Genomic DNA, 54,654 nt, shown 5'->3' with positions numbered 1-54,654 from the left:
GGGTTGCTGACCACCGCGGGCACGTCCGGATGCATCGGGTTCTTGCCCAATGGCGTCTCGAACGGCTCGTAGTGCTCGGGGAAGGGTCCTTCCACCATGCCGGGCGCGAACAGGCGGGCAACGCCTTCGCCGGTCATGATGAAGGCGCCGACGCCCTCTTCCGGTGCCGCGTTGGGCCGCATGTCGGGCACGTCGTTGCCGCCCCAGGCCTTGCCGTTCCAGTGGATCAGGTTGCGGCTCGGGTCCCATGGCTTGCCGCTGGCGTCGCACGAGGCGCGGTTGTACAGCACGCGGCGGTTGGCCGGCCAGGCGAAGCCCCAGTTGAGCGACTGGCCGAGGCCGGTCGGGTCGCTGTTGTCGCGCCGTGCGGTGAGGTTGCCGGCCTGCGACCACATGCCCGAATACAGCCAGTTGCCGCAGGCGGTGGAGCCGTCGTTGCGCAGCACGGCGAAGCCCGCGACCTGTTCGCCGGCCTTGACCGTGACGTTGCCGCTGGCGTCGGCCAGGTCGCTGACCGCATAGCCGCTGATCTCGCGCGCCAGCTCTTCCGCGGACGGATGGCTGGGAATGCGGTAGGGCCAGTGCAGCTTCATCAACTGCTCGGGGAAGGCGCCGCCTTCGTTGGCGTACATCGCCCGCAGCCGGGTGAACAGCTGGCCGAGGATCTCGGTGTCCTCACGCGTTTCACCCGGGCCGTCGGCAGCCTTCCAGTGCCACTGGATGACGCGGCTGGAGTTGGTGAAGCTGCCCTCGTGCTCGGCGAACAGCGCCGCCGGCAGGCGGAACACCTCGGTCTGGATCTGCGCCGGATCGACCTTGTTCAACTCGCCGTGGTTCTTCCAGAACTCGGACGTGTCGGTGGCCAGCGGGTCCATCACCACCAGGTACTTCAGCTTGGACAGCGCGGCCGAGACCTTGCCCTTGTTGGCGACCGAGGCCAGCGGGTTGAAGCCCTGGCAGGCGAAGCCGTTCATGCGGCCCTGGTGCATGCGCTCGAACATCGCCAGCACGTCGTAGGCGGTGTCCTGCTTGGGCAGCCAGTCGTAGCCGAAGCTGTTTTCCGCGGTGGCGTTGGGGCCGTAGAAGGCCTTCAGCAGGCTGACGAAGAACTTGGAGTAGTTGCTCCAGTAGTTCATCTGCCCCGGGCGCAGCATCTTCGGCGTGCGCTTGGTGACGAAGCTCTCAAGCGTCGGTTCGGCATCGGTCGGCTCGTGCAGGTAGCCCGGCAGGCTTTCGCCGAACAGGCACTGGTCGGTGATGCCCTGCACGTTGGCGTGGCCGCGCAGTGCGTTGATGCCGCCGCCGGCCATGCCCATGTTGCCCAGCAGCAGCTGGATCATCGCCATCGTGCGGATGTTCTGCGAACCCACCGAGTGCTGTGTCCAGCCCAGTGCGTACAGGATGGTCATCGTGCGATTGGGCGCCGAGCATTCGGCGATCATCTCGCAGACCTTCAGGAAGGCATCCTTCGGCGTGCCGGTGATGCGGCTGACGGTGTCGGCGTCGTAGCGGGCGAAGTGCTTCTTCATCAGCTGGAAGACGCAGTTCGGGTCCTGCAGCGTCGGATCGACCCTGGCGTAGCCGTCCTCGCCCATCTGGTAGCTCCAGGTGGACTTGTCGTAGTTGCGCTTGTCGGCGTTGTAGCCGCTGAACAGGCCGTCCTCGAAACCGAAGTCGGGGTTGATCAGGAAGGGCGCATTGGTGTGCGTCTTCACGTACTCGTGCTGGATCTTGTCGTTTTCCAGCAGGTAGTGGATGACGCCCGACAGGAAGGCGATGTCCGAGCCCGCGCGGATCGGCGCGTAATAGTCCGACACGGCCGCGGAGCGGGTGAAGCGGGGGTCGACGACGACCAGCCTGGCCTTGCGGCCCTGCTTCGCTTCCTGCACCCATTTGAAGCCGCAGATGTGGGCTTCGGCGGCGTTGCCACCCATGATCAGGACGAGGTCGGCATTCTTGATGTCGACCCAGTGGTTGGTCATCGAACCACGCCCGAAGGTCGGAGCCAGACTGGCTACCGTGGGAGCGTGTCAGATGCGTGCCTGGGTGTCGAATGCAACCGCGCCAAGGCCGCGCAGGATCTTGTGGGTGAGGTATCCCGGTTCGTTGGAAGCGGCGGAACTGGCGAGGAAACCGAAGGTGTTCCAGCGGTTCACCGTCAGGCCGGCGTCATTCTTCTCGATGAAGTTGGCATCGCGGTCGGCCTTCATGTGCCTGGCGATGCGGTCGAAGGCTTCGTCCCAGGAAATGCGCTTCCACTCGTTGCTGCCGGGTTCACGCACTTCGGGGTGGGTCAGGCGCAGCGGGCTGTGGACCATGTCCAGCAGGCCGGCGCCCTTCGGACAGAGGCTGCCCCGGTTGACCGGGTTGTCCGGGTCGCCCTCGATGTGGAAGATCCGCGCCTTGGCGTTCTTCGACTTGTCGCCCATCGAGTAGACCAGGGTTCCACAGGATACGGAACAGTATGGACAGATGCTGCGTGTTTCGGTGGCGTGCGCGAGCTTGTACTGACGAACTTCGGCCAGTGCCGCGGTGGGTGCGAAACCCATCGTGGCCAAGCTCGAACCCGTCATGCCCGCCGCGCAGACCTTGAAGAATCCGCGTCTCGAGACGTTCATGGCTCCCTCCGTCTTCGTTGGTTTGCAGGGCTGTGTTGCACAGCTACGGCCAATGGAAACATAAAACCATATGAAATGTAAGGCATAGGTTTACCCTAGTGGAAGGAGGGTGATCCGGGCGGCGCGGCCGGCCTGATGCCATTGGTTTTACCGGCGCTAGCCGTGCTGTCCGGCGGTCTCTCCGGGCCGCCGGTGGGTGGCGATGCAGGACACCACGCTCATCGACACCAGCAGGAAGGCGGCGATTTCCAGCGCCGTCGGCAGCCGCTGTTCCCAGGCGAATCCGTACAGCAGCGCGAACAGCGTCTCGAACAGGATCATCTGACCGACCAGGGTCAGCGGCAGCAGGCGGCTCATGCGGTTCCACAGCGCGTTGCCGGCGATCGAGGCGAACAAGGCCAGGCCGGCGGCGACGCCGGCGAGCCGGAGCCAGTCGGTGGTGGCGTGTGACGAGTTGTCGAGCAGCGCGGCGAACGGCAGCAGCGCAAGCGTCAGCGCGCCGGTGACGACGCCGGTCAGCAGGTTCCAGTCGTGGGCGGTGATGCCTTGCAGCCGCGCCAGCCAGCGGCTGTTGGCGACGGCGAACCAGGTCCACGTCGCCAGCGCGCACAGCGCGCACAGCAGGCCGGCGAGCTGACGTTCGGTGGAACCCGAGGCCGGTGCGGCCAGCGCCTGCCAGCCGATGCACAATGCGCCCGCTGCGCAGAAAACGAGTGAGAGCGTGAGCTTGCGCAGCGGCACCGCACCGGCGTCGCGGCTGCCGATGATCGTCACCGCCACCGGCAGGAAGCCGATGACGAGCGAAGTCATGGCGATGCCGCCGAGCTGCACCGCGGTGGACAGCAGCGCGTAGTAGGCAATGTTGCCGACCAGCGCCAGGCTGCCGACGCCGATCCATTCGCGCCGAGTCAGCCCCGGCAGCACGATGCGCCGCCGCGGCGCGAGCAGCGCGGCGGACAGCAGGCCGTAGAACAGGTAGCGGCCGAAGGTCAGGTGCAGCGGGCTGAAGTCGCTGACCAGCTCGGGCGCCAGGAACACCAGGCCCCACAAGGCACCGGCGCCGGCGCCGCAGAGGATTCCGATCGTGGTTTGCGAACCGCCCGGCATGTCTGTCTTCCTCGTCTGGTGAAGGCGACAGGCTAGGCATCCGCGCCGGGCGGGTCTTGTCGAAAGCTGCCGGGTTTTGGGCTCAGGCTCCTGCGGCTTTCCGCCGATAGGCCGCCGGCGTCATGCCGCAGGCCTTGCGCACTGCGCGGGTCAGCGCGCTCTGGTCGGAAAAGCCGGCGCGCAGGGCGATTTCGGCGATCGGCAGTTCGGTCGTCGCCAGCCAGCGCAGCACCTGTTCCAGCCGGCGCTCGGCCAGCCAGGCATGCGGCGTGGTGCCGAGCTCCTCGCGGAACACCGCATGCAGGCGGCTGGTGCTCAGCCTGGCCTGCGCCGCCATGTCGGCGACCGTCCAGCCGAGCGCGTGCTCGGTGCCCATGGCGGCGAGCAGCCCGGCGAGGCGGGAAACCGGCCGCGGCGGTGCTTCGGCGAGCGCGTCGAGCAGCAGCGGCGTCCACAGCGCCGTGTTTCGGGCCGGCGCGCCGCCTTCCAGCGCAGCGCCCATGTAGTCGATCAGATGCGCCGCGGCCGGTGTGACGGTGACGAAACGGCGTGCCGCAAGGCTATCCACCGCCTGTGCGTCGGGGAGGTCGACCACCAGGAAGCGGTTCGGCTGGCGGCCTTCCTGCGCATGGCGCGTTCCCGTCGGCACGTAGGCCGCCCGCGTCCGATCGAGCCGCGCGCCCTGCCCTTCGAGCTCGATGTCGAGCGAGCCGGCAAGCGGCAGCACGAGTTGGGCGAAATCATGGGCATGGGCATGGGCGTGGCCGTCCGTACCGTAGCTGCGGATCGAGATTGCTGGCGGCGGGGTGTCGGGTTCGTTCTGGCTCATTGCTGGCGGCGTCCCGAATGGGGCAGGCGCGCATCGGGATGGCGGCTGCAGTATGTATCGTCTGCCGGGCTGTGGACAACCGTGCAGCGCTGGCGTCCGCTATCGAAGATGTCCCCCGGAGCCGTCGATGCCCGGCGTCCGCACGTTTCCTCGATCGGGAACAGCGCCTAACATGTGCGGCCTGGCCGCGGCCGGCGCAAATTCCGCGTCGCGGCACGAGTCGTTTGATCCGAAAGGAGCCGTTCATCATGACCCAGACCGCATCCGCCCCTTCCATTCTCATCATCGGCGCATCGAGAGGCATCGGCCTCGGCCTGGTGCGCGAATACCTGTCCCGGGGATGGCAGGTCATCGCCACCGAGCGCAAGCCCTCTCCCGGCTCCGCGCTCGGCCGCGTGGCGCAGGCGTCAGCAGGCGCATTGCGCGTCGAAGCGATCGACATCGACCAGCCCGACCAGATCGCTGCCCTGGCGGCGCGCCTGCAGGGCGTTTCGCTGGACGTCCTGCTCGTCAATGCCGGCGTGATCGACAGCCCCCGGCTGCCCATCGGCGAAGTCGGCACCGCGGAATTCGTGCGCCTGATGGTGACCAATGCCCTGAGCCCCTTGCGCGTCATCGAAGCACTGGCCGCGCTGGTCAGGCCCCAGGGCAGCATCGCTGCGATGTCGTCGGGGCTGGGCAGCATCGCCGGCAACGCCGAAGGCGGTTCCGAGCTGTACCGCGCCAGCAAGGCCGCGCTGAACATGCTGCTGCGCAGCTACACCGCCCGTGCCGGCGGCGAGCGCAGCGTGCTGGCCTTGATGCCGGGCTGGGTGCGCACCGACATGGGCGGTCCGGATGCGGCGATCAGCGTGGAAGAAAGCGCGAAGGGGCTGGCCGACACCATTGCCCGGCACCAGGGTGAGCGCGGCACGATATTCGTCGATTACCAGGACAAGCCGATCCCCTGGTAAGGAGGGCGATGGCGTGTGGCGGCCGGCCGGGGCTGGATGGGGCCCGGCAGCCCGCCCTCAGTGGCTCAGTCCAGGCCGGAGAAGTCCGGCTTGCGCTTTTCGAGGAAGGCCGCGAAGGCCTCGCGGGCTGCAGGCCCCTTCGTCCGGACCACGAAGGCGTCGGCTTCTCGCTTGATGCGGGCCAGCACTTCGTCGGTATTCCTGAGCAAGGCCTTGGTCTGCAGCACGGAGCCGGCGGGCAGCCGGCTCAGGCGCAGCGCCTGTGCCAGCGCGAAGTCCAGCACCGGCTGCTCGCTGACGACCCGATTGACCAGGCCGATTTCCCGGGCTTCGCCGGCGGACAGCGGGTCGCCGAACAGCAGGGCCTCGGAGGCGCGCTGATGGCCGGCGAGCCGCGGCAGCAGCAGGCTGGACGCGCCTTCGGGGATCAGGCCGAGGGCGACGAAGGGAAACGAGAAGCGGGCGCTGTCCTGCGCATAGACCAGGTCGCAGTGGAACAGCATCGTCGCGCCGACGCCGACCGCGAGTCCATTGACCGCGGCGACAATCGGCTTTTTCACCTGGACGAGCGCATTCAGGAAATGGAAGGGCGGCGCATCCACGCTGTCCGGGGGGTACTCCAGGAAGTCCTGGAGATCGTTTCCCGCCGAGAAGGCGTCGCCTTTGCCGGTGAGCAGGATCACCGACACGGCGGCATCCGCGTCCGCCGCGACCAGCGCTTCACGCAGCTGGTCGTACATCGCCCCGGTGAAGGCGTTCTTCTTCTCCGGCCGGTTCAGCTCGATGACCTGGACGCCATGCTGGCGGGAGCACTCGATCATCCATGTTCTCCTGACGGGATCATCGGCCGATGGTAGCAGCGTTCGCAATCAGCGGACGGAGCTTGTCGTCGTAGTCGGCCAGGCGCGGAAACTCGAGCGGGACGTCGCCGTCGAGCGAGCGGATGCGATTCTTCCAGGCGTCCATGACCTGGTTTCGCGCTTCGCCGGAGAGATAGGGAATGTGCCAGCCGACGAAAGGAGGCAGCACCTGCAGTCCGGCATAGGCCAGCGTGCCCTGCAGGAAATGCTTCAGCATGTCCTCGATCGGCCCGTGGATGCCTTGTGCTTCGAACATGTGCTCCTGGCCGCCCAGCGTGAGACCGACGAGCGCGCGGCGCCCGGCCAGGCCGCCGCGGTCGTAGAAGCGCTTGCCGCCGTAGACCTGGCCCGAGACGAACACCCGGTCGATCCAGCCCTTGAGGATGGCCGGTGTCGAATACCAGAAGATGGGAAAGACGAACACGACGAGATCGCTCCACAGCAGCTTGTCGAGTTCCGCACGGATGTCGGCGCTGAGCGTGCCGGTCTGCACGCCGTGGCGCTGTTCGAGCGCGTAGACGCAGTAGCCGGGATCGGCGCGCTCGCCGAAGTCGGCCGTCGAGGCCACCGGCTGGAAACCCATGGCATACAGGTCCGAGACCTGGACTTGGTGGCCCTGCTGCTCGAAGGCCTCGACCGCGGCGGACTTCATCGCGGTGCAGAAGGACTGCGGCTCGGGATGGGCGTGGACGATGAAAACTTTCATGGATGGGCCCTCGTGTTCGGCAGGCCGCGCCCCCGTCGCTGCCGGCCGGGCGCGTCTTCCTGTTGGCAGCCGCTTCGGTTGAAGCATTTGCGGATGCAGGCAGTTTAGGAATCCGGGCCTGCGGTGTAGAGTGGCAAAAACGACTATCCATGTGCGAATTCCGCCATTGCCATGATCCACGCCGCGATCCTCGTGCTCGAACAGTGTCATGCCTCCAGCGCCGGCGGCTTTGCCGACATCCTGCAGGTCGCGAACGCGCATCTGCGACGGCAGCAGGGCGCCGATGCCGTGCAGTTCGGCTGGCGCTTCGTGGCCTTTTCGGACAGGCCCGTCACCGCGAGCAACGGCCTGCAACTGCAGGTGCACAAGCTGGAGCCGGGCGAGCGCTACGATCTCGTCTTCATCCCCGGCCTGCATTACGAGGGCCGTGCGCGATTCGACCGCCTGCTCGAGCGCCAGGCCGAGGCCTGCGCCTGGCTGGCCGCGCAGTGGCGAGCCGGGGCGTGGATCGCCGCCAACTGCACCGGTACGTTCGTGCTGGCGCAGACGGGGCTGCTCGACGGCAGGACGGCGACGACGACCTGGTGGCTGGAGCGTCAGTTCCGCGCCCGCTATCCGGAGGTGGCGCTGCAGTTGCGCTCGGTGGTCACCGAGTCGGAGCGGATGGTCTGCGCGGGCGCTTCGGCCTCCTACCTGCTGCAGGCGATCCGCGTTGTCGAACGCTTTGCCGGACCGGCCGTTGCCGCGCAGACGGCCAGGAGCCTGTTGATCGACGTCAGCCAGACCAGCCAGGTCCCCTACCTGCCGCTGCTGGCGGAGCGGACGCACGCGGATTCGCTGGTACTGCGTGCGCAGCACTGGCTACAGCGCAACATGGCGCGGGAGCTGCGGATCTCCGAGCTCGCCGCGGCGCTGGCGGTCAGCGACCGCACGCTGATCCGGCGCTTCAAGGCCGCGCTGGAACAGACGCCGCTGAGCTACCTGCAGGATCTCCGGCTCGAGGCTGCCCGCAGGCTGCTGGAAACCGGCGACCAGGGCATGGACGCGATCGCCGGCCAGGTCGGCTACACCGATACCAGTTCGTTCGCGCGGCTCTTCCGCCAGCGCGTCGGCATGAGCCCCGGCACGTATCGAAGCCGCTTCCGGTTCGATTCAGCGCCTTGACGGTCGGAGGCCGTGCACGGGGCATGCCAAGTCGCCGTTCGTCTCCTGCAAGCCGGATCAGCCGGCTTATTGTCCGCGGGTGAACAGATAGTCGTTGTCCGCCAGCGGAATGTGACAGGAGAAGCACTGGATGCCGCCGTCCGTCACCGCCCTGGCGTTCGGGTCGCCGCCCTTGAAGGCCTGGAAGCCCCAGCCGCCCGTTTCGGGGTAGCGCTCGTCGTCCTTGACCATCACGGCGACGACCTTGCGCGCGGCCTGGGACAGCGAGTGGTTGTCGTCCGCGGAATAGGCGAAGCGGTCCACGGCGAAGGTGGCGCCCTTGGCGAACTTGCCGGTCTTCAAACCCTCCCGTGCGGCGGCATCGACATAGACGTGCTGGATGCCGACGTTGCCTGCCGGCTCGTGCCCGTCGAGGTTGACGGTCGAATGATGGTGGTGCCAGTCGCGGTAGCCTTCCGGGAAGGGAATCCGGCTGGTGTCCTGCGCGGCCAGCGCGGTGCCTGCGCCGCCGAGGGTGATGGCAATTGCCAGTGTCCTGAACATTTCGTCGCCTCCTGATCTCGTTTCGGGAACGGGTCCGGCGATGGGCCGGAGCCCGCGTTCTCATGGGTCATGCCCGGCTTCAGCCTACACAGGAGTGTCGCGCCCGGCATCGCCCGGATCGGCGATCGAAGATCGAGAAAATCATGATCCGGTGCGTTGCCATGCCGGCCGCCGGAGCGAGCCTGCGGCCGGCATACACCTGCTGCCGGCATGGATTTGATCCATCACATGGAAAGCGACGGGCGTCCTGCCTTAGCGTCGCAATTCATTCCGCGACCGGCCGCCGCTGCGCGGCCATCCACAGGAGCTTTCCATGTTTCTGCTCGATTGGCTGTTCGGCAGGCGTCATGACGAGCCGCAGGCTGCGCCTGCCCATGCCGCACCGGAGGCCGGGCCTTGTGCGCCGGGCACGTCGATCCGCTACAGCGCCGACCTGATCGAACATCTGGTGCGCGACCACCGCAGCATGCTCGACTGCGTCGGCGAGATCGGCCGCGCGGCGCGCAGCGGGCGCCTGGACGAGGCCGTGCCGCTGCTGGAGCGTTTCCGTACCGACCTCCACGGCCATCTGCTGGTCGAGAATGTGCGGCTGTACGTCTATCTCGAACATACGCTGGCGAGCGATCCCGCCAGCCATGCGCTGATGCACGAGTTCCGCCACGACATGGACGAGATCGGCAAGAAGGTCGTCGCCTTCCTGACGCGCTATGCCCGTCTCGGCGAGGATCCTTCGCTGGCGGCCGGTTTCGTCGCCGACCTCGACGCCGTGGCCGCGGCCCTGGCAGACCGCATCCGGCGCGAGGAGGACGTGCTCTACCCGCTCTACGCGCCGGCGGCCTGAGGCGGCAGGCTGCGCCAGGCCGTGATCACGGCTGTTCGGCGCCGGGAGCGCTTCAGGCCAGCACCTGGCCGTGCTCGCGAGTGGCGTGGAAAGTGACTTTCGGCCACTTCTCCGCCGTCACTTCGAGGTTGTAGCGGCTGGTGGCTAGGTACACCGGGTTGCCGTCGATGTCCTTGCCCAGGCGCAGCGCCTGTTCGCGCTCGAAGTTGCGGCGGGTGAGGTCGTCCGGGAAGGTCAGCCAGCGCGCGGTGTGGATGTCGGCCGGTTCGAAGATCGCATCGACCTTGTATTCGTCCTTCAGGCGCTGGGCGACGATCTCGAACTGCAGCACGCCGACCGCGCCCAGCAGCATCTGGCCGCCTTCCAGCTCGAAGACCTGGATCGCGCCCTCCTCGCCCAGCTCCTGCAGGCCTTTCTGCAACTGCTTGGACTTCAGCGGGTCGCGCAGGCGGGCGGCGCGGAACAGTTCGGGCGAGAAGTACGGAATGCCCTTGAAGCCGATGTTCTCGCCTTCGCTCAGGGTGTCGCCGATCTGCAGCTGGCCGTGGTTGTGGATGCCGATGATGTCGCCGGCGACGCCGTCTTCCATGATCACGCGCTCGTTGGCCATGAAGGTCAGCGCGTTGGCGAGCTTCATGTCGCGGCCGGCGCGCACGTGCCTGACCTTCATGCCCGAGCTGTAGCGGCCCGAGCAGATGCGGAAGAAGGCGATGCGGTCGCGGTGCTTGGGATCCATGTTGGCCTGGATCTTGAACACGAAGCCGGTGAAGGCCGGCTCGGCGGGTTGCACCATGCGCGTGCCGTCGCCTGTCGAACCGGTGCCCGCAACGCGGGGCTGCGGCGGCGGCGCCCAGTCGAGCAGCGCCTGCAGGATCTCCTGCACGCCGAAGTTGTTGATCCCGGAGCCGAAGAACACCGGCGTCTGCTGGCCGGCGAGGAATTCGGTCAGGTCGAAGGGCGGCGAGGCGCCGTCGATCAGCTCCACGTCCTCGCGCAGCTGGCCGATCTCCAGCGGAAAGCGGCTGTCGAGCTCGGCATTGTCCAGGCCCTTGATGATCTCGCCGTCGCTGCGGCGCTCCTCGCCCGGCGTGAAGGTCAGCACCTGCTGTTGCAGCAGGTGGTAGACGCCGCGGAAAGCCTTGCCCATGCCCAGCGGCCAGGTCACCGGCGCGCAGGTGATCTTCAGCACGTCCTCGATTTCGGCGAGCAGGTCGAAAGGCTCGCGCACTTCGCGGTCGAGCTTGTTGACGAAGGTGATGATCGGCGTGTTGCGCATGCGGCAGACGTTGAGCAGCTTGATCGTCTGCGCTTCCACGCCCTTGGCGGCGTCGATCACCATCACCGCGGCATCGACCGCGGTCAGCACGCGGTAGGTGTCTTCCGAGAAGTCCTCGTGGCCCGGCGTGTCGAGCAGGTTGATGGTGTGGCCCTGGTACTCGAACTGCATCACCGAACTGGTCACCGAGATGCCGCGCTGCTTTTCCACTTCCATCCAGTCCGAGGTGGCGTGGCGGGCGGACTTGCGCGCCTTCACCGTGCCGGCGAGCTGGATCGCGCCGCCGAACAGCAGCAGCTTTTCGGTCAGCGTGGTCTTGCCCGCATCGGGGTGGGAAATGATGGCGAAGGTGCGGCGCTTGTCGACGTCGCGCAGCAGCTCGGGCGGGAAGGGGGTGGTCGTCATCGGGATTCGTCAGCGAAAAGAAAACCGCCTGCGCGCAATGGTGCGAGGCGGGGCGGTGGCGATTCTACCAAGGATGCGACGGGCTGCCGTGGCGCCGTGCGGCTGGCGGCGGCGTGGAACGGGCAAGAAAATGGGCATCGGCGCCAGGCGGGGCGCCGATGCCCGAGGCGGCTCCACGGCGGGAGCAGAGGAGAAAGCTGCGGCCGGCGAGGTGCGGCCGGCCAAGTGCTACCGGCGATGCTCGGTCGATGAGATGTGGCGCCGGCAGCCAAGTGCCGCCGCAGGGTCGTCCCTGCGGCGATGGGTGGACTTACTTCTTCTTGCCGACCTGATCGCCGATGACGCCGCCGATGGCCGCGCCGCCCACGGTGCCGAGGACGCCGCCGTCGGTGATGACCGCGCCTGCCACGCCGCCGACCGCGGCGCCGGTGACGGCGCTCTTTTCACGCGAGGACATGTTGTCCCAGGTCGCGCAACCCGTTGCGGCGATGGTGATCAGAATGGCGGGAATCAGGCTGTGGATCTTCATGCTGTACTCCTGTCTTGTGCTTGTTCGTCGGTGGGAACGCCGTCGTTCCTCCGATCGCTGAGTCCATGGATGGGAACACGGCGCGGGCGGAAAACTCCGCGGCCAGCGTGACGACTTGTTTCAGCGCCGAGGTCGTGCGGCAGGCCGTGTCGGCGCCGTTCCCGCGGACGCTGGCGGCAGACGCGGCGGCGTTCGCGCTCGATCCGTGCCCGGCGCCTTAACATTTGGACGCAGCTTGGCGGCTGGCCGGGGCGTCCCGGAAGCGGGAGTTCGCCGGATTTCGGCATGCCGGGCGCCTGCATGCCGTGTTCCGCTGCCGTCGTTCGGTGGCTATGCCGATGGCGCTCAGGGCTGGCCGGCGGCCTGCGCGGGAAACTCCACCCGCACCCGCAGCCCGTTCGGCGTTCCTTGATGCAGGCTGATCGTCGCGCCGTGCGCACGGCAGATCTCGCCGACGATGGCCAGGCCCAGGCCCGCGCCGCCTCCCCGCGTGCCGCGCCGGTAGAAGCGCTCGAACACCCGCTCGCGGTCCGCCTCGGGAATGCCGGGGCCGTCGTCCTCCACCTCCAGCGCCGCCGGCGTCTGCACCCGCAGCACCAGGTTGCCGCCGGCCGGCGTGTGGGCCAGGGCGTTGTCGATCAGGTTGTTGAGCAACTCGTTGAGCAGGATGGGCTCGCCGTCCACCCACACCGGCTGGTCGGCCTCCAGGGCCAGCGCGACGCCGCGCTCATGGGCCAGCGGGGCGAGCGCCAGCGCCAGTTCGCGGCTCAGCAGGCTCAGGTCGATGCGCTGTGCACCGCCTTCGCTGATCGCCCGCGCCCCGCTTTCGATGCGGCCGAGCGAAAGCAGCTGGTTGGCGAGGCGGGTCAGGTCGTCGCTGTGCTGCGCGGCTTGTTCCAGGGTCCGGCGCCATGCTTCCGGCTGCTCGGCGCGCAGGCCCAGCGTGATGCGCGCCTTGAGCGCGGCCAGCGGCGTGCGCAGTTCATGGGCGGCTTCGGTGATGAACTGCGACTGGCGCTCGAACAGGCCGCGCAGGCGGGCATTGAACTGGTTCAGCGCTGCCACCAGCGGGCGCAGTTCGCGCGGCAGCCCGGCATCGGGCAGCGGCCGCAGGTCGTTGTTGGTGCGTTCCGCCAGCGCGGTGCGCAGGCGTTCCAGCGGCCGCAGCGCGGCGCTCACCGCCAGCCATACCAGGATCAGCGCGGTCACCGCCAACAGGCCCATGCGCCACAGCGTGCCGATCAGCAGTTCGCGCGCCATGCGTTCGCGGGCGCCCTGGGTCTCGGCGACGCGGATCTCCGCCACGCCCTTGAAGCCCGGTTCGCTGACCGGCTGCAGCAGGCTCACCACGCGCACGCCCTGGCCGCGATAGATGCCATCGTAGAAGCGCGCCAGGGCCGGGTAGTCGTCGGTGCGCGGCGTGCCCGGCGGCGGCGCGGGCAGGTCCTCGTAGCCGGACACCAGCTCGCCGTCCATGCCCAGCACCTGGTAGTAGATGCGCCCGGCGCTGTCGTAGGCGAAAGTGTCCAGGGCCACGTAGGGCACGTTGGCCAGCAGCCGGCCGTCGTTGCTGTGCAGGCCGTCGCTCACCGCGCGCGCGGAGGCCAGCAGGGTGCGGTCGTAGGCGGTGTCGGCGGCGTGGCGGGCGCTCCAATAGGCGCTCAGGCTGCTTGCCAGCAGGATCAGCGCCAGCAGCAGCGACAGGCGCCGCAGCAGGCGCCCCCGCAGACTGCCGTGCTCAGCCATCGGCAGCCTTCAGCAGGTAGCCCAGGCCGCGGAAGGTGATGATGTATACGCCGCTGCCTTCGAGCTTCTTGCGTACCCGGTGGATGTAGATCTCGATGGCGTCGGGGCTGGCCTCCTCGTCGAGGCCGAACACCTGGGAGGCCAGCTGCTCCTTGCTCATCACCCGTCCGGGACGGGCGAGCAGCGCTTCCAGCACCGCCTGCTCGCGCGCGGTCAGCACCAGCGTCGCTCCATGCAGGCTGAAACGCAAGGTATCCAGGTCGTAGACCAGGGCGCCGCAGCGCTGCTGGCGATTGCCCCCCTGGCGTGAACGGCGCAGCAGCGCCCTGACGCGTGCTTCCAGTTCGGACAGTTCGAAGGGCTTGGCCAGGTAATCGTCGGCGCCCAGATTGAGCCCATGGACGCGGTCGCTGACTTCGCCGCGGGCGGTCAGCATCAGTACCGGCAGAGTCTCGCCGCGTTGGCGCAGATGGGTCAGCACCTGGAAGCCGTCGCGCCGCGGCAGGCCGACGTCGAGGATCGCCAGTGCATAACCCTCGTTGGCCAGGGCCAGATCGGCGGCCACGCCGTCATGCAGCACGTCCACCGTCCAGCCGGCGCCCTTCAGCGCCTGGGCGATGCTCTCCGCCAGTTGCGGGTGGTCTTCGACCAGCAGAATCCGCACGGCCACCTCCTGCCACGAAGCTCGTCAGAAGCGCGCAGTGTAGCGCCCACTCCGGCCCGCCAAGAACTTTCGGATGTGAAAGCTTGGCGAAAGCTAAGGCCCATAGCCTAGCAGCGTGTGAAAGGCGGCCCGAACCGTCCTGCACACGGCCCGCGCGGGCGATGCGCGGGTATGACAAGAACGAGAGGAGACCTGCATGATTTCTGTCCTGCGGCCGGTATCGCCGACCCTGCGGCCGAGTTGCCCGGCCATGGCCGGCACCGTGTCCGTAGCGCCGCGTGAAGCCGCTTTCGCTCACGGCGCGTCGGTGACCCCGGATACCAGCAACATCGACGTTCAGCACCCGTTCCAAGCGGCGCACTGACGATTCCGGTCTGCATGACCATGACTTGCGGCTAGAATTATTCCGTTCGCAAAAGCGGCGGACGACGCCTGATCATCGGACGGCCTGCCGACCTGATGAAGCCTGGGCCACATATATATAAACACATAGGAGACAACGTCATGAAAACTGCCCTGATCCGTGCCACCCTGGCAGCCGCCTGCGTGGCCATCGCCGGCCAGGCCCTGGCCGCCGAGCCGAAGCGGCCCGAATGTATCGCCCCGGCCGCTCCCGGAGGCGGCTTCGACCTGACCTGCAAGCTGGCGCAGTCTGCACTGGTCGAGAGCAAGCTGCTGACGTCGCCGATGCGCGTCACCTACATGCCCGGCGGCGTCGGCGCGGTGGCCTACAACGCGGTGGTCGCCCAGCGTTCGGCCGAGGCCGGCACCATCACCGCCTTCTCCAGCGGCTCGCTGCTGAACCTGGCCCAGGGCAAGTTCGGTCGCTTCGACGAAAACGCGGTGAAGTGGCTGGCCGGGATCGGCACCAGCTACGGCGCGCTGGCGGTGCGTACCGATTCGCCCTACAAGAACCTGGACGACCTGGTCGCTGCGATCAAGGCCGATCCCACCAAGGTCGTGATCGGCTCCGGCGGCACCGTCGGCAGCCAGGACTGGATGCAGACCGCGCTGATCGCCCGCGCTGCCGGCATCGATCCGCGCAAGATGCGCTACGTGGCGATGGAAGGCGGCGGCGAACTGGCCACTTCGTTGCTCGGCGGGCACATCCAGGTTGCCAGTACCGACATCTCCGACTCGGTGCCGCACATCGAAAGCGGCGGCATGCGCATTCTGGCGGTGTTCTCCGACGAGCGTCTGCCGGGCAAGACCGTGTCCCAGATTCCCACTGCCAAGGAGCAGGGCTACGACGTGTCCTGGCCGGTGATCCGGGGCTTCTATGTCGGTCCCAAGGTCAGCGATGAAGCCTACGCCTGGTGGAAGAACGCGTTCGACCAACTGCTGGCATCGGAAGATTTCGCCAAGCTGCGCGAGCAGCGCGAGCTGTACCCCTTCGCCATGACCGGTGACGAACTGGATGCCTACGTGAAGAAGCAGGTTGCCGAGTACAGGAAGCTGGCGCAGGAATTCGACTTGGTCAAGTAGGCAGGCCGGGGCTTGCGCCGTCGCCGCGAGGCGACGGCAGCCCGTTTCCGGAATCCGCCACTGCCTGGAACACGTCGCTCCCGGGGTGCGTTGCTTGTGCCAGCGCGCCCCGGGCGGGCAACTCATCACGAGGAATCCCTCTCATGTACCAACGTATATTCGGCCTGGTGCTGCTGCTCATCTGCGTGGGTCTGGCCGTCGCTGCCTGGGACTATCAAGCACCGTTCTCCTACGAGCCGGTGGGGCCGCGCGCCTACCCGCTGCTGCTGCTGCTGCTGATGGGGCTGGGGGCGATCTACCTGATCGCGGCCAAGCCGGCGGACGGCCACGAACCTGCCGACGAGCATGATCATCCGATGGACCGCCATGTCCTGATCAAGGTGGTCAGCTGCGTGGTGGTGCTGACGATCTACGCCGCGCTGTTCGAAACGCTCGGCTTCATCCCTGCGGCCATGCTGTTCGGCATCGCCATGGCCCGTCTCTACGAGGGCACCTGGCTCGCCAGCGTGATTGCCGGCGTGGTCCTGGCCATCGGCCTCTACCTGCTGTTCGACAAGGCCCTCGACGTACCGCTACCGCTCGGCATCCTCGCCGGTCTGGAGAACTGAACCATGGATACATTCAGCTACCTCGGCCAGGGCTTCGGTGTCGCCCTCAGCCCCTACAATCTGTTCACCGCGCTGTGCGGTACGCTGATCGGCACCGTCGTCGGGCTGCTGCCGGGCCTGGGCCCGATCAACGGCGTGGCGCTGCTGATCCCCATCGCCTTCGCTCTCGGCCTGCCGCCGGAAAGCGCGCTGATCCTGCTCGCTGCCGTGTACCTGGGCTGCGAATACGGCGGGCGGATTTCCTCGATCCTGCTGAACATCCCCGGCGAGGCCTCGGCGGTGATGACCACCCTCGACGGCTACCCGCTGGCGCGCCAGGGCAAGGCTGGCGTGGCGCTGTCGATCTCGGCCTGGAGCTCCTTCCTCGGTGGTCTCATCGCCACCTGCGGCGTGGTGATCTTCGCGCCCTTGCTGGCGAAGTGGGCGGTGGCTTTCGGGCCTGCCGAATACTTCGTGCTGATGGTGTTCGCCATCGTCTGTCTGGCCGGCATGGCCGGCAACAGGCCGATGAAGACGGCCGTCGCGTGCTGCATCGGCCTGTTCCTGTCCTGCGTGGGCGTCGACTCCAACAGCGGCGTGTATCGCTTCACCTTCGGCAGCCTCGGCCTGGCCGACGGCATCCAGTTCGTGGTGCTGGTGCTCGGCCTGTTCTCGGTCAGCGAGATTCTGGTGCTGCTGGAACGCACGCACCGCGGCCAGAAGGCCCTCGAAGCGAGCGGCCGCATGTTGTTCAGCTTCAAGGAAGGCGCTTTCGTGCTGGCCACCAACCTGCGCAGCGGTGCCCTCGGCTTCGTCTTCGGCATCCTGCCCGGCGCCGGCGCCACACTGGCCAGTGCGGTGTCCTACATGAGCGAGAAGCGCCTGGCGCACAAGGACAATCGCTTCGGCGACGGCGACCTGCGCGGCCTGGCCGCGCCGGAAACCGCCAACAGCGCCTCGGCCTGCGGCTCCATGGTGCCGATGCTGACCCTCGGCGTGCCGGGTTCGGGCACTACCGCGGTGATGCTCGGCGCGCTGACGCTGTACAACATCACGCCGGGCCCGCTGCTGTTCCAGAACCAGCCGGACATCGTCTGGGGCCTGATCGCCTCGCTGTTCGTCGCCAACGTGATGCTGATCGTCATGAACGTGCCGATGATCAAGGTGTTCACCAAGATCCTCGCCGTGCCCTACTGGGCACTGGTGCCGGCGATCGCCATCATCACCTCGATCGGCGTCTATGCGGTGCATGCGACTACTTTCGACCTGTTCCTGATGATCATCATCGGCGTGGCCGGCTACATCCTGCGCAAGCTGGACTTCCCGCTGTCGGCGATCCTGCTCGGCTTCATCCTCGGCGGGCTGATGGAGCAGAACCTGCGCCGGGCGCTGTCGATTTCCGATGGCAGCCTCAGCATCCTGTTCGCCAGTCCGATCACCTGGGGCGTGTGGGTGCTGATCGTGGCGATGATCATTCTGCCGATCTACCGTTCCTGGCGGGCCAGCGCCAAACGTGCCGATGGGCCGGCGGTCGCCGACGCCTGATCGCCCGAGCAGTCGATCGATCGGCCCGGCCGGCGGCTCGTCCGCCGGCCGGGCCATTTTCGTTCATGCAGGCAAGTCCGGCCGTATCGCCGGGCGCGTCTCGGCGCCCCGGCTTGTCCGCGCCGGTCTTACGCGGCAGCATGCAGGCATCTTCCGCACCCTGTTCCCGCCATGCTGCTGCTCGATGCCTCGCTTGCCCAGTCCATCGTCGATCGCACGATGCAGATCCTGCATGCCAACGTGAACGTCATGGACGCGCGCGGCGTCATCATCGCCAGCGGCAACGCGGCCCGCATCGGCAGCCCGCACGAGGGCGCGATGATGGTGCTGGCGCAGGGGCGCACGGTCGAGATCGACGATGTGCTGGCGCGCCGGCTGCACGACGCACGGCCGGGCATCAACCTGCCGCTGCGTGCCGAAGGCGGCATCGTCGGCGTGATCGGACTCAGCGGCGAACCCGATGCCATCCGCCAATTTGCCGAACTGCTGCGGATGGCGGCCGAAACCATGATCGAGCAGGCAAGACTGATGCAGATCATCGCGCGCGATGCCCGCCTGCGCGAGGAACTGGTGCTGCAACTGGTCGGCCTGGCTGCACCGGCCCCGGTGCTGGAAGACTGGGCGCGCCAGCTCGGCGTCGATCCGGCGCGCCCGCGCGTCGTGCTGCTGCTTGAAGCCGATCCTGCGGCTGTCGATGCGGCGGTCCAGCTCGCCGAACAGCAGCGCCTGCTGGGTGTGCTGGCGGCCGAGCCGGAGGTGTTGTACGCGCCGGTGTCGCTGCGCGAAGTGGTGGCGCTGCTGCCGGTTTCGACTGGGCCCGACGAGGCGGAGCAACTGCGCAAGCGGGCCGAAGTCCTGCTCGCGCGCCTTCGGCGCGACGGCCATCCAGCGCCGCGCCTGGCGCTCGGCGGCGTGTTTCCGGGCCGTGCCGGGCTGGCACGTTCCTATCAGTCGGCCTGTGCGCTGCTGCGCCTCGGCCGTCGGCGCGGCGGCGCGCTGCACTGCTATGCGGACCAGACGCTGGCTGTACTGCTGGCCGGCCTGGACGAGGGCTGGCAGGCGGACGAACTGCGCCGCCCGCTGCAGCGGCTGGCCCGGCACGACCGCGATGGCCTGCTGCAGCGTACGCTTGCCACCTGGTTCGCGCACGACATGAAGTCGGCCGCCGCCGCACGCGCGCTGGGCGTGCATCGCAACACCCTCGACTACCGCCTGCGCCGGCTCGGGGAGTTGAGCGGGCTGGATCTGGCGCGGCTCGACGACTGTCTGCTGCTGTATATCGCGCTGCAGCTCGATCCAGCCGATTCCGAGTGACATCAAATCATGAAAATGCACAATAAAAATCAAAAATACAATGGAAATTTGTGCGTTTCCATGAAGACATCAGTGCGCGTCCGGTTCTAAGCTGTATCTGCCGTGCAAGTGCCGCCGTGTCTTGCACCCAATCCACTGCCTGGAGCCCGCCGCCATGAAAAAGATCGTCATCGCCCCTGATTCCTACAAGGAAAGCCTGTCCGCGCTGGAAGTCGCGCAAGCGGTCGAAGCCGGCTTCCGCGCCGTCTTTCCGCAGGCCGAATACGTGCTCGTGCCGGTGGCCGACGGCGGCGAAGGCACGGTCGACGCGATGGTGGCCGCCACCGGCGGGCGCCGGCTGGAAGTCGCCGTCACCGGCCCGCTGGGCGACAGCGTGCCGGCTTTCTACGGCCTCACCGGCGATGGTGCCACCGCGGTGATCGAGATGGCGGCCGCCAGCGGCCTGATGCTGGTGCCGCCGGCGCAGCGCGATCCGCTGCGCACCACCTCGCGCGGCACCGGCGAACTGATCCGCGCCGCGCTCGACGCCGGCGCACGGCGCTTCATCCTCGGCATCGGCGGCAGCGCCACCAACGACGGCGGCGCCGGCATGGTGCAGGCGCTGGGTGCGCGGCTGCTGGACGCCGATGGCCGTGAGCTGGGGCCGGGCGGCGGTCCGCTGGCCGAGCTGGAACGCATCGACGTCTCCGCGCTCGATCCGCGCCTGGCCGAATGCCGCATCGAAGTCGCCTGCGACGTGGACAACCCGCTCACCGGTCCGCGCGGGGCCTCGGCGGTGTTCGGACCGCAGAAGGGCGCGACGCCCGACAAGGTGCGCGTGCTGGACGACAACCTCGCCCGCTTCGCCCGCATCGTCGAGCGCGACCTCGGCGTCGCGGTGGACCAGGTGCCGGGCGCCGGCGCGGCCGGCGGCATGGGGGCGGCGATGCTCGCCTTCTTCGGCGCGGTGCTGAAGCCGGGCATCGAGATCGTCACCGCCGCGGTCGATCTCGACCGCCACGTGCGCGATGCCGACCTCGTCGTCACCGGCGAGGGCCGCATCGACTTCCAGACCGTGCACGGCAAGACGCCGATCGGCGTCGCCCGCGTCGCCAAGCGCTACGGCAAGCCGGTGATCGGCATCGCCGGTTCGCTCGGCGCCAACGTCGGCGTCGTGCATGAGCACGGCATCGACGCGGTGTTCAGCGTGCTCTGCCGTCCCTGCACACTCGAAGAGGCGCTGAGCGATGCGGCGGCGAACGTCGAACTCACCGCCCGCAACGTGGCTGCCACGCTGCGCATCGGTCCGGGCGCGCCTGCGTTACCATGAGTGCCCCCTGAGCTTCCGCCCACAGAGCCGTCTTGGACATCATCTTCGGCATCATCCTGCCGGTCTTCGGCACGCTCGGCCTCGGCTACGTCGCGGCGCGCTGCGGTGTGTTCGACGAGGCGGCCAATCGCGGGCTGTCGCTGTTCGTGTTCAACTTCGCCCTGCCGCTGATGCTGTTCCGCGCCATCGCCCAGGCCGAACTGCCCGCGGCGATGCCCTGGGGCTACCTGCTGTCGTACTACATCGGTGCGTTCGCGGTGTTCGGGCTGGCGATGCTGGCCGGGCGGCTGCTGTTCGGGCGCCGGCTGGACGAGCAGGCGGTGCTCGGCCTCGGTGCCGGCTTCTCGAACACCGGCATGCTCGGCATTCCGCTGGTGATGACGGCCTACGGCCCGTCGGCGGCGCTGCCGCTGTTCGTCATGATCGCCTGCCACAGCCTGCTGATGCTGCCGCCGACCACCGCGCTGATCGAGGCGGCGCGCGGCGGCCAGCAGTCGGCGGCGGCGACGCTGCTGAAGCTGGGCAAGAGCGTGCTGGCGACGCCGATCATCTGGGGGTTGAGCTGCGGCCTGGCGTTCGCGCTGTCGGGCGTGCCCTTGCCCGGTCCGGTCGATGCCGTGGCCGGCGGCCTGGGCGCCGCGGCCACGCCCTGCGCGCTGTTCGCGCTCGGCGCCTCGCTGACGCGCTACAGCCTGGGCGGCAACCTGCGCGAGCCGCTGGTGCTGGTGGCGCTGAAGACGGTGATGCTGCCGCTGCTGGTGTGGCTGCTGGCAACCCAGGTGTTCGACGTGCCGCCCTTGTGGGTGGCGACCGGCGTGCTGCTGGCGGCGCTGCCGGCCGGGATCACGCCTTATCTCTTCGCCCAGCGCTACAACGTCTGCCAGTCTTCGGTCGCCTCGGCGGTATTCCTGTCGACCCTGCTGTCGGTGCTGACGCTGACGGTGCTGCTGTTCCTGCTGCGGCCCTGAGCAGCCGCGGTGCCGCGCATTGCCGTGACGGCCGCGAGTGCGTAGCATGCCGCGGTTCCCGCCGCCGGGCGGCATGTACCAGGCTGGCCGATGTCCGACTTTCTCGCGATCCTGAGCTTTTCCTTTTCGGTCACCGGGCCGATCTTCGTGCTGCTCGGCCTGGGTGTGCTGCTGCGTCGCACCGGCATGTTGACCGACGGCTTCATCGATGCCGGCTCGAAGCTGGTATTCACCATCGCCCTGCCCACGCTGCTGTTCACCAGCATCGCCAAGACGCGCATCGCCGAATCGGCCAATGCCGGCATGATCGCCTACGGCCTGGCGGCGACGCTGGCGCTCTACATCGTGCTCGAATGGTCGGCGAAATTCGTCGTGCAGCCCGAACGCGACCGCGGCGTGGTGGTGCAAGGTGCGTTCCGCTCCAACTTCGGCGTCGTCGGCCTGGCCTATTGCGTCAATGCCTACGGTGACGCCGGTCTTGCCGCAGCCTCGCTGTATCTCGGCCTGGTGACGATCCTGGTGAATGTGCTGGCGGTCATCACCCTCAGCCGTTCGCTGCACCGCAGCCAGGGCGTGGGCAGGATCGTGCGCGGCATCGCCACCAATCCGCTGATCATCGGCATCCTGCTCGCGCTGCCGGTGTCGGCGCTGGAAATCCGCCTGCCGGAGCTGGCGCTGCGTTCGACCCAGTACCTCGCCGACATGACCTTGCCGCTGGCCCTGCTGTGCACCGGCGCCTCGCTGGATTTCCGCAGCCTGCGCTCGGAGATCGCCAGCACCGCGCTGGCCGCGCTCGGCAAGCTGGTGGTGGTGCCGGTGCTGCTGACGCTGGGCGCGGCGGCGTTCGGCTTTCGCGGCATCGAGCTGGGCATCCTGATGCTGATGGCTTCGGCGCCCTCGGCCGCGGCCGGCTATGTGATGGTGCGGGCGATGGGTGGCAACGCCACGCTGGCGGCGAACATCATCGCGCTGACGACGCTCGGTTCGCTGCTGACCACCAGCCTGGGCGTGATGATGCTGCGCAGCGCCGGGCTGATCTAGCCGGACCGGCCGGTCTCAGTCTTCGTCGAAGCGCTGGCAGCCGAGCGCCGTGACGGTGGGCGGGCTGCCTTCATGGGTGTAGTACAGCGAGCCGATTGCCCGGCCGTTCTGCCACGTCTCGTGCAGCATCAGCGAGCCGCGCAGGCCTTCGAGGTCGAGTGCATCCGGCCTGAGCACGCCGAAATCCACGATTCGCAGCATGCCGTCCATGTCAGCCGTGGCGTGGATGGCCACCCTATCCAGCAGGGCCAGGTCGGGCGACACGTCGCTGCTGCCCGCGGGAAAGCGCGCGGTTTCAGGCTGGCCGGGGGCCGGCCAGAGGAATTCGGGTGTGACGATTTCCAGGCCGGCGATGCGGGGCGCACCCGCGGTTTCGGCAGCACCGCTCGCGATGCTGAGCACGGCCCGGGTGCGGTCCGGGTCGTCCAGGTCGGCGCAGATGATCCGGGTCTCCGCCGCTGCGGCGGGGCCGGCAGCGAGTGCTGCGAGGCAGGCAATCGCCGCTGTGGTCGATCGGCATGGCTGGCGTTTCGTCATCGTTCGGCTCCGCGGGAGATGCGGACCATTATGCATGCCGTGCACGGCAGGGATGTCGTCCGGCTTGAATTGCGCCCCGCGCTGAACTTTAGTGAAAGTGTGCAAACGCCCGTGGCAGGCGCTTTCAGGGGGTGCAGCATGTTGATCACACGCGAGGTGCTTACCCGGATGGGCGCGACCAGCGCCAATGCCGACCGCTACGTCGATGCACTCAACACCGCGATGGCGGCCCATGCCATCGACACGGTACCGCGCATCGCCCATTTTCTTGCCCAGGTGATGCACGAATCCGGCTGCCTGCGGCTGACCGTCGAGAATCTCAATTATTCGGCAGACGGATTGCTGGAAGTCTTTCCGCGGTATTTCGGCACACGTGCCGAGGCGGAGTCCTGTGCCCGCAAGCCGGAAAAGATCGCCTGCAAGGTTTATGGCGGGCGCATGGGCAACGGCGCCGAGGCGAGCGGCGACGGCTGGCGCTACCGCGGCCGCGGTCTGATCCAGCTGACGGGCAAAGACAACTATCGCGGTTTTGCGCGATGGTGCGGCCAGGACGTGGTGGCCGATCCGGATCTCGTCGCCGGCAGCCTGGCGGTCGATGCCGCAGTGTTCTTCTGGCAGCGCGAAAATCTCAACGCGCTGGCCGACGTTGACGACCTGAAAGCGGTGACGCGCCGCATCAACGGCGGCCTGAACGGTTTCGCCGATCGCCGCGAATTGCTGGAGAAGGCGCGTCAGGCGCTGCGTGACCTGGGGCTGGCCGGAACTTTCGCGCCGGCGATGTCCCCGTTCGCGCCGATGCATCGCGTCGTGCCGCTGCAGCTCAATCTGCGTTCCACGCCGCAGGTGACGCCTGCAAGCCTGCTGGCGCCGCTGGTGCAGGGCACCGAAGTCGAAGTGCGCGGCCCGACCGCGGTGGCGGGCTGGGTAGAGGTGCGGGTGATGCTCAATGGCGTCGTGCGCGAAGGCGTGGTGGCCGAGCGCTATCTGGAGGCGTCCGCGCCGCGTCCGCGCACGCGTGGCGGCCTGCGTTCCCGTGCCGTACCGGCTGCCGAAACGCTGCCGGCGCTGCCTGTCGCCCATCTGGAGGCCGATCGTCCGGACATCACCCGCGTGCGGGACGGCGGGCGGGCTTACCCGCTCGGCGAGGCCGAACGCCCCGCGCGCAATGGCTCCGAGGGCGCACGTGGTGCCGCCGGGCTGACGCGGATCGTCGATTACCTGGATGTCGCCAGGGCCGATCACTTGCGCTACCAGCCGCGCGCCGGCATGACTTTCTGCAACATCTACGCCACCGATTACGCCTGTCTGGCGGGCGCCTACCTGCCGCGCGTGTGGTGGACCGACTCCGCGCTGCGCCGCCTGGCGCTGGGCGAGCCGGTGGAGGCGACCTATGGCCAGACGGTGCGTGAACTGAACGCCAACGCCTTGTACGACTGGCTCGACGAGCACGGCGCCGAGTTCGGCTGGGTGCGCGAACTGGATCTGACCCTGTTGCAGGCGGCAGCGAATGGCGGCGAGGTCTGCGTCATCGTCGCCAAGCGCCGCGATCTCAACAGTTCCGGCCACATCAGCGTCGTCGTGCCCGAGCAGAAGGGGATCGAAGCGCGGCACGCCGTCGACGGCGAGGTTCTGCGTCCGCTCGAATCCCAGGCCGGTACGCGCAACATCACACGCGGGGTGTCGTCCAGCGCGTGGTGGGCGGCGGAGCGCTTCCAGGCCTTCGCCTTCTGGCGGCATCCGTGACCGGCCGCCTGGCCGGCTTGCCATCCTGCTGTTGCATGGCGAAACATGCCGGTGACGGAATCTTTTGTCCGGGCCGCGCCTCTGAGACGGTATCCTGCCGCTTCGGCCAGCCGTAGCGGCCCCGACACCTTGATGGGATGCCTCATGTATCGAGATCCGAAGTTCTCAGGCCTTTTCAACCAGTTCGGCGCCCGTGGCGGTACGCCGCCCAGTCTGCTGCAGAAGATCGTCGCCGCGATCGTCACCGTTGCCGTGTTCGGCGTCGCGCTGATGTTCTCGGTCGTCTTCTTCGCCGTCGTCGTCACCGTCGGCGCCGTGGCCTGGGGCTACCTGTGGTGGAAGACCCGTGCGCTGCGCAAGCAGATGCGCGAGCATCCGCCGACCGGGCACGGCATGGTGATCGAGGGCGAGGTCATCCGCGAAGTCGAGATCGAGGATCGTCCGGGACGCGATAGTCCGGGACGCGCCAGTCCGGGCGAAGATCGCCCGCCGCGCTGATCTCCATCGCCCCATGCGCCATTGGCTTGGTGTAGTCTGTCCGTCCCCGCCGCTGCGCCGCAAGGCCGGGAGGCGGAATCCCATACCAGACAGAGGACAACAAGCATGAGCACTGTGACCCTTGGCGGCAATCCGATCGATGTGGCTGGCCGTTTCCCCCAGGCGGGTGATGCCGCCCCTGCCTTCAAGCTGACCGGCGCCGATCTGGCCGACGTCGGTCTCGACGCCTTCGCCGGCAAGCGCAAGGTACTGAACATCGTTCCCAGCCTCGACACCCCGGTGTGCGCGGCGTCGGCGCGCAAGTTCAACGCCGAGGCCAGCAGCCTTGCCGACACCGTGGTGCTGGTCGTGTCCGCCGACCTGCCCTTCGCCGCCGGCCGTTTCTGCGAGGCCGAAGGCCTGAAGAACGTGAAGACGCTGTCGACCTTCCGCAACCCCGATTTCGCCCGCGACTACGGCGTCGCCATCACGTCCGGCCCGCTGGCCGGCGTCACTGCGCGCGCGGTGGTGGTGGTCGATGCGAACGACAAGGTCGTGTATTCCCAGCTCGTGCCCGAGATCAAGGAAGAGCCGGACTACGCCGCCGCGCTGGCTGCGCTGAAGTAATCCCGTGCCGGGGCCGCGTTCTTGCGGCCCGGACGTGAAAAAGTCCCGCTGGCCTCAGGCCAGCGGGACTTTTTTTCCATCGAACGGAAGCCGGGTATCAGTTTCCGACTTTCAGCCGGCCGCCCTTGCCCAGGCCGCCCTTCACTTCCTGTGCCTTGTAGTTGCGCAGCGAGATCACCATGTTGTTGTAGGCATCCATGAAGGCGGCGACGGTAGCCTTGCCTTCGGGCGTGCGCGAGAAGCCGCCCAGCCCGCCGGCAGCGCCGCCGCCGATGGCGCCGATGGCTGCGCCGAAGTTGGTGGCCGTGGCGTTGCCTTCGGAGATCGAGATCTGCACGCCCGAGCGGATGTCGAACATGCTCAGCGTCACCACCGACACCTTGCTCTGCATGGCACCGCCGACGACGGCACCCACCCTGCCGAGCAGGCCGCCGACACCGGCAGCCATCTGGCCGGTGGCGTCGTTGTCGATGATGATGGCGGGCTCCATGAAATAGTCGGCCGCCACGCGCTGGCCCTTCTGCTGCTTGGAGCCGGCGCGGAATTCGCCTGAATTGCGTTGCTTGTCTGTGATGGCGCTGATCTTGCCTTCGGTGCGGTTGTTGCCGACCGAGGTGATGACGAAGCAGTTCGACTGCTGCACGGCCAGGCGGATCAGCGGTTCGATGCTGGTGACCTTGGTGGCGGCGCCGAAGCTTGCATACCATTCCTTGCCGCGGCCATCGTCCACGGCCAGCGTGCCCAGCGGCTCGTCGCAGCGTTCGAGGCTGGCGTTGGCGTTGACGCTGGTGCCGCCAGCGGCTGCACCCGTGGCGGCGGTGGGGCTGTCACCCGCGGACAGGAGGCCGCCGGCACCGGGAGTCACGCAACCGGCCAGAGCCAGCGAAGCCGCCAGCGCGGCCAGGGAGAGGGAGGTCTTGGACATGGAGAATCGTCCTTCGTAGTGTGTTGAAAGGAGGGATGTTGGGAAGGTCGGGATCTAGGGAAAGGAAAGCGTTTCGGCCGTTCAGCGCAGATACCAGCCGCTCGGTCCCCAGATCCAGTAGTACGGGTAATAGCTGTACCAGGCACCCCATGACTTGCGCTGTTCGTCACGGATGCGGTAGAGCTCGCGTTCCTCCTGCTTGGCCGCCTGGGCTTCGGCCATCAGCTTGTGGGCGTCCTTGTAGTTCATTGCAGCGGCACGGCTCAGCCAGGCTTCGGCCTCGGCCGGGTCGGAACCCATTTCCTCCAAACCCAGCAGGTACAGGCGGCCCAGCGCGTATTGCGCTTCGGCGTGGCCGCGGTCGCCGGCCTTGCGCAGCCATTCGATGGCCTGGTAGCTGTCGCGCGTCACGCCGTCGCCGCGCAGCAGGCGCAGGCCCAGGTCGTAGGCGGCACGCGGGTCGCGCTCGGCGATCTCCGCCAGGGCCTGCAGACGGCGTTCGGCCTCCGGATCACCGGGATCGCCCTGGAAGGTGGCGGTATTGCGCGGCACGTCGGCGCACTCACTGCCGCTGCACAGGCGGACGGTATCCGAACGGGGGGCGATCTGCTCTTCGGGCGTCTGCGCGCAGCCGGCCGCTACCAGCGTGGCCAGCAGCATGGCCAGGGGAGTCACGATGGATGAAGCAGTGGCGCGCATGACAGGCCTTTCTCAAGGGCAGGGGACACTGAGTATATAGAAAATTTACAATTTGGCCGCCAGCTTTTTTATGGCTGCCAAGGCCCTGATTCGATACGGCATTCCGTCTGGAGCCGGCATGCTCCGACCATCATCCCGGGTTTGGCGCCGGGATGCGGCCGCCGTGAGCCGGCGCTGAACACGATCTGCCGGGCATCGGCCCGGGGCTACTCGGCGCTGCCGTCCTTGTCGTCGTCGGCCTGGGTTTCGGCCTCTTCCGGCACCGGGGTGGCCAGGACCTTGTCGATGCGCTTGCCGTCGATGTCGACGACCTCGAAGCGCCAGCCTTCCCATACGGCGATGTCGCCGGTGTTGGGCAGGCGGCCGAGCAGCCACATCATCATGCCGGACAGGGTGTGGTAGCGGCCCTTGTCCTCTTCCGGCACGTTCTTCATCGCCAGGCGGTCCTTCAGCTCGAGGATCGGGATCAGGCCGTCCAGCAGCCATGAGCCGTCCTCGCGCTGCACCGCCCAGGCTTCCTCGGCGTTCTCGGTCTGGAATTCGCCGGTGACCGATTCGAGCAGGTCGTGCAGCGTGACCATGCCCAGCACCTCGCCGTATTCGTCGATGACGAACACCATGTGGGCGCTGGAGGCGCGGAACTGGTCGAGCAGTTCCATGCCGGTCAGCGATTCGGGCACGTAGATCGGCGCCTGCAGTGCTTCGGTCAGGTCGACTTCGGCGCCGCGCAGGGTCTGGTTGAAGAGCTGCTTGGAGCTGATGATGCCGAGGATCTCGTCGAGGCCGCCGCGGCACACGGGGAAGCGCGAATGGGTCGATTCGGCCATCAGCGTCAGGTTGTCGTCGAGCGGGCGGTTGACGTCCAGCCAGACGATGTCCGAGCGCGGCACCATCAGCGAGCCGAGCTGGCGCTCGTCGAGGCGGAACACGTTGCGCACCATCTCGTGCTCGCTCTTCTCGATGATGCCGGCTTCCGAGCCTTCGTCGAGCATCGCGCGGATTTCCTCCTCGGTCACGCTCGGGCCGTTGATCTCGCGCTGGCCCATCAGGCGCAGCAGCAGCGCGGTCGAGTTCGACAGCAGATGCACGAAGGGGCGCGAGATGATCGCCAGCATGTTCATCGGCCGCGCGACCAGGCGGGCGATGCCTTCCGGGTTGATCTGGCCGATGCGCTTGGGCACCAGTTCGCCGATCACGATCGACACGTAGGTGATGACCATCACGACCAGCACGGTCGAGCCGATTTCGCTGGTGCGCTGCTCTACGCCCAGCGTCTGCAGCCAACTGGCCAGAGGGCCGGCCAGCGCGGCCTCGCCGACGATGCCGTTGAGGATGCCGATCGAGGTGATGCCGATCTGGATCGTCGACAGGAAGCGGGTCGGCTCCTCGCCGAGCTTGACGGCGACGGCGGCGGCGTTGTCACCCTCTTCGGCGAGCTTGGCCAGCCGCGCGCGGCGCGCGGTGACGAGGGCGATCTCCGACATGGCGAAGATGCCGTTGAGCAGGATGAGGGCGATGAGGACGAATATTTCCATTGAAGTGTTCGGTGGTACGGCGTTCAGGCGTGCGGGTGCATCCACGCCGGGGCGGATGCAGGGAGCGACGGCATTGGGGGAGCGATCCCGGCGCCGGAATCAGCGCGGAATTCGGCACACGGCGCGGCACGCAGCGCAGGGCATGCGAGCGGGGCCTGCATCAGGGAGAGGGCGTGCGTCCGGCGTGCCGGATATGGCGGGACGCGCAACGGCAACCGGTGGGTGGCCGTGGCTGGCGATGCTGGATCGGGGCAAGATCGCCCGGTCGAGTCGCCATCGGCCGAGGATTCGTCCTCGGTGCGGGGCGGCTCGGAAGGGGGCGGAACGGAGTTCGACAGGGAAGGCTGACTCATAGCGCGGAGCCGTTTTTATCGACCCCGCCTGGCCCTTGATTTGTTTGAGGAAAAATAATCATGCCGCAAGTGCCGGGAATTGTCACCTTTCGTGACCGGCGGTCCGCCGGCCTTGCCGGGACGTATCCACCGGAAGGCCTCACTGGAAGGCCACTTCGGCGAAGCTGCGCAACTTGCGGCTGTGCAGGCGGTCGATGCCCTGCTCGCGCAGGCGTTCCAGCGCGCGGATGCCGATGCGCAGGTGCTGGTCGACGCGCTCGCGGTAGAACTGGTTGGCCATGCCCGGCAGCTTGATCTCGCCGTGCAGCGGCTTGTCGCTGATGCACAGCAGGGTGCCGTAGGGTACGCGGAAGCGGAAGCCGTTGGCGGCGATGGTGGCGGACTCCATGTCCAGTGCCACCGCGCGGCTCTGGCTGAAGCGCCGCTCCGGGCTGCTGTCCATGCCGCGCGAGGGCAGCAGTTCCCAGTTGCGGTTGTCGGTGCTGGCGACGGTGCCGGTGCGCAGCACGCGCTTCAGTTCGTAGCCGGACAGCCGGGTGATTTCCTCCACCGCCGCTTCCAGCGCGAGCTGCACTTCGGCCAGCGCCGGGATCGGCACCCACAGCGGTAGCTCCTCGTCGAGCACGTGGTCCTCGCGCATGTAGCCGTGGGCCAGCACGTAGTCGCCGAGCTGCTGGCTGTTGCGCAGGCCGGCGCAGTGGCCGAGCATCAGCCAGGCGTGGGGCCGCAGCACGGCGATGTGGTCGGTGATGGTCTTGGCGTTGGCCGGGCCGACGCCGATGTTCACCATCGTGATGCCGCTGCGGTCGCCGCGCACCAGGTGGTAGGCCGGCATCTGCGGCAGGCGCGGCGGCGCGGCACCGAGCGCGTCGCGCTCGCCGGGCGGCAGGCCGCGGCGGCGGGTGAGGACCTCGCCCGGTTCGACGAAGGCTTCGTAGCCGTGGCCGGAGGCGGCATCGGCCATCAGTTCGCGGCCGAGCTCGATGAACTCGTCGATGTAGAACTGGTAGTTGGTGAACAGGATGAAGTTCTGGAAGTGCTCGGGCCGCGTGCCGGTGTAGTGGCGCAGGCGGTGCAGCGAGTAATCCACCCGTGGCGCGGTGAACAGCGCCAGCGGATGCGGTTCGCCGGGGCCGGGCTCGAAGGTGCCGTTGGCGATGCCGTCGTCCATCGCGCCCAGGTCCGGCAGGTCGAAACGGTCGCGCAGCAGCAGGCGGCGATCGGGGCCAAGCTGGCCTTCGAGATGGTCATCCTCGGCGAGGGCGAAATGCACCGGGATCGGCTGCGTGCTGGTGCCGACTTCCAGCGGCATCTGGTGGTTGCGCAGCAGCAGGCCGAACTGCTCGAGGTAGTAGTCGGCGAACAGGTCGGGCCGCGTCAGCGTCGTTTCATAGACGCCGGGGCCGGCGACGAAGCCGTAGGACAGGCGCGAATCCGCCCGCGCCACGGTGTTGCTGCGGATCCGTACCAGCGGATAGCAGGCGCGCACATGCTGGCCGATGTCCCCGCCGGCGACATAGCGCTGCAGCGCATCGCGCAGGTGGCGGGTGCTGGCAGCGTGGATCTCGCGCACGCGCTCGAGGGCGGCGGCGGCATCGTCGAACAGGGCGGGGGCGAAGAAGGGTGCGGTATTCATGCTCGGAGGGCCGGAAGCAGTGCAGGCGGATGGACAGGAGCCTGGCGGCGCGTGGCGTTCAGCGCGGCGCCCTGAGTCTGTCGGGCAGGTTCAGCCGGCCTTCGTCCGAGAAGCGAACGCTGCCCAGCACGCCGCCGGCCAGCCGGCCGCGCAGGGTGTAGGGCACACCGTCGGTCATCGGGCGGCCCTCGATCATGCCGAGGGCCTGGCGCAGCACCGCGGAAGTCGACACGCTCACCGGCACGCTGACCACCGTTTCGCCGAAGCGCGGCACGGTGCCGCGCTGGTCGCTGACGCCGGTGGCGAAGGCCTTGCCGTCGAGATCGAGCTCCAGCGCCAGGCCGTCGAAGTCGATCGCGGCGTCGTTCGGGTTCTGCACCCGCAGCTTCAGCGTGAAACGCATCTCCATGCCCTGCCCCGCCAGCGGTTCGAGACCGACGACGTTGATGCGCACCGGCTCGCGGTGGGTCAGGCTGGCGCAGCCGGCCAGCGTCAGTGCGCACAGCAGCAGGCAGGACAGCCAGTGGAGAGGATTGCGGCGGGCGGCGTTCGGCATCGGTGGGCTCCGGCGGGTCACAGGGCGGCTTCCATTCTAACCGCCGCAATGTGCAGGCTTTCGGATCGGTGCAGGCTTGTTGCAAGGTCGGTCCAGCGTGGCCCCATGAACAGGCAAGCACATGTCCCGGGGCTGGCGTGCTGCAGGGTATTGCCGATGTTGCGTGATGTATTGGGCTTGATGCGCTTGCGGGCAGGTGCTTTCATCTGTGACTTGGATGGCATGGAAAGGGCTGCATGCGTTACCAGGGCAGGATTACGCAATGGAAGGACGAGCAGGGTTTCGGCTTCATCACCCCGAATGGAAGTGGTGCAGCCGTCTTCGTGCATATCAAGGCCTTCAATGATCGAAAACGGCGGCCTGTGGGCAACGAACTGGTGAGTTATGAGCTGTCGGTCGATGCGCGGGGGCGCGGGCGGGCCGAGAAGGTTGCCTTTGTCGGCGAGTGCGGAGCAGTGTCGCGACGCACTGGTGGAGCTGGATTGCCTGTTCTGGTGGTTTCGGCTTTTGTCCTTGCGCTGCTTGCAGGAAGCTTGTCGGGCATGTTGCCGGTTGCGATTCTGCTGCTGTATGTCGTGGCAAGCGCAATGGCTTTTGCCGCTTATGCGTGGGACAAAGCGGCCGCCAGGCGAGGACAGTGGCGTACGCCCGAGAGTACCCTTCATTTCTACGGCTTGATCGGTGGTTGGCCTGGCGCCTTCGTCGCTCAACGCCTGCTGCGGCACAAATCCAGCAAACGCGAATTTCAGTCGGTGTATTGGACGACGGTGGTCATCAACTGCATGGCGCTGGGTTGGCTGATTGGCGGGGATCACCTTCACTGGGTCGATCAGTGGCTGCAGGAAGCGCTGAAAGTTGCGCAGGCCTTTGCGATCGAGCTTGGACGATAGGATGCGCCGCGCGCTTTCTTCCTGACTGCATCAGGCAATCATTTCAAGAATTCCGCGGTGCGATCCACGATACGTTCGAGCAGCGCGTCGACCGCGACGCCGCCTGCCGTTGAGGCGCTGCGGCGGTAGCCGAGATGGACCACCGGCGAGTCGGCCGCGATCCGATAGACCGCGATCGACAGCGGGCACAGGGCGATGTGGTGGGGCGATTCGGCGCTCAGGCGCGCGGCGGCGCTGGCGCTGCAGAAAGTGTAGATGCGGGCCTGGTCGAAGAGCGCGGGCGAATGGCCGAGGTCCGGCGCGGTGCGCCGCAGCATGTCGCCGAAGTGGCTGACCGTCGGCGGCGTGATGCCTTCGGCGGCGATCGCATCGACGAGCGCGAAGGCGACGTCCTCGAATTCGGCACCGGCGATTTCCCGCGTGACGATGCCGGCCTCCGCTGCGGCCGCACCGGCCTGCAGGGCAAGGAAGAAGGCGAAAAAGAACCCGGTACCGCGGCGGAGCAGATCCCGGTACCGGGGTTGCAGTAATCGTGTCGTGTTCCTCGGGTTCAGAAGCGGTAGCTGGCCTGTACGCCACCATACACATTTCTGCCCGGGCCGGGTTCGTAGAAGCGGCCGTTGCCGTCGCCGACGATGACCGAGGCGATGTGCTTGCGGTCGAAGACGTTGTCCAGCCGCAGCAACTGGCTGAAGGTCCAGGGCCCGGACTGCTGTTCCGCCGCCAGGCGCAGGTTGAGCAGCGTGTAGGACGGCGCGGCCTTGCCGGTGTTGGTGTCGTTGACCTCGACCGCGCTGCGATGCACCGCTTCCAGCGCGGTGCTGAGCCCGGCCATCGGCTTCCACACCAGTTCGCCCCAGGCCGAAACCCTGGGCACGCCCGGAATCCGCTTGCCGCTGTCGACGTTGTTGAAGGATTCGTCATAGATCGCGCGCATCACCGTCAGTGCGCCGCGGGCGCTGAGTTTGTCGGTGAATTCGGTCTCGACGGCGAGTTCCAGGCCCTCGCGCAGGGTCTTGCTGGCGTTCCTGTACGAGGTGCGGCCGCCGATGGCGCCGGCGCTGACGATCTCGTCCTTGGTCTTGATCTGGAAGGCAGCGAGATTGACTCGCGTGCGTTCGCCGACGTAGGCCTTCAGGCCGAGCTCGAACTGGCGGCTGGTCGAGGGCTTCAGGCCGAGGTTGAAGCCGCCGGTGGAGGAGTAGGCGATCTCGCCCAGCGTCGGTGTCTCGAAGCCGGTGCCGAAGCTGGCATAGACGTTCAGCAGCGGGCTGGCGCGCCACAGCAGGCCGACGGCCGGCGTGGTCTTGCGGTAGCGCACCGAGCCGCTGTCGTCGCCGTTCGGACCGACGATGTAATCGTCGTCCACTTCGAAGCGCACGTTGCTGTGGCGCACGCCGAGCGACCAGTCCCAGTCGCCCTGCTGCCAGGTGGCCTGCACGTAGGGGTCGGTACTGGTGACGGTATTGGTCTCGTCGCGCCGCAGCCTGCCCTTGACACCGAAATTGCCGCCGACGAAGTTCTCGTAGCCCTGGCGGTCGTCCTCGGCGCGGTCGTGGTCCACGCCGGTGGTCAGGGTCAGTTTGCCGGTACCGATCTCGCGCTGCATGATCCAGCGTGCGCCGATGCCGTGGAACTCGCGGTCGAAATCGATCACGCCGCCGGCGTGGCGGGGATTGGCCTGCGCGGCAGCGGGAATCGACTGGTACTGGATGACGCTGCGCTGCCCCGCATAGGCCTGGACCTGCAGCCGGTCCTCGCCGAAGCGGCGTTCGTACACCGCGCCGCCCTGCAGGTGGTTGATCGACTTGCGGGTCTTGTACTGCAGCGCGATCGGCTCGACGCCGCGCGCGTCGCGCTTGTAGGTGTTCCAGGTGACGCCGAGCGGGTCCTCGGTGTCGGGCTGGTGCAGGCTGCTGAACAGCAGCGTCAGCTTGCTGTCCTCGTCCGGCGCCAGCGTGATCTTGGCGAAGCTCTGGTCGCGGCGGGCGGCGCTGTAGCGGCGTTCGCCGTCGGTCTCGAAGCGCGAGGCGTCGAGCACGAAGCCGACGCCGTTCTTCTCGCCTTCCGCGCCGATGCCGATCTTGTAGGTGCCGTGCTCGCCGGCGTACATGCTGCCGCGGATGCGCGGAGCGCCCTTGCCGTCGCGCGAGAACAGCTGGATGACGCCGCCGGCGTGGTTGCCATACACGGTGGCGAAGGGGCCGCGCAGCACCTCGATGCGCTCGGCGGCATCGAGGTTGAAGGTGGCGGCCTGGCCCTGGCCGTCCGGATTGCTGGCGGGGATGCCGTCGGCGATCAGCTTCACGCCGCGAACGCCGAAGGCTGCGCGAGCGCCGAAGCCGCGCACCGAGATCTGCAGGTCCTGGGCGTAGTTCTGGCGGTTCTGCACCACCACGCCGGGCACGCTGCCGAGCACTTCGGAGACGTTCACCCGCAGGCCTTCGGCAGTGCCGCCGAGCTGCACGGCGTCGATCGAATACGGCATGTCGAAGGACGAAGCCTCGACGCGGCTGCCGGTGATGACCATCGTGCCGAGCGTCGGCTCGGTATCGGCGGCCATGGCGGATGTTGCCGCCAGTGTGCACAGCAGGGCACAGTGCAGGCGGCTGGGCCGCGGCAGACGAAGCGTGAGAGGGCGGGCCATGATCGAAGTCTCCTCGGGCTGCTCTTGCGGCAGCGATGGCGGCAGTCTAGAACCTGTGCCCTGCCCCTGTCGCCGTGGAAAGCGCCAGCCCGGCCTCATGATTTTCATGAGGCACGTCCAGCGTGTAGGCCGGACTGCATCCGGGCGCTTGCGAACTCGCCGCCGGCACGCCGGTCTGTCGACCCGTGCGCCCCGTTTCCATCGAGCCCTGCCGTGCCTCTGTTCAAGCGTATCGCCCTCGCCCTGTCCCTTATCCTGCTCCTGCCGCTGGGCATCAGCTTGGCGAACCCGCCGCGTGCCGAAGGCATGGACGCGCGCGGCTGGCGCGCGCTGCCGCGCCATTCCGCCGGCCTGGCGCCCGATCCGGCGGCCTTCGCCGACACCGCCATCGTGCAGGTGTATGCGGCCGCCACCTACGGTTGGCGCGGCTATTTTGCCGTCCATCCGTGGATCATCTTCAAGCGCAGCGGCGAGACGGCCTACACCCGCTACGAAGTGACCGGCTGGGGCCGCAGCCGTGGCCCGGTCGTCAGGCGCAACAATGCGGTAGCCGACGGGCTGTGGTTCGGCGCCGTGCCCACGGTGCTCGCCGAGCATCGCGGCGCGGGTGTGGATGAGATGATCGACCGCATCGAGGACGCGGTCGCCTCCTACCCCTACGCCGACACCTACCGCAGCTACCCCGGGCCCAACAGCAATACCTTCATCGCCCACATCGGCCGCGAGGTGCCGGCGCTGCAGCTCGACATGCCGGCCAATGCGATCGGCAAGGACTGGCGCCCGCTGGATGCTCCGGTCGGGCGCGCGGTTTCCGGCACCGGCTGGCAGGCCTCGCTGTACGGCCTGCTCGGGGTCACGGTCGGCGTCGAGGAAGGCCTGGAGTTCAATCTGCTCGGGCTCAATTTCGGCATCGACCTGAACCGCCCCGCGCTGCGCTTGCCGCTGATCGGCCGTCTGGGCTTCGGCAATGTCGTGCCGGTGGCCGAAGCGGCGCCGAATTCCGCAGAGCCGATTCCGGCAGAATCACGGCCTCATTGACACGCTCCTTGCACAGGCTGTTTCTGAGCAGCCGTGAGCTTTCACCGAAAAAACCGTCCCCTGGAAGCGGCTTCAGCCGGGCTGCGACCGGTGCGCAGCGATTCCCAAGGTCGGTTGGGCAGGCCCTGGGGCCAGGCGCCCCGGGCCAGAGCCGATGCCATGGATCGGCAGCAGGCGGCGTCTCAGGTCTCCACCAGGCCGGCCCGCACCGCGATCAGCGCGAGTTCGGCGGCGTTGCTGGCATTGAGCTTCTGCTTGATGTGGTACAGGTGGGTGCCGACGGTGCTGCTGCTCAGGTTCAGGGTGGCGGCGACCTCGTTGACGGACTGGCCGCGTGCCAGTTGCAGGAAGATGCTGAATTCCTTGCTGGTCAGCGTTTCCGCCGGGTGGCCGCCGCCGCCGAGGCGGGCCAGCGCGAGCTTGGGCGCGAGTTCGGGGTCGAGGTGGCGGCGGCCTTCGGCGACGTCGGCGATGGCGCGCAGCAGTGCGTCGGGGTGGGCGCGCTTGGACAGGTAGCCGGTGGCGCCGGCCTGCAGCGCGCGGGCCGGAATCAGGGTGTCGTCGTGGGCGGACAGCATCAGCACGCGCGCAGCCGGATGGTGGGCGAGCAGGCGTTCGAGCGCGGCTAGGCCGCCGATGCCGGGCATCGACACGTCCATCACCAGCATGTCAGGCTGGTGTTCGTTCCAGGCCTTGAGTGCCGCTTCGCCGCTGTCGGCTTCGGCGACGACGGTGGCACCCGCGCCTTCGATCAGCAGGCGAAAGCCCATGCGGACGACCGTGTGGTCATCGGCGAGCAGGATGCGCAGGGGGGAAGCCGGATCGTTGTCATCAGCGCATGGCCTCGGCCGGGAAGGAGGAGAAGGAAGGGGCTGCGGGGACGGCGGGCAGCGCGAGCGGCAGGCTGGCCTCCACCCGGCAGCCGCCGGCGGCGGGCCGTTCGAGCCGCAGCGTGCCGCCCAGGGCGCGCACCCGCTCCTGCATGCCGACCAGGCCGTAGCGTGGCCGTGCATCGGCCGGATCGGCGCACAGGCCGCGGCCGTTGTCGGTGATGCTGAGCGTGACCGCCTGCGCGTTCCAGTCCAGCACCACCGATACTGCACTGGCCTGGGCATGGCGGGCGACGTTGGTGAGGCTTTCCTGCAGCAGGCGCTGCAGCGCATGCGTCTGTTCGTTCGCCAGCACGGGTTCGGCTGCGGCGATCCGGCAGTCGAGGGCGATGTGCGGATAGAGCCGCGACCATTGCTTGCAGACCTCGTCGAGGATGGCGCCCACGGTCTTCGGCGCCTCCGGCGAAGGCTGGCGCAGGCGTTCGAGGATGATCCGCACGCCGTCCTGCATCTGGCTGGTCATCGCCAGGATGACCTGGGCGTTGCCGTGGATGCCGGGCTGGTCGGCGCTGCGCTGCTGGATTGCGCCGGCGATGGCGCGCACTGCGGTGATGCCCTGGGACAGCTCGTCGTGCAGTTCGCGGGCGATCAGGCAGCGTTCCGCTTCCAGGCGATCCTGCACCGCGCGGGCGAAATGGCGGTCGGCGGCGAGTGCGGCATTGTCGGCGAGGGTGTGGTCGAGCCGGTCGGCGAGGCGGTTGTAGCTGCGTGCGAGGCGGTCGAGCTCGGGGGCGCCGACTTCGGGCAGGCGGCGGTCGAAATGCCCCCGCGCGCCGCGGTCGAAGGCGGCGTCGACCGCGCGCAGTGGCGCCAGCGCCCGGCGCAGCCCCAGGTGGCAGCCGATGCCGGCCAGCAGCAGGCCGGCGAGCGCCCAGCCGGCGAAGCTGGCGAGCCTGTCCCAGGCGTCGAGCACCGAGCGCGAGGCATCCGGCAGCAGGCTGATCTGTACCGGGCCGGCGTCGAAATGGCGCACGCGTAGATGCGGCGTCAGGCGCTCGGCAAACCATGCGGGCGCATGGCGGCCGGCCTTGTAGGTGGTGGCGGGCGAGGTGCAGGCGTGCGCCGCCGGTGGCGGTGATCTCGAGCGCGTGGGCGCGGATGCGGCCGATCGCGGCGAGCGCGGACATCAGCCGCGCCTGGCCTTCGGCGCCGTCGCGGCGGGTTTCGTCGATCAGCACGGTCAGCCATTGTTCGGCGACGCGGCCGGCGGATTCGACTTCTTCCTGGATCGCGCCGCGCGTCTCGCGCAGCCACAGCGCGGCGCCGGTGAGTAGCGCGAGCGCGAGCAGCAGCGTCAGCATCAGGCTCAGCCGGGTGTGCAGGCTGGCGCTGCGAAGCAGAGGGGAGTGCTTGTCCATGTGCCGTGGCCTGTCTGCGCGGGGCCGGTTTCAGCGGCTCCGCAGCGCGGCCCTTTCGGCCGCCGGGTAAAGATGGATGACCGAGCGCCGGAATTCGGCCGCGGCGCCGTCGAGCGTACCGAAGCGGGCGGGCACCTCCTGTTCCAGCATTTCCGTCATGTCCAGCCCCTGTTCTGCGCCTTCGCGCAAGGTCCGTTCCAGCCACGCCAGGTAGCTGCGCGTCTGGGCGATCGGCATGGCATCGGTGGCGACCGGGCCGTGGCCGGGCACGAGCTGCTTGAACGGAACGCGTTCGAGGCGTTCGAGCGCCTGCAGCCACTGCGCGATGTCGGCGTGGGGTGTGGTGGGCGCGCGGTTCCAGAACACGATGTCGCCGGCGAACAGGGTGCCGGTGGCGACGTCCAGCACGGCAAGGTCGGCGTCGGTGTGGCCTGCCAGCACGAACAGTTCCAGCCGGCGGCGGCCGATCTCGAGCGGCCCGGCTGCCAGCGCACGTCCGGGCAGCACGGTCTCGGTGCCGCGCATCCACTCGCCGGTCAGGCGGTACATGTTCTCGAGCAGGGCCTCGCCTTCGGTCTCGAGCGCGCTGCGTGTCCCGGGCAGCGCGGCCAGCGTCGCCGGCGGGAAAGCCTGGTTGCCGAGGACGTGGTCCGGATGGTGGTGGGTGTTGATCACCAGCACCACCGGCAGCGGCGTGACGGCGGCGATCGCCCGGCGCAACTGTTCGCCGTAGCGCAGCGAGGGACCGCTGTCGATGACGATGACGCCTTCGCTGCCGACGATGAAGCCGGCATTGACGATGTTGCCGCCGTTCGCGGGCGAGAAATCCTCGGTGCTGCCGATCAGCACATACACGCCGTCGGCGATGCGCTGCGGAGCGAGGCGGTAGTCGAAGCTCGTCTGCTGGGCGGCGGCTGGCGAACTGGCCGCAGGCAGGCCGGCGAACAGCGCCAGCGCTGCGAGGGCGGTGGCGATCGCTACTCGGCTGCTGCGGCGCCGCACGGGGAGCCTGCTGCCGATCATGGCGCTACCTCGGCCACGATCGGGTTGCCGTTGTTGTCGCGCCCGCTGATGCGGAAGCCTCCGCTGCCGGTGGCGGAGGCCGGAATGTCGATGGTGAACAGCGGGTTTTCGGCAACGGGCTCGCCGGGATGGATGCGCATCAGGCGCTCGCCGTCGGCGTTGCTGATGTCGAGTCTGTCGATGTGGAACACCGGGATGCCGGCGGCGAGGCCGGTGTCCATCGGATGCACGACCTGCACACGCAGCCGCGAGCCGCCGTCGATCCGCGGCCAGATCCGGGCGCTGACTTCGTTCAGGCGCTGCTGCCATTCGGGCGAGCCGGTGCCGGCCGAGGGCACGGTGCAGCCGCCGCCGGTGGTGTTGACCCAGGTGCCGCCGATGTGCCAGCGGCCGTCGGCGGTGCGCGCCGCGGCCCGCACCGGGGTGGATTGCTGCAGCTTGAGGCGGAAGGCGAGCCCCGGATGGGCACCGGCCGGCTCGTAGCTGAGGGCGCGGACGATGGGGTTGAAGTCGGCGAACACGATCACTTCCTCGACCGCCTGCAGCTTGCGCAGGTCGATCGCCACCGGCACGTTGAGCGCGTCCTCGGCCATCGTCGGCGCACTGACGCGGACGCGCTCGTCGAACTCGACTTCGGCGCCGGGGAAGAAGGTCTGGCGCATCTCCTCCCAGCGCGGCGAGCCCAGCGGATCGCTCGTGTCCTGCGCCTGCGTGCCCTGGGCGGCCAGCATCAGGGCCAGCGCCGCGCCGGCAATCAGCCCCTTCAGTGTCATTTCGTCTCCTGCCGCCGCTGCGGCGGCCTGCGCATGCTTTCGACGAAGCTGCGGATCGACCATAGCACCGGCGCATCGATGATGCCTTCCCATGGGGGCATGTGCTCGACGCCGAGCTTGATCTTGCCGTTCAGCACCGAATACCTGAAGAAATAGTCGCTGTCCTCGATGCAGCGCTGCTTCAGCGCCGGATCCTTGGCCCGGTTGCACAGGCCGCCGATGCGGCGCAGATCGGGTGCCGGCGAGCGGGAGCCGTCGGCGTCGACGCCGTGGCAACGGGCACAGGCCTGGTTGAAGGCGCTGCGGCCGAGTTCGATCGCGGCGGCGTTGCCGCGCAGCGGATTGCTGTCGGCCCAGCCGGGCGCGATCGGCGGCAGCGTGGATGTATCGACGTTCGGCGGCTGCGGCCGTTCCGCCTGTGCGGCGGCGGGCAGGCAGCACAGCGCCGCGCATAGCGCTGCGCACAGCGTGGTGACCAGACCGGTACGCGGCTCACGGCGGAAAGAGGATAGGACGGCGTTCTGGGTCTGCATCGGGAGACTCCCTTGCAAGAGAAATCGTGCCAGCAGGTTGCGGATGGTCTGATGACGCAGTGAGGTCATAGCGTTATGTGCGTGGCGGGATAGAACAGCGTATTCAGAATCAGAAGCAGCAACCAGAAGCCGATTTCGAGGGTTTCCGTGATCGGCTGGATGCGCTTCACCGCGCCGTAGATGTGCACCATGAGCATCATGGCAAAGACCAGGAACAGCACATCGAAGGCGTAGCTGAAGCTGGTGCCTGTGGTTACGGAGCGGAGCATGGTCGCCTCCACCACCAGGATGAAGGCGCCCAGGCAACGGCCGAAGTAGATGGCCAGGTGCTCGTGCTCGGGGACGCGCCATCGCATCAGGCGTGCCCAGCGCAGTGGCGCGATGAAGATCGGGAGGGCGAAGAATACGGTGGTGCTGAGCATCAGCACCAGCAGATACTCCCGGCTGTGTTGGGCATATTGGCCGAGCATCGGGGCGTGGTTCCGTTTTTTGGTGTAGTTGTCGAAGGCGGCGTTGCCGGTTTTACCAGTCGGTCGTCGGGCAGCCCTGGCAATTGGTGAATGAGGACTCTGGGAAGATCGTGAAGCGTGTCGTGCAGTGATCGATGACGGCATCGTCGAGCCTGACCGAAACGAACTTCGCTTCTTGCAGATTGCAGCTCACCAGCTTCGTGCCGATCAGCCAGGCATGGTTGAGCCGGGCGAATTCGAGGCTGGCGCCGGTGAAGTCGGCGCCGGAAAAGTCGGAGCGCATCAGCCGCCCTGCTTCCAGGTCGGTACCGATCATGCGGGTGTTGCGGAAATTGGTGCTGGCGGCGTTGACCTTGTTCATGCGGGCGGCCGTCAGGTCGGCGCCTTCCAGATTGGCGGCGGAAAGATTGGCGGCGCGCAGGTCGGCGCGCGTCAGATTGGCGCCGCGCAGGTCGGCACCGGCGAGGTTCTGGCCGACGAGGTCGGCGTGGCGCAGGTCGGCGCCGGGGCAGCGGGTGTAGGGCCAGATCGGGCAGCCATTGATGATCAGCGGCCATTCCTCTTCGGCGCTGTCGCCGGTGTGGGTTTCGCCGAAGCTTTCTTCCGCCCAGGCGGCGGATGTGCCCAGGCCGCCCAGAACCAGACAGCTTGCGGCCAGCAGGCCGGGCCAGCGCCGGCGGGAAGGCTGTGCAGCGGCATTGGAGTTGGGGGTGTGAATCACGGGCGTGCTCCTTCCAGGGAGGCCGGGCGGGGCGTGTCCGCCCGGGTATGGCGATGAACCCGGCGCCGGCCGCGGAGGCCGGACCCCGCGCCGAAGGGCGGGGTTGCCGGGTTCATCGGGCAGGATCAGCGGCTGGCTTTCGGCAGCTTGAACACCCACATCGAGCCGCCCTGGGTGACCTGCTTGGTCAGCTCGGCCATGTCGCCACCCCACAGCGGCACCGCGCCGCCGTAGCCGGACTGGATGGCGACGTACTGTTCGCCGTCCATTTCCCAGGTCACAGGCACCGAGACCACGCCCGAGCCGGTCTGGAACTTCCACAGTTCCTTGCCGTTCTTGGCGTCGAAGGCCTTCACGTAGCCGTCCGAGGTGCCGGTGAAGATCAGGCCGCCGGCGGTGGTCAGGGTGCCGGCCCACAGCGGGAACTCTTCCTTGTGCTCCCAGGCGATCTTGCCGCTGACCGGGTCGATCGCACGCAGGATGCCGATGTGGTCGTCGAACAGCCGCTTGATGCGGAACCCCTGGCCCAGGTAGGCGGAGCCGGCCTTGTAGGTGATGTTCTCGGTCCAGTAGTCCATCGCCCAGTGGTTGGCCGGGATGTAGAACAGGCCGGTGTCCGGGCTGTACGACATCGGATGCCAGTTGGTGCCGCCGAGGAAGGGCGGCGAGACGAAGATCGATTCGCCCTTGTCGGCGCCTTCCTTCGGCTGCGGCGGACGGTTGTCCTTCTCGATCGGGCGGCCGGTGGCGAGATCGAAGCCCGAGGCCCAGGTGATGCCATCGACGAAGGGCCAGGCGTTGATCAGCGAGGTCGGCTTGTTGGGGTAGCCGGCGCCCTGGGCGAGCTTGTCGCGGTCGGTGACGAAGAAGAAGCCGTTGCGGTCGGCGTGGGCCGAGGCATTGACCATCTTGCCGGTCTTCGGATCCTTGTACTCGAACAGCACGATGGAGTTGTTGCCGGAGAAGTCCCAGGCGTCGTTCGGCGTGTGCTGGTAGAAGCCCTTCAGTTCACCGGTGCTGGCATCGACGTAGGCCTGGCCGGAGGTGAACAGGCTGTCCCAGTTGCGCGGGTCGTCGCCCGGCGCGGTGCGCTTCCAGGTGTTCCACGGCGCGGGGTTGCCGGCGCCGATGACGACCATGTTGTTGTCGATGTCGAAGCTGGCGGTCTGCCACGGGGCACCGCCGCCCTGGCTCCAGGCTTCGACCTTGCCGGTGGGCGAGTTGGGATCGTCCGGCCAGCTCGGTGCCTTGGGATCGCCGGTGGGGGTGCTGTCCTTGCCGTTCAGGCGGCCCATGTGGCCTTCGACCATCGGACGGGCCCACACTTCCTCACCGGTGTCCGGGTCGCGCGCGAACAGCCAGCCGACCACGCCGAATTCGTCGCCGGATGAGCCGTGCACCAGCAGCGTGCGGCCGGACTTCTGGTCCTTGATGACGAAGGGGGCGCCGGTCATGGTGTAGCCCACCTTGTGGTCGCCGAACTTCTTCCGCCACACGACCTTGCCGGTCTTGCGGTCGAGCGCGACCATGGCCGCATCCAGAGTGCCGAAGAAGACCTTGTCGCCGTAGATGGCGGCGCCGCGGTTGACCACGTCGCAGCAGGGGCGGATGTCGTCCGGCAGACGGGCATTGTATTCCCACAGGCGCTTGCCGCTGCGGGCGTCGATCGCGAAGATGCGGGAATACGAGGCGGTGGCATAGATCACGCCATCGTGCACCAGAACCTGTGCTTCCTGGCCGCGCTGTTTTTCACCGCCGAAGGAGAAGCTCCAGGCCGGCACCAGGTTGGCGACGTTGTCGGTGTTGACCGCCTTGAGCGGGCTGTGGCGCTGCGCCTTCAGGCCCAGGCCGTAGGACAGCACGTCGCCGGTGGTCTTGTGATCGTTGAGGATGTCTTCCCAGGTGACGTCGGTGACTGCTGCGACCGGCAGCGACAACGCCGCCGCGGTGGCGACGACGATGGCGCGCAGCGCGAAGGGCTTTACATGCGACTTTTTCATTTTTGCTCCTTGCCTCCTGATCCTGTCTTGTAGGTATGTCGTGTGGCTTTCCGCCGCGCGGGGGGCCGACGGGCCGGATGTCCGGTGAGCTACGTTTGGCAAAGAGCGTGCCAGCCGCGGCCGGGAGGGTGAATCCCGCCGCTGGTGCCCTGTGGCGGCCTGGCGGGCATTGTGGCCAGGGGGGAGGTGTAACGATTTGGAACAGTCGCTCCCTTCCTGAACAGTCCGGACGGGCAGTTCCGGATGGGCATGTCGTGCGACAGTAGGGATGACGCCGGCGCCGTGCAGCGGCCGGCGGGATGCGCTCAGCCGGCGGTTTCCAGCAGTTCGTCGGGGATGTCGGCCGGGCGCAGTTCGGTGCTGTCGTCTCCCAGCAGGGCGAGCATCAGGCGCAGGCGGCTGGCGAGTTCGCTGATGTTGCCGGGCCACGAATAGTGCCGCAGGCGCTCGATCGCCTCGGGGAGAACGCGGATCGGGCGCCCGGGGCAGGCTTCGCGGACGAAGCGATGTACCAGATAGGCGAAATCGGCGCGCTCGCGTAGCGCCGGCAGCGTCACGATGCGCGCCCCGTGTCTTGCCAGCGTCGCCTGATCGAGGCCGCGCCCTTCCGCTCCATGGGCAAGCGGATGCCGGCTGGCGGCAACGATGCGGCGGCTTGAGTCCGCCGCCTCGAACAGCCGGGAGAGGGCGGCGGCCGGGAGAAGGTCGACATCGGTCAGGTAGAGCAGGCCGTTCTCCGCCTGTTGCAGGGCGTCTTCGAGTTCGTCGAGGCCCGCTTGCGCACGGGCGGCAAGGCTGCGGCCGTCGAGTTCGAGCGGCGGCACGTCGATGCCGTGGTCGCGGCAGTGCTGGTACAGCAGGTGGCGTTTGCCGGTGCCGGTTTCGCCGCACAGCAGCAGCGGGCCTGCGCAGCGGTTGCGGTGCCATTCGGCGACCAGCGCGCCGGCATGGGCGAGGCGCGGGTCGCTGTCGGGTGCGGGCGGCGCCTCGGTACTGCTGGGAGCCTCGCCGTCTTTCGCCTGCCGGCGGCCGCGCGGCGCCTGGGGCAGCAACAGCTCGGCCCGGGCGATGCAGGTCTGCCCGTGCAGCGTACGCAGCGGAAACGGCGTCAGCGGCCCGAACGCCGCCCAGGCCACCAGATGCCGCCACTGCGTGGTGAAGCATTCGGTGTAGCTGCCCTGCGGGAATTCGCCGTGCAGCTGCAGCAGTGCGCGGGCGGCGCGGTTGCTGGCCAGCAGGCGGCCTGCCTCGTCGAACAGCGCCAGCCCTTCCAGCGGGCTGCCGAGCAGGTCGGGCCGGGTATGAAAGTGCAGCGACAGAAAGCCTTCGCCGAGGTTTTCGATCAGGCGGTGCTCGATGCATTCGGCGGTGGTGCGCAGCAGTGCGTCGGCGTGCGACAGGTTGGCGCGGGCGTCGGTGGAGATGTCGAGAATGCCGGCGACGCCGCCGGTGGGCGAGAAGATCGGCGTGGCGACACAGGTCAGGAAGCGGTTGCGCGCCAGATAGTGCTGGTTGCCTTCGATGGCGACGGCCTTGCGCGTGGTGAGTGCGGTGCCGATCGCGTTCGTGCCCATCGCCGCCTCGCTCCATTCGGCGCCAGGGGAGAGTGCGACCCGGGTGGCGCGATCGAGGAAGCCGGTGTCGCCGATGGCGCTCAGGATCAGTCCGTCGCAGTCGGTCAGCAGCAGCGTCGAGCTCGGGCAGTCGATCTGGCGGAACAGGTTCTCGATGACCGGGCGGGAGAAGGTCAGCAGGCGGGCATTGGCTTCCAGGCGGTCGCGCAGGTCGGCAGGGGAAACGAGGGCGTCCGACAGGGCGTCGTCCGGGCGCAGGCCGAACTCCCTGCTGCGCGCCCACGAGGCGTGCAGGTCGAGCGGCGCGAGCGTGGCCGGGTTCGGCGAGGAAGAGCGTGCGGGGTCCATGTCCTTTTCCATGCAGGAAGTATGCCTTCCGCGTGCATGGCTTGGAACGTGGCGCGAGCGGAAGTGCATCGTATTGGAACAGGTGTGCGGCAATGGAACACCCGGCGAGGCTGGCTTCGAGCGGCTTCGGATCGGCTGCTCAGCCTGGGCTGTTGCCAGTTGTCTGAATGATAAGAAGAAATCGAGAATTCTATGCGGGCTTGCGGTTCTGGCACGCTGCCTGCAGAGGAGACGTGTAACGCACATGGCGTGCGTAACCACAAGAAAGGAGACATCGAGATGATCTACGCAATGCCCGGCCAATCCGGGGCCCCGGTGCAGCACAAGGCGAAGTACGACAACTTCATCGGCGGCAAATGGGTTTCGCCGGTCAAGGGGCAGTACTTCGACGTGGTGACGCCGATCAGCGGCCAGGTCTATACGCAGGCGGCGCGCTCGACGGCCGAGGACATCGAGCTGGCGCTGGACGCGGCGCATGCGGCGTTTCCGGCCTGGAGCAAGACGCCGGCGGCCGATCGGGCCAACATCCTGCTCAGGATCGCCGACCGCATCGAACAGAACCTGGAGCGGCTGGCCTACGCCGAGACGGTGGACAACGGCAAGGCGATCCGCGAGACGCTCAACGCCGACATCCCGCTCACGGTCGATCACTTCCGCTACTTCGCCGGCTGCCTGCGCGCGCAGGAAGGCAGCATCAGCGAGATCGACGAGAACACCGTGGCCTACCACCTGCACGAACCGCTGGGCGTGGTCGGGCAGATCATCCCGTGGAACTTCCCGATCCTGATGGCGGCGTGGAAGCTCGCGCCGGCGCTGGGTGCGGGCAACTGCGTGGTCCTGAAGCCGGCCGAATCGACGCCGGTGTCGATCCTGGTGCTGGTCGAGCTGATCGCCGACCTGCTGCCGCCGGGCGTGCTCAACATCGTCAATGGCTTCGGTCGCGAAGCGGGCATGCCGCTGGCCACCAGCAAGCGCATCGCCAAGATCGCCTTCACCGGCTCGACCTCGACGGGGCGGGTGATTGCCCAGGCCGCGGCCAACAACCTGATCCCGGCCACGCTGGAGCTGGGCGGCAAGTCGCCCAACATCTTCTTCGCCGACGTCATGGACCGCGACGACGCCTTCCTGGACAAGGCGATCGAAGGCATGGTGCTGTTCGCCTTCAACCAGGGCGAAGTGTGCACCTGCCCGAGCCGGGCGCTGATCCAGGAATCGATCTACGACAAGTTCATCGAGCGGGTGCTCGCGCGCGTGGCGGCGATCAAGCACGGCCACCCGCTCGACACCGAGTCGATGATGGGGGCGCAGGCCTCGCGCGAGCAGATGAGCAAGATCCAGTCGTACCTGGCGCTGGGCAAGGAAGAAGGGGCCGAGGTGCTGATCGGCGGCGACAAGGCAGCGCTGGGCGGTGAGCTGAGCGAGGGCTATTACATCCAGCCGACGCTGTTCAAGGGCCACAACAAGATGCGCATCTTCCAGGAAGAGATTTTCGGCCCGGTGCTGGCGGTGACCACCTTCAAGGACGAAGCCGAAGCGCTGGCGATTGCCAACGACACGCTGTACGGGCTGGGTGCCGGGGTGTGGAGCCGCAACGGCAACGTGGCCTACCGGATGGGCCGGGCGATCCAGGCCGGGCGGGTGTGGACGAACTGCTACCACGCCTATCCGGCGCACGCGGCCTTCGGCGGCTACAAGGAATCGGGCATCGGGCGCGAGACCCACAAGATGATGCTCGACCACTACCAGCAGACCAAGAACCTGCTCGTCAGCTACAGCGAGAACAAGCTCGGGTTCTTCTGATGGATCGGGCCTCGCGCCGCTGCAGGGCGGCGTGGGTGCCAGCGTTCTCCCCCATCTCACGAAAGTGAGTCTTCAGGCGGCCTACGGGCCGTCTTTTTTGCCTGGAAACAAGGCCCCCGATGATGCCGAACGATGCGGACAAGATCGACGGCGAAAATCCGGAAGCGGCCAGCGACCGGATGCTGGCCGGTGCGCTGGACTGGGTGCGGCGCTGCGGGCGACGGAAAGCGTCTGCTCCGCTTTGGAGCAGGTGCGTCATCATGGGACAGTGTCGGCTCCGTGCTCCGTGCCGGTGCACCGAAGCCCGGGTTCAGCGGTGGCCCTTACTGCGGCGGCCCGGCAGCATCCTCGGCAGCACCGGTGCGCCCTGCAGCCAGTGCAGGATGACGGCGCCGATATGCATCGCGATCAGCGCCAGCAGCGTCCACGCGAACAGGCCGTGGGCAGCGCCGAACAACTCGTTCAGGGCCTCGTCCGGCCAGCCCGGTTTCGGGATGACGTAGCCGAAGAAGCGCATCGGATACTTGGTGAAGCTGGCCGACAGATAGCCGCTCAGCGGCGTCAGCGCCAGCAGCAGATAGACGGCGCGGTGGCCGTAGCGTGCAAGGCGTTGCTGCATCGCGCCCAGGCGCTCGTCCGCTGGCGGCGGGTGCAGCCGGCGCCAGGCCAGGCGCAACAGCAGCAACAGGAAAGCGGTGATGCCGAGCGACTTGTGCAGGGCGATCGTGGAACTGCGTTCGGGCCCGCTGGGCAGGCCGTCGATGGACAGGCCGATGAAGATCAGGACTGCGATCAGGATCGCGTGGACCCAGTGCAGCGCGATCGCGCCCGGGTCGTAGCGTGCTGGGGGCATGGGTCGTCTCCTTGTGAAAACGCCCCCTGCCGCGAATCGGGCGGCAGGGGGCGCCGGGGGCGAACAGGGCATGTCCGGGCGGCGAGGCCCGGTCATTACTCTGCGACCGTTTCCAGCCAGGCGCGGATCGCCCACATGGCTTCCTGGGACAGGATACCTTCGAACGGGGGCATGTAGACCCGGCCGTCGCGGGTGGCGCCGTTGCGAATGCGCTGCATGAAGATTTCGTCGCCCTCGGCGTCCGTCGGCAGGGAGCGCAGATCGGGCGCGATACCGCCCGATACGGCGCCGAGGCCGTGACAGCGGGCGCAGTTCTGGTTGAAGGCCGAGTCGCCGATGCGGATGGCGTCCTTGTCCCCGCTGTAGGGGTTGCGTTCCAGCCAGGTTTCGCCGAGGGGTTTCAGGGCGGAAACATCGACGGCGTGGGGAACGACGTCGCCGTGCGCGCAGGCCAGCGACGTGCTGCCGGCGAGCAGCAGCGCGAGCGCGGCCTTGCGAAGGGGTTGGAATCTCGTCTCCTCGTTGTATTTGCTTTTCACTTTTCGCTTCCTCATGGCTGATGTCGGGTGTGTCGCTTTCGATGCACCGGCGGATCCGGTTGAGGGGAACTCTGCAAGCGGTGTGCCATGGCGACTTGCGCCATTGCGTGGCAAGGAACTTGCTCTCGCACAGACCATGGCCTCGGCGGCGGTTGCTGCAATTCGAGGCAGGTGCTAAGTTTTGGGACAGCCCGCATCACAAAAACACGATCGAGCGGGGAGATGAGGAGGAGACAGGCGATGGGCCAGCTTTTGCCCGCCGACGGGCGCGAGTTGCGCGTGACCGAGGCGCGACGGCAGTTTTTCGAGGAAGGGGCTTGCCCGGATGGCGAACTGCCGAACGAGGTGCTGCGTTCGTGGCTGCGTTGCCGCGATGCCGGCGTCGACTATCTGGCCAGTGGCCGCGGCGATCCCGAAGGCCGCAGCGAACTTGCCGAAGCCCGCGAGCGCAGCGAACTGCTGCTGAACAACGCCAGCGGCGTCATGGAACATGTGTACGAGCAGATCCGCGCCTCGGGCAGCATGGTCATCCTGGCCGACGACCGCGGCGTGATCCTGCACAGCCTCGGCGATCCGGAGTTCGTCGGCCGCGCGCAGCGCATCGCGCTGCAGCCCGGGGCCTCATGGAGCGAAGGCACGCGCGGCACCAACGCGGTCGGCACCACGCTGATCGAGGCGGCGCCGGTCGAAGTCATCGGCGCGGAGCATTTCCTCGACCGCAACGGTTTTCTGGCCTGCAGCGCTGCCCCGGTGTTCAATCCGGAAGGCAGGATCGCAGGCGTGCTGGACATCTCCGGCGACAGCCGCAACACCCAGCGCCACACGCTCGGCCTCGTCAGGCTTGCCGCGCAGATGCTGGAAAAGCGCCTGTTCGAGATCCAGTACGCACGCGAGATCCTGGTGGCGATCCACAGCCGGCCGGAATGCATCGGTGGCCTGCAGGAAGGGCTGCTGGCGGTGACCCAGGACGGGCGCGTGGTCGGCGCCAACGGCATTGCCCGGGCGCTGCTGCGGCAGTTGCCCGTCTGTCCCGAAGGCGTCGGCTTTTCCAATGTGTTCCGGGTGTCGTTCGGTGTCTTCATGGACCGCTGCGCGCGCGATCCGCATGCGCTCCAGGCGCTGGAGCCGCGCACGGGCGAGCGCCTGTTTTCACGCCTGCGCGCGGCGGGGCCGCTGCTCGGCATGTCCCGCGCCGGCACGCGCACCGACGAGGCGGAGGTTGCCGCGCGCACCCAGCCTGCGCGCAGCGCCAAACCCTGTGACCGGCGCACGGGCGAGATCACGCTGGACTGCCTGGCGACCGGCGATCCGCGGCTGCAGCTTGCGCTCGACCGCGCCGCACGGATCAACGGCAAGGACATCCCGCTGCTGGTCCAGGGCGAGTCGGGCGTAGGCAAGGAGCTTTTCGCCCGAGCCTTCCACTTTTCCGGCCCGCGTGCCGACGGGCCTTTCGTCGCGCTCAACTGCGCCGCGATTCCCGAAACCCTGATCGAATCCGAACTGTTCGGCTACGTCGGCGGCGCCTTCACCGGTGCCCGGCGCGAAGGCGCGATCGGCAAGATCCAGCAGGCCCATGGCGGCACCCTGTTCCTCGACGAGATCGGTGACATGCCGCTGGGCATGCAGGCGCGGCTGCTGCGCGTGCTGCAGGAGCGCTGCGTGACGCCGATCGGCGGCCAGCGCCAGATTCCGGTCGATATCTCGCTGGTCTGCGCCACCCATCGCATGCTGCGCGATGCGGTCAAGGCGGGCAGCTTCCGCGAGGATCTGTATTACCGGGTCAACGGCCTGACCATCACCGTGCCGCCGTTGCGCGAGCGCTCCGACATCCGCTCCATCGTCGCCAAGATCCTCGAAACCGAGCTGGCCGATTCACCGCGGGCCGGCAGGGTGAGCATCAGCGAGCAGGTGCTGGAGTTCATCGAACGCTACCCTTGGCCGGGCAACGTCCGCCAGCTGCAGAACGTGATCCGGGTGGCGGCCGCGCTGCTCGACGACGACGAAACCGAGATCCTGCCGGTCCACCTGCCCGAGGAACTGTTCGGCGCCGATCCGATGGACGACGCCGAAAGCGGCCGCCCGCAGGCGATCGCTGCTCCGCAGCCCGCGGCCGAAGCGCCTGCCGCGCCGTCCGCGCAGGCGCGCAGCCTGGGCGAGATCGAGCTGGAGGTGATTGCCGCGGTGATGCGCGAAGTCAGCGGCAACGTCTCGGCCGCCGCGCGCCGGCTCGGCATCAGCCGCAACACGCTCTACCGCAAGATCGGCCGCATGCATTGAAGTCGACGCAGCGAAGCCGGCCTTGCGGGCCGGCTTCGCGGTCGATGGAGACGAGAGCCGTCAGGCGGCGCGTACTGCCGGCTCGGCGTCGAATGCCGGCTGCAGGCGATTGACGCCGCTGACGATGGCGCGGATCGAGGCGGTGATGATGTTGCCGTCGATGCCGACGCCGTAGCGGTCGCCGCCGTTGTCGCCGGCCTGCATCAGTTCGACGAAGGCGCAGGCCTGGGCGTTGCCGCCGTCCTCGCTCGCGGTGATCGAGCGTTCCTCGTAGCTGCGCACCTGGACGTCGATGCCGGCGCCGCGCAGCGCATGCACCGCAGCGTCGATCGGGCCGTTGCCTTCGCCGACGAGCAGATGGCGCGCACCGTCGATCTCGACCACGAGGCGGATGCCCTGGGCCGCGCCGTGCTCGAACAGGTGGTGCTCGACGTAGCGCACCGGCGCCGCGGAATCGACGTAGGTGCTGCGGAAGAGCTCCCACAAGGCCTCGGCCGACATTTCGCCGCCGGTGGCATCGGTGACCTGCTGCACCTCGCGCGAGAACTCCACCTGGAGCCGGCGCGGCATGACGATGCCGTACTCGGTCTCGAGCAGGTAGGCGATGCCGCCCTTGCCCGACTGGCTGTTGACGCGGATCACCGAGTCGTAGTTGCGGCCGACGTCGGCGGGGTCGATCGGCAGGTAGGGCACGTTCCACTGGGCGCCGGCCTTTTGGGCGGCGAATCCCTTCTTGATGGCGTCCTGGTGGGAGCCGGAGAAGGCAGTGAACACGAGATCCCCCACATAGGGGTGGCGTGGGTGGATGGGCAACTGGTTGCAGTATTCGACGGTGCGGGCGACGGCGTTGATGTCGGAGAAGTCGAGCCCCGGATGCACGCCCTGGGTGTAGAGGTTGAGCGCGAGGGTGACGAGGTCGACGTTGCCGGTGCGCTCGCCGTTGCCGAACAGGCAGCCTTCGACGCGGTCGGCGCCGGCCATGATGCCGAGCTCGGCCGCGGCGACGCCGGTGCCGCGGTCGTTGTGCGGGTGGAGGCTGAGCACGATGCTGTCGCGGCGGGCGAGATTGCGGTGCATCCACTCGATCTGGTCGGCGTAGATGTTGGGTGTGGATACTTCGACCGTGGCCGGGAGGTTGAGGATGACCTTGTCGTCCGGCGTCGCGCCCCATGCGGCGGTGACGGCGTCGCAGATTTCCCTGGCGAAGTCGAGTTCGGTGGCGGTGAAGGTTTCCGGGCTGTATTCGAGCGAGATGCGGGTGCCGCAGTCGGCTTCGATCTCGGCGGCGATCTGCTTGATGAGGCGTACCGCCGATACGGCGAGCTCGACGACCTGCGGCCTGTCCATGCCGAACACCACTTCGCGGAAGGTCGGCGAGGTGGCGTTATAGACGTGGACGATGGCGCGCCTGGCGCCGCGCACCGAGTCCATGGTGCGGCGGATGAGGTCTTCGCGCGCCTGGGTGAGCACCTGGATGGTGACGTCCTCGGGCACGTGGCCGCCTTCGATGAGGTGGCGGACGAAGTCGAAGTCGGTCTGCGACGCGGCCGGGAAGCCGACTTCGATTTCCTTGAAGCCGATGTCGCAGACGGTGCGGAACATGCGCATCTTGCGCTCCACGCTCATCGGCTCGAACAGCGCCTGGTTGCCGTCGCGCAGGTCGGTGCTCATCCAGATCGGCGCCTTGTCGATGGTCTTGCTCGGCCATTGGCGGTCGGCAAGCTGGACGGCGGGGAAGGGGCGGTACTTGGCGGCGGGGTTCTGAAGCATCATGGCGCGGTCCTCGTGGGCGTGGCGTGATTCGATGGGGAGAAGTCTACCCGCCCGGTCGCGGCAGACGATTGCGTTGTTGCGGTGCGGAAGCGGTTTTTACGGCGGAATGATTCACAAATTGATGATTAAGTGAAATGATCTGCCGTATCGAGCAGATTCAGGAGCCGATCATGCAACTCGACCGCTACGACCGACAGATTCTCGAAGTGCTGCAGCAGGACGGCCGCATCAGCAACCAGGACCTCGCCGACCGCATCAGCCTGTCGCCCTCGTCCTGCCTGCGGCGGCTGCGGGCGCTGGAAGAGTCCGGCCTGATCCTCGGCTACCGAGCGCTGCTCGACGCGAAGAAGCTCGGCCTGTCGCTGATGGCCTTGATCCACATCTCGATGGACCGCCACACCCCCGAGCGTTTCACCCATTTCGAAAGCGAGGTGGCGAAGATTCCGCAGGTGCTGGAATGCCTGCTGATCACCGGCCAGGATGCCGACTACCAGTTGAAGGTGATCGTCTCCGACATGGACGGCTACCAGGAGCTGCTGCTGAACCGCATCACCCGCATCCCGGGCGTCACCGGCGTGCATTCGAGCTTCGTGCTGCGGCGGGTGATCGACAACACCGCGCTGCCGGTGGGTTGATGGCTATGTTTCACAGAGCCCCTGTAAATTCTGGAAATTTTGTTATTAAATGGAATTTTTTTGCACCTCAATGCTTGGTTTAAGGCTCGGATACAGTCATGGGATCAACGCTGGACAGCTTTGATCTGCAGTTGCTGGCGCAACTGCAGGAAGACGCGCGCCTGCCTCAGGCGGAACTGGGCGCGCGGGTGAATCTCTCGACGGCAGCAGTCAACCGCCGGCTCAAGCGGCTGGCCGAGGATGGTGTGATCAGGCGCTACACAGTGGAGATCGAGCCCTCGGCGGTGGGCTATCCGCTGACGATCATCGTGGGTGTGGAGGCCGAGAGTGAGCGGATCGATTTGCTCGATGCAACAAGGCGTGTGTTCTTGTCGTGCGCGGAAGTGCAGCAGTGCTACTACGTGACGGGTGATTGGGATTTCGTCCTCATTCTGGCCGTGACGAACATGGAGCACTACAACGCACTGACACGGCAGCTGTTCTTCAGGAGCAATAACGTCAAGCGCTTCAAGACCTTTGTGGCGATGAAGCGGGAGAAGACAGGCTTGTCGCTGCCGATCGGTGGGAGAAAGCAGGTCTGACCGGTCTTCGCTCGTTCCCGGTGGGTGGTCACCGATCTTTGGAGAGGTGGGCGCGATAGAGCGATAAAATATTCAGATTAATGGGCTGAATTCAATAAAAGTCGGCATTCAAGGGAAATACTATTCCATGGCACCTACTCTTGTCAGGAGACGCCATGCAAGCCACCTCTCTTTCCCTCGATGTTCCCCTCTTGCTCGAACAGATTCGGACGCTCGGTGCCGTCGGCGCGGATCCCGTCGCCGGCGGGCGCACCCGCATCGCCTTGAGCGATGCCGAGAAAGCCGGCCGTGACCTGGTAGGACGATGGATGCGCGAGCTGCAGCTCGATGTGCGCGTTGACCGTATTGGCAAT

Annotated in this window: 54 protein-coding genes (2 of these 54 cut by a window edge); 23 read left to right on the top strand and 31 right to left on the bottom strand. The window is 67.6% G+C overall.

What is annotated here, in order from left to right; all coding sequences use genetic code 11:
* From fdnG to AAFL97_RS21230, 3 genes are all read right to left on the bottom strand, one after another.
* Window positions 1-2,618, bottom strand: the 5' portion of a protein-coding gene (gene fdnG, locus AAFL97_RS21240) for a formate dehydrogenase-N subunit alpha (RefSeq protein WP_341646627.1). The gene continues 439 nt to the left of window position 1, outside the view; the window shows 2,618 of its 3,057 coding nt (coding positions 1-2,618); its start codon is at window positions 2,616-2,618; the stop codon falls past the left edge of the window.
* 156 nt (window positions 2,619-2,774) lie between these two features.
* Window positions 2,775-3,725: a DMT family transporter gene (locus tag AAFL97_RS21235; protein WP_341646626.1), complete on the bottom strand. Its 951-nt coding sequence runs from the start codon at window positions 3,723-3,725 to the stop codon at window positions 2,775-2,777.
* An 82-nt stretch (window positions 3,726-3,807) separates the two neighbouring features.
* Window positions 3,808-4,554: a helix-turn-helix transcriptional regulator gene (locus tag AAFL97_RS21230; RefSeq protein ID WP_341646625.1), complete on the bottom strand. Its 747-nt coding sequence runs from the start codon at window positions 4,552-4,554 to the stop codon at window positions 3,808-3,810.
* Between the two features lie 248 nt (window positions 4,555-4,802).
* Between AAFL97_RS21230 and AAFL97_RS21225 the strand changes: the two genes are divergently transcribed.
* Window positions 4,803-5,507, top strand: a complete 705-nt coding sequence (locus tag AAFL97_RS21225) for an SDR family NAD(P)-dependent oxidoreductase (RefSeq protein ID WP_341646624.1) — start codon at window positions 4,803-4,805, stop codon at window positions 5,505-5,507.
* 65 nt (window positions 5,508-5,572) lie between these two features.
* Here AAFL97_RS21225 and AAFL97_RS21220 read toward each other — a convergent pair whose 3' ends face one another.
* Window positions 5,573-6,328, bottom strand: coding sequence for an enoyl-CoA hydratase (locus tag AAFL97_RS21220; RefSeq protein ID WP_341646623.1), 756 nt, complete (start codon window positions 6,326-6,328; stop codon window positions 5,573-5,575).
* Window positions 6,329-6,347: 19 nt separating this feature from the next.
* Window positions 6,348-7,073 carry an NAD(P)H-dependent oxidoreductase gene (locus AAFL97_RS21215; RefSeq protein WP_341646622.1) on the bottom strand — a complete coding sequence of 242 codons (726 nt, stop codon included), beginning with the start codon at window positions 7,071-7,073 and terminating at the stop codon, window positions 6,348-6,350.
* A gap of 171 nt (window positions 7,074-7,244) precedes the next feature.
* Between AAFL97_RS21215 and AAFL97_RS21210 the strand changes: the two genes are divergently transcribed.
* A complete protein-coding gene (locus AAFL97_RS21210; protein WP_341646621.1) occupies window positions 7,245-8,237 on the top strand; it encodes a GlxA family transcriptional regulator in 993 nt (330 codons plus the stop codon).
* A 66-nt stretch (window positions 8,238-8,303) separates the two neighbouring features.
* On the opposite strand, the gene AAFL97_RS21205 is transcribed toward AAFL97_RS21210, so the two are convergent.
* On the bottom strand, window positions 8,304-8,780 hold the full coding sequence (locus tag AAFL97_RS21205) for a cytochrome P460 family protein (RefSeq protein WP_341646620.1): 477 nt from the start codon (window positions 8,778-8,780) through the stop codon (window positions 8,304-8,306).
* A gap of 313 nt (window positions 8,781-9,093) precedes the next feature.
* On the opposite strand from AAFL97_RS21205, the gene AAFL97_RS21200 reads away from it, so the two are divergent.
* Window positions 9,094-9,621 (top strand): hemerythrin domain-containing protein, encoded by a 528-nt coding sequence (locus tag AAFL97_RS21200; protein WP_341646619.1) that lies wholly within the window; start codon window positions 9,094-9,096, stop codon window positions 9,619-9,621.
* 52 nt (window positions 9,622-9,673) lie between these two features.
* Here AAFL97_RS21200 and AAFL97_RS21195 read toward each other — a convergent pair whose 3' ends face one another.
* The 4 genes from AAFL97_RS21195 to AAFL97_RS21180 form a co-directional block, all read right to left on the bottom strand.
* Window positions 9,674-11,302, bottom strand: coding sequence for a peptide chain release factor 3 (locus tag AAFL97_RS21195; protein WP_341646618.1), 1,629 nt, complete (start codon window positions 11,300-11,302; stop codon window positions 9,674-9,676).
* A 310-nt stretch (window positions 11,303-11,612) separates the two neighbouring features.
* Complete coding sequence (locus AAFL97_RS21190; protein ID WP_068637205.1) at window positions 11,613-11,831, bottom strand: glycine zipper 2TM domain-containing protein; 219 nt, start codon at window positions 11,829-11,831, stop codon at window positions 11,613-11,615.
* 345 nt (window positions 11,832-12,176) lie between these two features.
* A complete protein-coding gene (locus tag AAFL97_RS21185; RefSeq protein WP_341646617.1) occupies window positions 12,177-13,577 on the bottom strand; it encodes a sensor histidine kinase in 1,401 nt (466 codons plus the stop codon).
* The gene (locus tag AAFL97_RS21180; protein WP_341646616.1) at window positions 13,570-14,241 is read right to left on the bottom strand and encodes a response regulator; all 672 of its coding nucleotides are present in this window, start codon (window positions 14,239-14,241) and stop codon (window positions 13,570-13,572) included. The genes AAFL97_RS21185 and AAFL97_RS21180 overlap by 8 nt, the downstream gene beginning before the upstream one ends.
* Before the next feature lie 196 nt (window positions 14,242-14,437).
* Between AAFL97_RS21180 and AAFL97_RS21175 the strand changes: the two genes are divergently transcribed.
* The 8 genes from AAFL97_RS21175 to AAFL97_RS21140 all read left to right on the top strand — a co-directional run bounded on the left by AAFL97_RS21175 (window position 14,438) and on the right by AAFL97_RS21140 (window position 22,490).
* Window positions 14,438-14,605, top strand: a complete 168-nt coding sequence (locus AAFL97_RS21175; RefSeq protein WP_341646615.1) for a hypothetical protein — start codon at window positions 14,438-14,440, stop codon at window positions 14,603-14,605.
* Between the two features lie 140 nt (window positions 14,606-14,745).
* Window positions 14,746-15,726, top strand: a complete 981-nt coding sequence (locus tag AAFL97_RS21170) for a Bug family tripartite tricarboxylate transporter substrate binding protein (RefSeq protein ID WP_341646614.1) — start codon at window positions 14,746-14,748, stop codon at window positions 15,724-15,726.
* A gap of 143 nt (window positions 15,727-15,869) precedes the next feature.
* Window positions 15,870-16,334 (top strand): tripartite tricarboxylate transporter TctB family protein, encoded by a 465-nt coding sequence (locus AAFL97_RS21165; protein WP_341646613.1) that lies wholly within the window; start codon window positions 15,870-15,872, stop codon window positions 16,332-16,334.
* 3 nt (window positions 16,335-16,337) lie between these two features.
* On the top strand, window positions 16,338-17,858 hold the full coding sequence (locus tag AAFL97_RS21160) for a tripartite tricarboxylate transporter permease (protein ID WP_341646612.1): 1,521 nt from the start codon (window positions 16,338-16,340) through the stop codon (window positions 17,856-17,858).
* A gap of 171 nt (window positions 17,859-18,029) precedes the next feature.
* Entirely contained in the window at window positions 18,030-19,172 is a 1,143-nt protein-coding gene (locus AAFL97_RS21155) for a sugar diacid recognition domain-containing protein (RefSeq protein WP_341646611.1), read from the top strand.
* Window positions 19,173-19,326: 154 nt separating this feature from the next.
* Window positions 19,327-20,481 (top strand): glycerate kinase, encoded by a 1,155-nt coding sequence (locus AAFL97_RS21150; RefSeq protein WP_341646610.1) that lies wholly within the window; start codon window positions 19,327-19,329, stop codon window positions 20,479-20,481.
* A gap of 32 nt (window positions 20,482-20,513) precedes the next feature.
* A complete protein-coding gene (locus AAFL97_RS21145; RefSeq protein ID WP_263462705.1) occupies window positions 20,514-21,449 on the top strand; it encodes an AEC family transporter in 936 nt (311 codons plus the stop codon).
* A gap of 90 nt (window positions 21,450-21,539) precedes the next feature.
* Window positions 21,540-22,490 carry an AEC family transporter gene (locus AAFL97_RS21140; RefSeq protein WP_341646609.1) on the top strand — a complete coding sequence of 317 codons (951 nt, stop codon included), beginning with the start codon at window positions 21,540-21,542 and terminating at the stop codon, window positions 22,488-22,490.
* 15 nt (window positions 22,491-22,505) lie between these two features.
* Here the strand turns inward: AAFL97_RS21140 and AAFL97_RS21135 are convergent, their stop codons facing one another.
* Window positions 22,506-23,027, bottom strand: a complete 522-nt coding sequence (locus AAFL97_RS21135; protein ID WP_341646608.1) for a hypothetical protein — start codon at window positions 23,025-23,027, stop codon at window positions 22,506-22,508.
* A 138-nt stretch (window positions 23,028-23,165) separates the two neighbouring features.
* On the opposite strand from AAFL97_RS21135, the gene AAFL97_RS21130 reads away from it, so the two are divergent.
* The 3 genes from AAFL97_RS21130 to tpx all read left to right on the top strand — a co-directional run bounded on the left by AAFL97_RS21130 (window position 23,166) and on the right by tpx (window position 25,874).
* Entirely contained in the window at window positions 23,166-24,770 is a 1,605-nt protein-coding gene (locus AAFL97_RS21130; protein ID WP_341646607.1) for a glycoside hydrolase family 19 protein, read from the top strand.
* 144 nt (window positions 24,771-24,914) lie between these two features.
* Window positions 24,915-25,268 (top strand): hypothetical protein, encoded by a 354-nt coding sequence (locus AAFL97_RS21125; protein ID WP_341646606.1) that lies wholly within the window; start codon window positions 24,915-24,917, stop codon window positions 25,266-25,268.
* A gap of 105 nt (window positions 25,269-25,373) precedes the next feature.
* Window positions 25,374-25,874: a thiol peroxidase gene (tpx, locus tag AAFL97_RS21120; RefSeq protein WP_341646605.1), complete on the top strand. Its 501-nt coding sequence runs from the start codon at window positions 25,374-25,376 to the stop codon at window positions 25,872-25,874.
* A gap of 97 nt (window positions 25,875-25,971) precedes the next feature.
* Here tpx and AAFL97_RS21115 read toward each other — a convergent pair whose 3' ends face one another.
* The 6 genes from AAFL97_RS21115 to AAFL97_RS21090 form a co-directional block, all read right to left on the bottom strand.
* On the bottom strand, window positions 25,972-26,799 hold the full coding sequence (locus tag AAFL97_RS21115) for a hypothetical protein (protein WP_263462711.1): 828 nt from the start codon (window positions 26,797-26,799) through the stop codon (window positions 25,972-25,974).
* 81 nt (window positions 26,800-26,880) lie between these two features.
* A complete protein-coding gene (locus tag AAFL97_RS21110) occupies window positions 26,881-27,498 on the bottom strand; it encodes a tetratricopeptide repeat protein (protein ID WP_341646604.1) in 618 nt (205 codons plus the stop codon).
* Between the two features lie 206 nt (window positions 27,499-27,704).
* Window positions 27,705-29,033 (bottom strand): hemolysin family protein, encoded by a 1,329-nt coding sequence (locus AAFL97_RS21105; protein WP_341646603.1) that lies wholly within the window; start codon window positions 29,031-29,033, stop codon window positions 27,705-27,707.
* 492 nt (window positions 29,034-29,525) lie between these two features.
* On the bottom strand, window positions 29,526-31,022 hold the full coding sequence (locus AAFL97_RS21100; protein WP_341646602.1) for an AMP nucleosidase: 1,497 nt from the start codon (window positions 31,020-31,022) through the stop codon (window positions 29,526-29,528).
* Between the two features lie 58 nt (window positions 31,023-31,080).
* On the bottom strand, window positions 31,081-31,578 hold the full coding sequence (locus tag AAFL97_RS21095; protein WP_341646601.1) for an LEA type 2 family protein: 498 nt from the start codon (window positions 31,576-31,578) through the stop codon (window positions 31,081-31,083).
* Window positions 31,579-31,595: 17 nt separating this feature from the next.
* Window positions 31,596-31,784, bottom strand: a complete 189-nt coding sequence (locus AAFL97_RS21090; protein ID WP_341646600.1) for a hypothetical protein — start codon at window positions 31,782-31,784, stop codon at window positions 31,596-31,598.
* A gap of 30 nt (window positions 31,785-31,814) precedes the next feature.
* On the opposite strand from AAFL97_RS21090, the gene AAFL97_RS21085 reads away from it, so the two are divergent.
* Window positions 31,815-32,468 (top strand): cold shock and DUF1294 domain-containing protein, encoded by a 654-nt coding sequence (locus AAFL97_RS21085; RefSeq protein ID WP_341646599.1) that lies wholly within the window; start codon window positions 31,815-31,817, stop codon window positions 32,466-32,468.
* 38 nt (window positions 32,469-32,506) lie between these two features.
* On the opposite strand, the gene AAFL97_RS21080 is transcribed toward AAFL97_RS21085, so the two are convergent.
* The gene (locus AAFL97_RS21080) at window positions 32,507-32,785 is read right to left on the bottom strand and encodes a DUF302 domain-containing protein (RefSeq protein ID WP_341646598.1); all 279 of its coding nucleotides are present in this window, start codon (window positions 32,783-32,785) and stop codon (window positions 32,507-32,509) included.
* 9 nt (window positions 32,786-32,794) lie between these two features.
* Here AAFL97_RS21080 and AAFL97_RS21075 point away from each other — a divergent pair, with 9 nt between their 5' ends.
* Entirely contained in the window at window positions 32,795-32,998 is a 204-nt protein-coding gene (locus tag AAFL97_RS21075; RefSeq protein ID WP_341646597.1) for a hypothetical protein, read from the top strand.
* Window positions 32,999-33,018: 20 nt separating this feature from the next.
* Here AAFL97_RS21075 and AAFL97_RS21070 read toward each other — a convergent pair whose 3' ends face one another.
* Window positions 33,019-35,115, bottom strand: a complete 2,097-nt coding sequence (locus tag AAFL97_RS21070) for a TonB-dependent receptor family protein (protein WP_445954515.1) — start codon at window positions 35,113-35,115, stop codon at window positions 33,019-33,021.
* A 213-nt stretch (window positions 35,116-35,328) separates the two neighbouring features.
* On the opposite strand from AAFL97_RS21070, the gene AAFL97_RS21065 reads away from it, so the two are divergent.
* A complete protein-coding gene (locus AAFL97_RS21065) occupies window positions 35,329-36,153 on the top strand; it encodes a DUF3750 domain-containing protein (RefSeq protein WP_341646596.1) in 825 nt (274 codons plus the stop codon).
* 182 nt (window positions 36,154-36,335) lie between these two features.
* On the opposite strand, the gene AAFL97_RS21060 is transcribed toward AAFL97_RS21065, so the two are convergent.
* Together AAFL97_RS21060 and AAFL97_RS21055 are read right to left on the bottom strand one after the other, a co-directional pair.
* On the bottom strand, window positions 36,336-36,962 hold the full coding sequence (locus AAFL97_RS21060; protein WP_341647213.1) for a response regulator transcription factor: 627 nt from the start codon (window positions 36,960-36,962) through the stop codon (window positions 36,336-36,338).
* A gap of 22 nt (window positions 36,963-36,984) precedes the next feature.
* On the bottom strand, window positions 36,985-38,016 hold the full coding sequence (locus AAFL97_RS21055; protein WP_341646595.1) for a HAMP domain-containing sensor histidine kinase: 1,032 nt from the start codon (window positions 38,014-38,016) through the stop codon (window positions 36,985-36,987).
* A gap of 61 nt (window positions 38,017-38,077) precedes the next feature.
* Between AAFL97_RS21055 and AAFL97_RS21050 the strand changes: the two genes are divergently transcribed.
* Window positions 38,078-38,317, top strand: coding sequence for a hypothetical protein (locus AAFL97_RS21050; protein ID WP_341646594.1), 240 nt, complete (start codon window positions 38,078-38,080; stop codon window positions 38,315-38,317).
* Window positions 38,318-38,431: 114 nt separating this feature from the next.
* On the opposite strand, the gene AAFL97_RS21045 is transcribed toward AAFL97_RS21050, so the two are convergent.
* The 7 genes from AAFL97_RS21045 to AAFL97_RS21015 form a co-directional block, all read right to left on the bottom strand.
* Window positions 38,432-39,424, bottom strand: a complete 993-nt coding sequence (locus AAFL97_RS21045) for a quinoprotein relay system zinc metallohydrolase 1 (RefSeq protein WP_341646593.1) — start codon at window positions 39,422-39,424, stop codon at window positions 38,432-38,434.
* The gene (locus AAFL97_RS21040; RefSeq protein WP_341646592.1) at window positions 39,421-40,197 is read right to left on the bottom strand and encodes a quinoprotein dehydrogenase-associated SoxYZ-like carrier; all 777 of its coding nucleotides are present in this window, start codon (window positions 40,195-40,197) and stop codon (window positions 39,421-39,423) included. Before AAFL97_RS21040 ends, AAFL97_RS21045 begins: the two co-directional genes overlap by 4 nt.
* A complete protein-coding gene (locus AAFL97_RS21035) occupies window positions 40,194-40,730 on the bottom strand; it encodes a c-type cytochrome (RefSeq protein WP_341646591.1) in 537 nt (178 codons plus the stop codon). Before AAFL97_RS21035 ends, AAFL97_RS21040 begins: the two co-directional genes overlap by 4 nt.
* Before the next feature lie 65 nt (window positions 40,731-40,795).
* On the bottom strand, window positions 40,796-41,200 hold the full coding sequence (locus tag AAFL97_RS21030; RefSeq protein ID WP_341646590.1) for a hypothetical protein: 405 nt from the start codon (window positions 41,198-41,200) through the stop codon (window positions 40,796-40,798).
* 52 nt (window positions 41,201-41,252) lie between these two features.
* A complete protein-coding gene (locus tag AAFL97_RS21025; protein ID WP_341646589.1) occupies window positions 41,253-41,921 on the bottom strand; it encodes a pentapeptide repeat-containing protein in 669 nt (222 codons plus the stop codon).
* Between the two features lie 125 nt (window positions 41,922-42,046).
* The gene (locus tag AAFL97_RS21020; RefSeq protein ID WP_341646588.1) at window positions 42,047-43,921 is read right to left on the bottom strand and encodes a methanol/ethanol family PQQ-dependent dehydrogenase; all 1,875 of its coding nucleotides are present in this window, start codon (window positions 43,919-43,921) and stop codon (window positions 42,047-42,049) included.
* 305 nt (window positions 43,922-44,226) lie between these two features.
* Window positions 44,227-45,843, bottom strand: a complete 1,617-nt coding sequence (locus AAFL97_RS21015) for a sigma-54-dependent Fis family transcriptional regulator (protein ID WP_341646587.1) — start codon at window positions 45,841-45,843, stop codon at window positions 44,227-44,229.
* 279 nt (window positions 45,844-46,122) lie between these two features.
* Between AAFL97_RS21015 and adh the strand changes: the two genes are divergently transcribed.
* Window positions 46,123-47,643, top strand: coding sequence for an aldehyde dehydrogenase (gene adh, locus AAFL97_RS21010; RefSeq protein ID WP_341646586.1), 1,521 nt, complete (start codon window positions 46,123-46,125; stop codon window positions 47,641-47,643).
* A gap of 310 nt (window positions 47,644-47,953) precedes the next feature.
* On the opposite strand, the gene AAFL97_RS21005 is transcribed toward adh, so the two are convergent.
* Together AAFL97_RS21005 and pedF are read right to left on the bottom strand one after the other, a co-directional pair.
* Window positions 47,954-48,496, bottom strand: coding sequence for a cytochrome b (locus AAFL97_RS21005; RefSeq protein ID WP_341646585.1), 543 nt, complete (start codon window positions 48,494-48,496; stop codon window positions 47,954-47,956).
* Window positions 48,497-48,591: 95 nt separating this feature from the next.
* Entirely contained in the window at window positions 48,592-49,050 is a 459-nt protein-coding gene (gene pedF, locus AAFL97_RS21000; protein ID WP_268740052.1) for a cytochrome c-550 PedF, read from the bottom strand.
* A gap of 225 nt (window positions 49,051-49,275) precedes the next feature.
* Here pedF and AAFL97_RS20995 point away from each other — a divergent pair, with 225 nt between their 5' ends.
* Complete coding sequence (locus AAFL97_RS20995) at window positions 49,276-51,312, top strand: sigma-54-dependent Fis family transcriptional regulator (protein ID WP_341646584.1); 2,037 nt, start codon at window positions 49,276-49,278, stop codon at window positions 51,310-51,312.
* A 60-nt stretch (window positions 51,313-51,372) separates the two neighbouring features.
* Here AAFL97_RS20995 and leuA read toward each other — a convergent pair whose 3' ends face one another.
* Window positions 51,373-53,085: a 2-isopropylmalate synthase gene (gene leuA, locus AAFL97_RS20990; protein ID WP_341646583.1), complete on the bottom strand. Its 1,713-nt coding sequence runs from the start codon at window positions 53,083-53,085 to the stop codon at window positions 51,373-51,375.
* Window positions 53,086-53,255: 170 nt separating this feature from the next.
* On the opposite strand from leuA, the gene AAFL97_RS20985 reads away from it, so the two are divergent.
* From AAFL97_RS20985 to AAFL97_RS20975, 3 genes are all read left to right on the top strand, one after another.
* On the top strand, window positions 53,256-53,720 hold the full coding sequence (locus AAFL97_RS20985; protein WP_341646582.1) for an Lrp/AsnC family transcriptional regulator: 465 nt from the start codon (window positions 53,256-53,258) through the stop codon (window positions 53,718-53,720).
* A gap of 98 nt (window positions 53,721-53,818) precedes the next feature.
* Window positions 53,819-54,301 (top strand): Lrp/AsnC family transcriptional regulator, encoded by a 483-nt coding sequence (locus AAFL97_RS20980; protein WP_341646581.1) that lies wholly within the window; start codon window positions 53,819-53,821, stop codon window positions 54,299-54,301.
* A 155-nt stretch (window positions 54,302-54,456) separates the two neighbouring features.
* Window positions 54,457-54,654 carry the 5' end (the start) of a Zn-dependent hydrolase gene (locus tag AAFL97_RS20975; protein ID WP_341646580.1) on the top strand. It continues 1,056 nt past the right edge of the window, so the window shows 198 of its 1,254 coding nt (coding positions 1-198); its start codon is at window positions 54,457-54,459; its stop codon lies off the right edge, out of view.

It is taken from the genome of Thauera sp. SDU_THAU2, from assembly GCF_038260575.1.
Lineage (GTDB): Bacteria > Pseudomonadota > Gammaproteobacteria > Burkholderiales > Rhodocyclaceae > Thauera.
This window is presented reverse-complemented; position numbering and strand designations above follow the sequence as displayed.

Coding starts and splice junctions, on each gene's coding strand:
- tpx (WP_341646605.1), top strand. CDS start 25,374: ATGAGCACTGTGACCCTTGGCGGCAATCCGATCGATGTGGCTGGCCGT.
- AAFL97_RS21185 (WP_341646617.1), bottom strand. CDS start 13,577: ATGGCTGAGCACGGCAGTCTGCGGGGGCGCCTGCTGCGGCGCCTGTCG.
- AAFL97_RS21035 (WP_341646591.1), bottom strand. CDS start 40,730: ATGCAGACCCAGAACGCCGTCCTATCCTCTTTCCGCCGTGAGCCGCGT.
- leuA (WP_341646583.1), bottom strand. CDS start 53,085: ATGATGCTTCAGAACCCCGCCGCCAAGTACCGCCCCTTCCCCGCCGTC.
- AAFL97_RS21095 (WP_341646601.1), bottom strand. CDS start 31,578: ATGCCGAACGCCGCCCGCCGCAATCCTCTCCACTGGCTGTCCTGCCTG.
- AAFL97_RS21165 (WP_341646613.1), top strand. CDS start 15,870: ATGTACCAACGTATATTCGGCCTGGTGCTGCTGCTCATCTGCGTGGGT.
- AAFL97_RS21125 (WP_341646606.1), top strand. CDS start 24,915: ATGTATCGAGATCCGAAGTTCTCAGGCCTTTTCAACCAGTTCGGCGCC.
- AAFL97_RS21130 (WP_341646607.1), top strand. CDS start 23,166: ATGTTGATCACACGCGAGGTGCTTACCCGGATGGGCGCGACCAGCGCC.
- AAFL97_RS21110 (WP_341646604.1), bottom strand. CDS start 27,498: ATGCGCGCCACTGCTTCATCCATCGTGACTCCCCTGGCCATGCTGCTG.
- AAFL97_RS20980 (WP_341646581.1), top strand. CDS start 53,819: ATGGGATCAACGCTGGACAGCTTTGATCTGCAGTTGCTGGCGCAACTG.
- AAFL97_RS21045 (WP_341646593.1), bottom strand. CDS start 39,424: ATGATCGGCAGCAGGCTCCCCGTGCGGCGCCGCAGCAGCCGAGTAGCG.
- AAFL97_RS21015 (WP_341646587.1), bottom strand. CDS start 45,843: ATGGACCCCGCACGCTCTTCCTCGCCGAACCCGGCCACGCTCGCGCCG.
- AAFL97_RS21090 (WP_341646600.1), bottom strand. CDS start 31,784: ATGAAAGCACCTGCCCGCAAGCGCATCAAGCCCAATACATCACGCAAC.
- AAFL97_RS21200 (WP_341646619.1), top strand. CDS start 9,094: ATGTTTCTGCTCGATTGGCTGTTCGGCAGGCGTCATGACGAGCCGCAG.
- AAFL97_RS21140 (WP_341646609.1), top strand. CDS start 21,540: ATGTCCGACTTTCTCGCGATCCTGAGCTTTTCCTTTTCGGTCACCGGG.
- AAFL97_RS21215 (WP_341646622.1), bottom strand. CDS start 7,073: ATGAAAGTTTTCATCGTCCACGCCCATCCCGAGCCGCAGTCCTTCTGC.
- AAFL97_RS21190 (WP_068637205.1), bottom strand. CDS start 11,831: ATGAAGATCCACAGCCTGATTCCCGCCATTCTGATCACCATCGCCGCA.
- pedF (WP_268740052.1), bottom strand. CDS start 49,050: ATGAGGAAGCGAAAAGTGAAAAGCAAATACAACGAGGAGACGAGATTC.
- AAFL97_RS21235 (WP_341646626.1), bottom strand. CDS start 3,725: ATGCCGGGCGGTTCGCAAACCACGATCGGAATCCTCTGCGGCGCCGGC.
- AAFL97_RS21105 (WP_341646603.1), bottom strand. CDS start 29,033: ATGGAAATATTCGTCCTCATCGCCCTCATCCTGCTCAACGGCATCTTC.
- AAFL97_RS21070 (WP_445954515.1), bottom strand. CDS start 35,115: ATGGCCCGCCCTCTCACGCTTCGTCTGCCGCGGCCCAGCCGCCTGCAC.
- AAFL97_RS21210 (WP_341646621.1), top strand. CDS start 7,245: ATGATCCACGCCGCGATCCTCGTGCTCGAACAGTGTCATGCCTCCAGC.
- AAFL97_RS21150 (WP_341646610.1), top strand. CDS start 19,327: ATGAAAAAGATCGTCATCGCCCCTGATTCCTACAAGGAAAGCCTGTCC.
- AAFL97_RS21160 (WP_341646612.1), top strand. CDS start 16,338: ATGGATACATTCAGCTACCTCGGCCAGGGCTTCGGTGTCGCCCTCAGC.
- AAFL97_RS21020 (WP_341646588.1), bottom strand. CDS start 43,921: ATGAAAAAGTCGCATGTAAAGCCCTTCGCGCTGCGCGCCATCGTCGTC.
- AAFL97_RS20985 (WP_341646582.1), top strand. CDS start 53,256: ATGCAACTCGACCGCTACGACCGACAGATTCTCGAAGTGCTGCAGCAG.
- AAFL97_RS21175 (WP_341646615.1), top strand. CDS start 14,438: ATGATTTCTGTCCTGCGGCCGGTATCGCCGACCCTGCGGCCGAGTTGC.
- AAFL97_RS21005 (WP_341646585.1), bottom strand. CDS start 48,496: ATGCCCCCAGCACGCTACGACCCGGGCGCGATCGCGCTGCACTGGGTC.
- AAFL97_RS21170 (WP_341646614.1), top strand. CDS start 14,746: ATGAAAACTGCCCTGATCCGTGCCACCCTGGCAGCCGCCTGCGTGGCC.
- AAFL97_RS21205 (WP_341646620.1), bottom strand. CDS start 8,780: ATGTTCAGGACACTGGCAATTGCCATCACCCTCGGCGGCGCAGGCACC.
- AAFL97_RS21155 (WP_341646611.1), top strand. CDS start 18,030: ATGCTGCTGCTCGATGCCTCGCTTGCCCAGTCCATCGTCGATCGCACG.
- AAFL97_RS21115 (WP_263462711.1), bottom strand. CDS start 26,799: ATGTCCAAGACCTCCCTCTCCCTGGCCGCGCTGGCGGCTTCGCTGGCT.
- adh (WP_341646586.1), top strand. CDS start 46,123: ATGATCTACGCAATGCCCGGCCAATCCGGGGCCCCGGTGCAGCACAAG.
- AAFL97_RS21100 (WP_341646602.1), bottom strand. CDS start 31,022: ATGAATACCGCACCCTTCTTCGCCCCCGCCCTGTTCGACGATGCCGCC.
- AAFL97_RS21040 (WP_341646592.1), bottom strand. CDS start 40,197: ATGACACTGAAGGGGCTGATTGCCGGCGCGGCGCTGGCCCTGATGCTG.
- AAFL97_RS21135 (WP_341646608.1), bottom strand. CDS start 23,027: ATGACGAAACGCCAGCCATGCCGATCGACCACAGCGGCGATTGCCTGC.
- AAFL97_RS20995 (WP_341646584.1), top strand. CDS start 49,276: ATGGGCCAGCTTTTGCCCGCCGACGGGCGCGAGTTGCGCGTGACCGAG.
- AAFL97_RS21030 (WP_341646590.1), bottom strand. CDS start 41,200: ATGCTCGGCCAATATGCCCAACACAGCCGGGAGTATCTGCTGGTGCTG.
- AAFL97_RS21085 (WP_341646599.1), top strand. CDS start 31,815: ATGCGTTACCAGGGCAGGATTACGCAATGGAAGGACGAGCAGGGTTTC.
- AAFL97_RS21225 (WP_341646624.1), top strand. CDS start 4,803: ATGACCCAGACCGCATCCGCCCCTTCCATTCTCATCATCGGCGCATCG.
- AAFL97_RS21220 (WP_341646623.1), bottom strand. CDS start 6,328: ATGATCGAGTGCTCCCGCCAGCATGGCGTCCAGGTCATCGAGCTGAAC.
- AAFL97_RS21195 (WP_341646618.1), bottom strand. CDS start 11,302: ATGACGACCACCCCCTTCCCGCCCGAGCTGCTGCGCGACGTCGACAAG.
- AAFL97_RS21230 (WP_341646625.1), bottom strand. CDS start 4,554: ATGAGCCAGAACGAACCCGACACCCCGCCGCCAGCAATCTCGATCCGC.
- AAFL97_RS21080 (WP_341646598.1), bottom strand. CDS start 32,785: ATGCTGCGGCGCACCGCGCCGGACCTCGGCCATTCGCCCGCGCTCTTC.